At 63.4% G+C, this 45,599-nt stretch carries 36 protein-coding genes; 16 read left to right on the plus strand and 20 right to left on the minus strand.

Translation table 11 applies throughout. The features are described from left to right. From CQ12_RS05360 to CQ12_RS05390, 7 genes are all read right to left on the minus strand, one after another. On the minus strand, positions 1 to 785 hold a 785-nt coding region (locus tag CQ12_RS05360), incomplete at its 3' end, for an ABC transporter substrate-binding protein (protein WP_157088011.1). Positions 786 to 963: 178 nt separating this feature from the next. After that, a complete protein-coding gene (locus CQ12_RS05365) occupies positions 964 to 2,187 on the minus strand; it encodes an ABC transporter substrate-binding protein (protein ID WP_057834315.1) in 1,224 nt (407 codons plus the stop codon). A gap of 65 nt (positions 2,188 to 2,252) precedes the next feature. Then, complete coding sequence (locus CQ12_RS05370; protein WP_057834316.1) at positions 2,253 to 3,272, minus strand: branched-chain amino acid ABC transporter permease; 1,020 nt, start codon at positions 3,270 to 3,272, stop codon at positions 2,253 to 2,255. Between the two features lie 2 nt (positions 3,273 to 3,274). Beyond that, on the minus strand, positions 3,275 to 4,153 hold the full coding sequence (locus CQ12_RS05375) for a branched-chain amino acid ABC transporter permease (RefSeq protein WP_057834317.1): 879 nt from the start codon (positions 4,151 to 4,153) through the stop codon (positions 3,275 to 3,277). An 11-nt stretch (positions 4,154 to 4,164) separates the two neighbouring features. After that, a complete protein-coding gene (locus tag CQ12_RS05380; RefSeq protein ID WP_057834318.1) occupies positions 4,165 to 4,878 on the minus strand; it encodes an ABC transporter ATP-binding protein in 714 nt (237 codons plus the stop codon). Beyond that, entirely contained in the window at positions 4,875 to 5,672 is a 798-nt protein-coding gene (locus tag CQ12_RS05385; protein ID WP_057834319.1) for an ABC transporter ATP-binding protein, read from the minus strand. Before CQ12_RS05385 ends, CQ12_RS05380 begins: the two co-directional genes overlap by 4 nt. Before the next feature lie 69 nt (positions 5,673 to 5,741). Further along, positions 5,742 to 6,605 (minus strand): IclR family transcriptional regulator, encoded by an 864-nt coding sequence (locus CQ12_RS05390; protein WP_057834320.1) that lies wholly within the window; start codon positions 6,603 to 6,605, stop codon positions 5,742 to 5,744. A gap of 167 nt (positions 6,606 to 6,772) precedes the next feature. Here CQ12_RS05390 and CQ12_RS05395 point away from each other — a divergent pair, with 167 nt between their 5' ends. From CQ12_RS05395 to CQ12_RS05425, 7 genes are all read left to right on the plus strand, one after another. Next, the gene (locus CQ12_RS05395; RefSeq protein ID WP_057834347.1) at positions 6,773 to 8,866 is read left to right on the plus strand and encodes a 3-hydroxyacyl-CoA dehydrogenase NAD-binding domain-containing protein; all 2,094 of its coding nucleotides are present in this window, start codon (positions 6,773 to 6,775) and stop codon (positions 8,864 to 8,866) included. Between the two features lie 136 nt (positions 8,867 to 9,002). Continuing rightward, on the plus strand, positions 9,003 to 10,679 hold the full coding sequence (gene pimA / locus CQ12_RS05400; RefSeq protein WP_057834321.1) for a dicarboxylate--CoA ligase PimA: 1,677 nt from the start codon (positions 9,003 to 9,005) through the stop codon (positions 10,677 to 10,679). Between the two features lie 32 nt (positions 10,680 to 10,711). After that, positions 10,712 to 11,902: a pimeloyl-CoA dehydrogenase large subunit gene (gene pimC, locus CQ12_RS05405; RefSeq protein WP_057834322.1), complete on the plus strand. Its 1,191-nt coding sequence runs from the start codon at positions 10,712 to 10,714 to the stop codon at positions 11,900 to 11,902. Positions 11,903 to 12,100: 198 nt separating this feature from the next. Further along, positions 12,101 to 13,243 carry a pimeloyl-CoA dehydrogenase small subunit gene (gene pimD / locus CQ12_RS05410; protein WP_057834323.1) on the plus strand — a complete coding sequence of 381 codons (1,143 nt, stop codon included), beginning with the start codon at positions 12,101 to 12,103 and terminating at the stop codon, positions 13,241 to 13,243. Between the two features lie 248 nt (positions 13,244 to 13,491). Continuing rightward, positions 13,492 to 14,265: an SDR family NAD(P)-dependent oxidoreductase gene (locus tag CQ12_RS05415; RefSeq protein ID WP_057834324.1), complete on the plus strand. Its 774-nt coding sequence runs from the start codon at positions 13,492 to 13,494 to the stop codon at positions 14,263 to 14,265. Between the two features lie 270 nt (positions 14,266 to 14,535). After that, the gene (gene glpK / locus CQ12_RS05420; RefSeq protein WP_057834325.1) at positions 14,536 to 16,035 is read left to right on the plus strand and encodes a glycerol kinase GlpK; all 1,500 of its coding nucleotides are present in this window, start codon (positions 14,536 to 14,538) and stop codon (positions 16,033 to 16,035) included. 6 nt (positions 16,036 to 16,041) lie between these two features. Beyond that, complete coding sequence (locus CQ12_RS05425; RefSeq protein WP_057834326.1) at positions 16,042 to 16,635, plus strand: GNAT family N-acetyltransferase; 594 nt, start codon at positions 16,042 to 16,044, stop codon at positions 16,633 to 16,635. A 118-nt stretch (positions 16,636 to 16,753) separates the two neighbouring features. Here CQ12_RS05425 and CQ12_RS05430 read toward each other — a convergent pair whose 3' ends face one another. Continuing rightward, positions 16,754 to 17,170 carry a DUF6636 domain-containing protein gene (locus tag CQ12_RS05430; protein ID WP_057834327.1) on the minus strand — a complete coding sequence of 139 codons (417 nt, stop codon included), beginning with the start codon at positions 17,168 to 17,170 and terminating at the stop codon, positions 16,754 to 16,756. 126 nt (positions 17,171 to 17,296) lie between these two features. Here CQ12_RS05430 and CQ12_RS05435 point away from each other — a divergent pair, with 126 nt between their 5' ends. Continuing rightward, complete coding sequence (locus CQ12_RS05435) at positions 17,297 to 17,926, plus strand: glutathione S-transferase family protein (protein WP_057834328.1); 630 nt, start codon at positions 17,297 to 17,299, stop codon at positions 17,924 to 17,926. Here the strand turns inward: CQ12_RS05435 and CQ12_RS05440 are convergent. The 5 genes from CQ12_RS05440 to metF all read right to left on the minus strand — a co-directional run bounded on the left by CQ12_RS05440 (position 17,923) and on the right by metF (position 26,777). Then, the gene (locus tag CQ12_RS05440; protein ID WP_057834329.1) at positions 17,923 to 20,472 is read right to left on the minus strand and encodes an HWE histidine kinase domain-containing protein; all 2,550 of its coding nucleotides are present in this window, start codon (positions 20,470 to 20,472) and stop codon (positions 17,923 to 17,925) included. The genes CQ12_RS05435 and CQ12_RS05440 overlap by 4 nt on opposite strands. Continuing rightward, positions 20,469 to 21,158: a biliverdin-producing heme oxygenase gene (locus CQ12_RS05445; protein ID WP_245309746.1), complete on the minus strand. Its 690-nt coding sequence runs from the start codon at positions 21,156 to 21,158 to the stop codon at positions 20,469 to 20,471. Before CQ12_RS05445 ends, CQ12_RS05440 begins: the two co-directional genes overlap by 4 nt. 20 nt (positions 21,159 to 21,178) lie before the next feature. Beyond that, positions 21,179 to 21,841, minus strand: coding sequence for a maleylacetoacetate isomerase (gene maiA, locus CQ12_RS05450; protein ID WP_057834330.1), 663 nt, complete (start codon positions 21,839 to 21,841; stop codon positions 21,179 to 21,181). Positions 21,842 to 22,003: 162 nt separating this feature from the next. Further along, entirely contained in the window at positions 22,004 to 25,858 is a 3,855-nt protein-coding gene (gene metH / locus CQ12_RS05455; protein ID WP_057834349.1) for a methionine synthase, read from the minus strand. 4 nt (positions 25,859 to 25,862) lie between these two features. Beyond that, the gene (gene metF, locus CQ12_RS05460) at positions 25,863 to 26,777 is read right to left on the minus strand and encodes a methylenetetrahydrofolate reductase [NAD(P)H] (RefSeq protein WP_057834331.1); all 915 of its coding nucleotides are present in this window, start codon (positions 26,775 to 26,777) and stop codon (positions 25,863 to 25,865) included. Between the two features lie 383 nt (positions 26,778 to 27,160). Here metF and CQ12_RS05465 point away from each other — a divergent pair, with 383 nt between their 5' ends. Continuing rightward, positions 27,161 to 28,180: an LLM class flavin-dependent oxidoreductase gene (locus tag CQ12_RS05465; RefSeq protein WP_057834332.1), complete on the plus strand. Its 1,020-nt coding sequence runs from the start codon at positions 27,161 to 27,163 to the stop codon at positions 28,178 to 28,180. 136 nt (positions 28,181 to 28,316) lie between these two features. On the opposite strand, the gene CQ12_RS05470 is transcribed toward CQ12_RS05465, so the two are convergent. Continuing rightward, positions 28,317 to 29,177: a prephenate dehydratase gene (locus CQ12_RS05470; protein WP_057834333.1), complete on the minus strand. Its 861-nt coding sequence runs from the start codon at positions 29,175 to 29,177 to the stop codon at positions 28,317 to 28,319. 120 nt (positions 29,178 to 29,297) lie between these two features. After that, positions 29,298 to 30,044: a 3-deoxy-manno-octulosonate cytidylyltransferase gene (locus tag CQ12_RS05475; protein WP_057834334.1), complete on the minus strand. Its 747-nt coding sequence runs from the start codon at positions 30,042 to 30,044 to the stop codon at positions 29,298 to 29,300. 197 nt (positions 30,045 to 30,241) lie between these two features. On the opposite strand from CQ12_RS05475, the gene CQ12_RS05480 reads away from it, so the two are divergent. From CQ12_RS05480 to CQ12_RS05505, 6 genes are all read left to right on the plus strand, one after another. After that, positions 30,242 to 30,793, plus strand: a complete 552-nt coding sequence (locus CQ12_RS05480; RefSeq protein WP_057834335.1) for a c-type cytochrome — start codon at positions 30,242 to 30,244, stop codon at positions 30,791 to 30,793. Between the two features lie 285 nt (positions 30,794 to 31,078). Continuing rightward, entirely contained in the window at positions 31,079 to 32,980 is a 1,902-nt protein-coding gene (locus CQ12_RS05485) for an extracellular solute-binding protein (RefSeq protein ID WP_057834336.1), read from the plus strand. A 14-nt stretch (positions 32,981 to 32,994) separates the two neighbouring features. Continuing rightward, positions 32,995 to 34,842, plus strand: coding sequence for an extracellular solute-binding protein (locus CQ12_RS05490; RefSeq protein WP_057834337.1), 1,848 nt, complete (start codon positions 32,995 to 32,997; stop codon positions 34,840 to 34,842). Positions 34,843 to 34,845: 3 nt separating this feature from the next. Beyond that, the gene (locus CQ12_RS05495) at positions 34,846 to 35,955 is read left to right on the plus strand and encodes a microcin C ABC transporter permease YejB (protein WP_057834338.1); all 1,110 of its coding nucleotides are present in this window, start codon (positions 34,846 to 34,848) and stop codon (positions 35,953 to 35,955) included. Beyond that, a complete protein-coding gene (locus CQ12_RS05500; protein WP_057834339.1) occupies positions 35,955 to 37,139 on the plus strand; it encodes an ABC transporter permease in 1,185 nt (394 codons plus the stop codon). The genes CQ12_RS05495 and CQ12_RS05500 overlap by 1 nt, the downstream gene beginning before the upstream one ends. Positions 37,140 to 37,143: 4 nt before the next feature. Next, entirely contained in the window at positions 37,144 to 38,757 is a 1,614-nt protein-coding gene (locus CQ12_RS05505; protein WP_057834340.1) for an ABC transporter ATP-binding protein, read from the plus strand. Positions 38,758 to 38,911: 154 nt separating this feature from the next. Here the strand turns inward: CQ12_RS05505 and CQ12_RS05510 are convergent, their stop codons facing one another. After that, on the minus strand, positions 38,912 to 39,754 hold the full coding sequence (locus CQ12_RS05510; RefSeq protein ID WP_057834341.1) for a C40 family peptidase: 843 nt from the start codon (positions 39,752 to 39,754) through the stop codon (positions 38,912 to 38,914). Beyond that, entirely contained in the window at positions 39,747 to 41,129 is a 1,383-nt protein-coding gene (locus CQ12_RS05515; RefSeq protein ID WP_057834342.1) for a leucyl aminopeptidase family protein, read from the minus strand. Before CQ12_RS05515 ends, CQ12_RS05510 begins: the two co-directional genes overlap by 8 nt. A 140-nt stretch (positions 41,130 to 41,269) precedes the next feature. Between CQ12_RS05515 and CQ12_RS05520 the strand changes: the two genes are divergently transcribed. Next, positions 41,270 to 42,106 (plus strand): tetratricopeptide repeat protein, encoded by an 837-nt coding sequence (locus CQ12_RS05520; RefSeq protein ID WP_057834343.1) that lies wholly within the window; start codon positions 41,270 to 41,272, stop codon positions 42,104 to 42,106. Positions 42,107 to 42,350: 244 nt separating this feature from the next. Here CQ12_RS05520 and CQ12_RS05525 read toward each other — a convergent pair whose 3' ends face one another. From CQ12_RS05525 to CQ12_RS05535, 3 genes are all read right to left on the minus strand, one after another. Next, positions 42,351 to 43,325, minus strand: a complete 975-nt coding sequence (locus tag CQ12_RS05525; RefSeq protein ID WP_057834344.1) for a type II secretion system F family protein — start codon at positions 43,323 to 43,325, stop codon at positions 42,351 to 42,353. A gap of 11 nt (positions 43,326 to 43,336) precedes the next feature. Next, positions 43,337 to 44,308 (minus strand): type II secretion system F family protein, encoded by a 972-nt coding sequence (locus tag CQ12_RS05530; protein WP_057834345.1) that lies wholly within the window; start codon positions 44,306 to 44,308, stop codon positions 43,337 to 43,339. Positions 44,309 to 44,322: 14 nt separating this feature from the next. Further along, positions 44,323 to 45,599: TadA family conjugal transfer-associated ATPase (locus CQ12_RS05535; protein WP_057834346.1), on the minus strand; the 1,277-nt coding region annotated here is incomplete at its 5' end.

Consider the following 45,599-nt stretch of genomic DNA (forward strand, 5'->3'; position numbering starts at 1 on the left):
AGGAAGTGCAGCGGCTTCCAGCCGATCTCGGCGTTCTTCTTGATCGCCTGCGCCGCGAACTTCGGCGTGGTGATATTGAAGAAGACGTCGGCGCCGGATGACTTCAGCTTGACGATGTGGGAGTCGATCGTCGGTTGGGAGACCTCATAACTCTCCTCCAGGACGATCATCGATGTCTTGGCGCCGAGCCCGTCCTTGAAGCCTTTCAAATAGTCCTTACCGTAATCGTCGTTCTGGTAGAGGATGCCGATCTTGGCGTTCGGGTGGTTCTTCAGGATGTACTTGGCGTAGATCTGCGACTCGCTCTGGTAGTTGGGCTGCCAGCCCATCGTCCAGGGGAATTCCTTGGGGTCGTTCCACTTGGTGGCGCCGGTCGCGACGAACAGTTGCGGCACCTTCTTGCTGTTGAGATATTTCTGGATCGCCGTGTTCGGCGGCGTGCCGAGCGGATTGAAGACCAGCAGCACCTCATCGCTCTCGACCAGCTTGCGCGCCTGCTCCACGGTCTTCGGCGGAGAGTAGGCATCGTCATAACTGACGAAGTTGATCTTGCGGCCATTGATGCCGCCCTCGGCGTTGATCTTCCTGAAAAAGGCTTCCTCGGTCTTGCCGATCACGCCGTAGGCGGAAGCGGGTCCGCTGTAGGGCATGATGTTGCCGATCTTGATTTCGGTGTCGGTGGCGCCGGTGTCGTATTTCTTCTGCGCAAGCGCGCCGCTGCTAGTCGCAGCAAGCAATGCGAGGGCGGCCGAAAAGGCTCCCAAGCGCAAGTTGATGGCGAGCATTTTTTGATCTCCCTGGGATCGATGATTGTGTCATTGTTTTTGATTGGAGCACTTGGCGGCTCTTGATCGCATTGAATACCTTTCGGCTGCGTCCAGCAACAAAAAGCCCCCGCGACGGTGTCGCGGGGGCCGATATTTCGTCTAATCCCCGGGAAACTACCGTCCCGCGGAATATTGGTTAATGGCTGAGTTCGCCGCTGATCACTTCGCCGAACAGGTCCCACTTCTCGCCCGAAAAGCGCATCATCTGGAGCTGCTCGATCGGGGCAAAGTCGGTGGCCGAGGTGTTGATCTTGACGCCGGGCAACAGCGTGTCCGGTGTGAAGTCCTTCAGGTTCGCGGCCTGCTTCATGATGTTCGCGCGTGTCAGGTCGTCGCCGCACATTTCGAGGATTTTCGCCAAGGTCTGTGCCGCTCCATAGCCATAGACAACGGAGCTGTTGAGCCTGTCGCCTTCCGGATAATATTTGTCGAGGAAGGCAAAGAACTTTTGCATGCCGGGATCGCTTTGCCATTGCGGATCGCTGGCGTCCTTGGCGTAGGCCGCCGACAGCAGTCCCTGTGCGTTCTCGAAGCCGGCGGGGTTGAGCACGCTGCCGACGGAAGCCGAGACGTTGGCGACGATCTGCAGCGCCTTCCAGTCGATCTCGGCCGCCTTCTTGATCGTCTGCGCCGCGAACTTCGGCGTGGTGATGCTGATCAGGACGTTGGCGCCGGAGGCCTTGAGCTTGACGACGTGGCTGTCGATCGTCGGCTCCGAGACCTCGTAGCTGGCCTCGGCGGCGATCATCGACGCCTTGCCCTCCAGGCCGTCCTTCAGGCCCTTGAGGTAATCCTTGCCGAAATCGTCGTTCTGATAGAGCACGGCGACCTTGGCATCCGGCTTTTCCTTCATCAGGAATTTCGCGTAGATGCGGCCCTCGCTCTGGTAGCTCGGCTGCCAGCCGATGGTCCACGGGAAGTGCTTGGGGTCGTTCCACTTGGTGGCGCCGGTGGCGACGAACAGTTGCGGGACCTTCTTGGCGTTCAGGTATTTCTGGATCGCGGTGTTGGAGGGCGTGCCGAGCGCGTTGAACACCAGCAGCACCTCGTCGCTTTCGACCAGCCTGCGCACCTGCTCGACTGCCTTCGGCGGGCTGTAGGCGTCGTCATAGGAGATGAACTTGATCTTGCGGCCGTTGATGCCGCCGTTCTCGTTGATCATTCTGAAATAGGCTTCTTCGGTCTTGCCGATGACGCCATAGGCCGAAGCGGGGCCGCTATAGGGGACGATGTGGCCGATCTTGATTTCGGTATCGGTCGCGCCGGTATCGTATTTCTTTTGCGCGAATGCGGGGCCGGAAGTGCAAAGAAAAGCGCCGACTGCCGCCGAGATGGCGGCAGTCCGTAGAGTTGCAAGCATAGTTGCTCCTTAAGTTTCTTCTTTTTGGTAGTTAGTTCGTTTTGGTTCTTGGTTCTTCGTTGTTCTCAGTTCTTCCTGAGATTGCCGAGCATCTGCTGGGCGAGCATCGCGACCTGCCTTGCACCGTGCGGTACGAGGAAGATGACGAGGAACAGCAACACGCCGAACACCGCGCCGGAGAGGCCCTTGGAAATGCTCTCCGCGATATTCGGCACGAAGATGATGAAGGCGGCACCGACGAACGAGCCCGGCAGCCAGCCGACGCCGCCGACCACCATGCCGAGGAATAGCGCAATGGCCAGGTTGATCGTGTAGCTGTCGGGCGCGACGAACGCCACGACGATGGCGCTGAGCCCGCCGGCGATACCGGTGATGCCTGCTGATACGCCGAAGGCGAGCGTCTTGTACTGGGCGACGTCGACGCCCATGGCGGAGGCCGCGATCTCATTGTCGCGGATCGACATGAAGGCGCGGCCCGAGCGTGAGCGTAGCAGGTTGATCGATCCGATATAGATCGCCAGCGCGATCACCAGCGTGAAGTAGTAGAGCCACTTGTCCTGTCCGATCGGCAGGCCGAATGGCGCATCGGGTTTCATGACGGTGAGGCCCTGTACGCCGCCGGTCCAATGCTCGAGGAAATGCAGCTTCAGGAGTTGCGGCATGGCGACGGCCAGCGCGAAGGTGGCCAGCGCCAGGTAGATGCCGGAAAGCCGCAACGCGGGTTTGCCGAACAAGTAGCCGGCGCCGAACGAGACAAGCCCCGCGATCGGCAGCGTCAACGCGTAATTCACGTTGAAGTTTTCCATCAGGACCGCCGACGTATAGGCGCCGAGCGCGTAGAACGCACTCTGGCCGAGCGAGAACTGCCCGCTGCCGCCGGTCAGGATGTTGAGCGCCAGCACCGCGATCCCGTAGATCATGACCATCGTCATCTGGAAGACGACGAAGTTCTTCACGAATACCGGGGTGACGAGCAGTGCCGCCAGGATCACCAGCGAGGTGCCGGTGCCCAGCGTCATGGCGCGCTTCGGAACGGCCTCGACGGCCGGGGCTTCTGTAACAGTGTCTTCTGCAGCGGCGCTCATGATCAGACTCGCTTGACGATGGCTCGGCCGAACAGACCGGCAGGTTTGAAGACCAGGACGGTGATGATCAGCGCAAGCGCGATCGGAAGTTTCAGCTCATTGCCGACGCCGGGGATGTAGGTGCCGGCAAGGTTCTCGAAGACGCCGACCAGGAAGCCGCCGATGACGGCGCCAAGCGGCGAGGAAAGGCCGCCGAGCACGGCGGCGGCAAAACCGTAAACCAGAACGCCGCCCATCATGTTCGGTTCGAGGAACACGACCGGTGCGATCAGGATGCCGGCGACGGCGCCGATCGCAGATGCCATGCCCCAGCCGAGCGCAATCATCCAGGAGGTGTTGACGCCGACCAGGCGCGCCGATTCCGGCAATGCCGCTGCTGCGCGCATCGCAAGGCCGATCCGGGTGAACTGGAAGAAGAGATAGAGCCCGACCAGCATCAGGAGAGTGACGCCGATCATCCCGGCCTGGTGGGTCGAGATCAACTGGCTGCCGAGGAACGGCGCAGAGCCGAACGGGGTCGGATACTGCTTGATGGTGAAATCCCAGATCAGGCCGGCCACCGAGTTGACGATCGCAAACAGCGCGATGAAACCGGCGACGTTGGTCAGCACCGGCGCCTTGGCGAGCGGCTTGAACAGCAGCCGCTCGATGAGGATGCCGCCGGCGAACGAGATCGCCAGCGTGAGTATGAACGACCACCAATAGGGGACGCCCCACTGCATCAATTGCCAGGAGATGAAGGTCGAGAACATCGCCATTTCGCCCTGGGCGAAATTCAGATGGTCGATCGCCTGGTAGATCATGACCACCGCGAGCGCCATACAGGCATAAATCGCGCCCGTGGCGATCCCGGCCAGGACTTGGTTGGTAAACAGCTCCATTGTCCTGCTCCTCAGTAGCCGAGATAGGATTTGCGGACGTCTTCGTTGCTCGCGATTTCCTTCGCGTTCCCCGACATCACGATCTTCCCGGTTTCGATCACATAGGCCTGGTCGGCGAGTTCCAGCGCCAGTTGCGCGTTCTGCTCAACCACCAGAATGGTGACCTTGTCCTCGCGGTTGATCTTGCCGAGAATCTTGAACAGCTCGCGCACGATCAGCGGCGCCAGACCGAACGACGGCTCGTCCAGCAGCATCAGCCGCGGACGCAGCATCAGCGCGCGCGCGACCGCGAGCATCTGCTGCTCGCCGCCCGACAGCGTGCCGGCCTGCTGGGTGTGGCGCTCCTTGAGCACCGGGAAGTGCTCATACATGCGCTCGATATCGGCGACGATGTTCTTCCTGTCGGTGCGGGTGATGGCGCCGAGCTGCAGGTTTTCCTCCACCGTCATGGTGGTGAAGGTGCCGCGGCCCTGCGGCACATGCGCGATGCCGAGGCGGACGACGTTTTCGGTGGACTTGCCGGAGAGCGGCTTGCCCTCGAACTCGATCGCGCCGGTCGAGCGCACCATGTTGCAGATCGCCCGCAGGGTGGTGGTCTTGCCGGCGCCGTTGGCGCCCAGCAGCGTGGTCAGCGAACCCTCGTTGAGCGCAAAGGTGAGGCCGTGAAGCGCCTGGACCTGACCGTAATAGGCGCGCAGATCCTTGACGTTGAGCATCGCGGTCATTGGTCCTTGCTCCCCAGATAGGCCTTGATGACATCCGGGTCGGCCTGGACCTGGGCCGGCGTTCCCTCGGCAAGCTTGCGGCCAAAGTTGAGCGCGACGACGTGGTCGGCGATCGACATCACCAGACCCATGTGATGCTCGACCAGGAGCACGGTGAGATGGCGCTCGTCGCGAAGCTTCTTGATCAGATCGCCGAGGACGTAGACTTCCTCGTGGTTGAGGCCGCCGGCGGGCTCGTCAAGCAGCAGGATCTTCGGATCGGCGGCGAGCGCGCGCGCCAGCTCGACACGCTTCTGGGTGCCGAACGGTAGCCCCGACACCACGGTGTGGCCGACCTCCTCGAGATCGAGATAGGCGAGGATCTCGTGGACCTTCCTGTTGACGTCGGCTTCACTGCGGCGAACCCAGGCGAGCTTCAGCGAGTCCGAGACGATGTCGCTCGACGTGCGCGAATGGCAGCCGACGCGGACATTGTCGAGCACCGAAAGATTGGGAAACAGCGCGACGTTCTGGAAGGTGCGGCCGATGCCGATCTCGGCGATCTTGTGCGCCGGGCGCGTCAGGATGCTGGCGCCTTCCATCAGGATATCGCCGGACGACGGCTGATAGAGCCGGGAGAGACAGTTGAACAGTGTCGTCTTGCCGGCGCCGTTCGGTCCGATCAGCCCAAGGATATTTCCCTTGTGCATGTTAAAGGTCACGCCGTTGAGCGCGATGATGCCGCCGAACACGACGCTGACGTCGCGAACCGCGAGCAGGGGTGAATTTCCCTGCGCGAGCTGTGCCTGCGTCATCGCGTCCCGCCCGCCCTGATCACGGAGCGGGAATGGCCGTGCGAATATTTTCGCCGGTCATGGTGAACGCTATCTGATCCCCTCGGCCAAACGTGCAACTCTTCCTCCTGCTTTGGGCTTTTTGTTTTGTGTTTTTTTGGATTGCGGTACTGCGCCGCCCAGCGCCGTCTCGATGTTCCTTACCATCGTGACAAGGCGAGGTCCAATGTCGTTGACCAGGCGATCTTCCGTGAAGCGGAAAGCGGGCGCGCCGCAATTGAAGGCATATGGTCCGGTTCCGTCGCTGAGCTTCAGCGGCACGCCGACGGCGTGCACATCGTCCTGCCATTCGCCGGCGGAGATGGTGAAGCCGCGGTGCGCGAGCATTTCGCCCGCGCGCTCGATGCCGTCGCGCATTTTGGGCCAGCGATTGCCGTAATGGTCGCGCAGTTCGCGCAATAACGAGGCACGTTCGTCGTCGGGCAGGGCCCAGATATAGGCGCGTCCCATCGCGGTGGTCGCAATCGGCACGTGTGAGCCGACGTCAAGCTGCACACCGAGCAGCCCGGTGCGGCTCTGCCCGAAATAGATCATGCTGTGACGGTCGCGCCCGCCGACCGCGACGGCGCCGCCGGTCTCGCGCATCAGCGCTTCGCGATAAGGTTCGGACAAATGCCGAACACCGAGATTGGCGAGCGCGGCATACCCCAGCGCCATGGCTGATGGTGCGAGCTGATACTTCTCGAAGCGCGGAACGGGTGTAAGATAACCGAGCTTGGTCAGGGTGTAGGTCAGCCGGGAAATGGTTGGCTTCGGCAGATTGGTACGGGCGGCAAGCTCTTGATTGCCAAGAAGTCCGTCGTTGGGATGAAATGCGCGCAACACATCCAGTCCGCGGGAAAGTGCGACGACGAAGCTGCGATCGGTCGCCACTTTCTTCCCTGGACGCTTCATTACCCGCCACTGCTGCTGATGAGCTCGTTGACAAGGGACGTGCTTCAAAATAACCCTCCCTGTCAAGATGTGGAATTAAATTTCGCAGTGCGAAATTGATGAAACGGCCGTAGCCACTCAACGCAAGTCGAGTGGCATCCAAGAACAAGCGATCCAGGGAGAGTCCCGTGAGCGAAGTGGTAAAACTCGAGCGTCAAGACGTCATCGCGATCGTCACGGTCAACAGCCCTCCCGTCAATGCACTGAGCGCCGCCGTTCGCGGCGGCATTTTCGAATGCATGAAAAGCGCGATCGCGGATGCGGAAGTGCAGGCAATCGTGCTGACCTGCGACGGCCGCACCTTCATCGCCGGCGCCGACATCACCGAATTCGGCAAGCCGCCGAAGCCTCCGGGCCTCGCCGAGGTGCTGGACCTCATGGAGAAGTCGCCCAAGCCGATCATCGCCGCCATTCACGGCACGGCGCTCGGCGGCGGTCTCGAAGTCGCGCTGGCATGCCACTTCCGCGTGGCGACCAAGGAAGCCAGGCTCGGCCTGCCCGAAGTGAAGCTCGGCCTGCTGCCGGGCGCCGGCGGTACCCAGCGGCTCCCGCGTGCAGTCGGTCCTGAACTCGCAGTCAAGATGATCGTCAGCGGAGATCCGATCAGCGCGGCGGAAGCGCTCAAGAATGGCCTGATCGAGGAAATCGTCGAAGGTCCGGCAGCGGGCGGCGAAGCCTTCGCGCGCAAGGTGCTGGCGGAGAAGCGCCCGTTGCGCAAGCTGCGCGACGACGACAGCAAGCTTGCGGCCGCCAAGGCCGACATTTCGATCTTCACCAACGCGGTCGCCGCCTTGACCAAGAAGGCCCGCGGGCTGGAAGCGCCGTTTGCGGCAGCGGACGCCGTGCGCGCCGCCATCGAACTGCCGTTCGATGAAGGCCTGAAAAAGGAGCGGGAAGGTTTCCTCAAGCTGGTGTCGAGCGATCAGTCCAAGGCGCAGCGCTACGCCTTCTTCTCGGAACGCGAGGCGGCCAAGATCGCCGGCGTTCCGGAAGGAACGAAGGCGCGCAACGTTTCGCGCGTCGCCATCATCGGCGCCGGCACCATGGGCGGCGGCATCGCGATGTCGTTCGCCAATGCCGGTATCCCGGTGACGCTGATCGAGACCGGCGAAGAGCAGCTCAAGCGCGGCCTGGGCGTGATGCAGAAGAACTACGAGGCGACCGCGGCGCGTGGCGGCATCCCGGCCGATGCCCCGGCCAAGCGCATGGGGCTGATCGACGGCAAGGTCGGCCTCGAGAACGTCAAGGACGCTGACCTGGTGATCGAAGCCGTGTTCGAAACCATGGCGGTGAAGAAGGAAGTGTTCGAGGCGCTCGACAAGCACGCCAAGCCGGGCGCGGTGCTGGCCAGCAACACGTCGTATCTGAACATCGACGAAATCGCGAAGGTCACGAAGCGTCCGCAGGACGTGCTCGGCATGCACTTCTTCTCGCCGGCCAACGTCATGAAGCTGTGCGAGATCGTCCGCGCCGACAAGACCGCGCCGGATGCGCTGACCACTGCCGTGTCGATCGCGCGCAAGATCGCAAAGGTGCCGGCCGTGGTCGGCGTCTGCGACGGCTTTGTCGGCAACCGCATGCTGGCGCAGCGCGGCAAGCAGTCCGAGAAGCTCCTGTTCGAAGGCGCATTGCCGCAGCAGGTCGATGCCGTGGTGACGAAGTTCGGCATGCCGATGGGCCCGTTCGCGATGAGCGATCTCGCCGGCCTCGATATCGGCTGGCGTTCGCGCAAAGACCGCGGCATCAAGTCGGAAATCGCCGACGCGCTGTGCGAGGCCGGACGCTTCGGCCAGAAGACCGGCAAGGGCTACTACAAGTATGAAGCCGGCTCGCGCGCGGCGCTGCCGGATCCGGAAGTCGAGAAGCTGATCGACGAGACGCTGCAGCGTCTCGGACGCAAGAAGCGCGTCGTCAGCGATGACGAAATCCTCGAGCGCATGATGTACCCGATGATCAACGAGGGGGCCCGCATCCTCGAAGAGAAGATCGCGGCGCGCCCGAGCGACATCGACGTGATCTGGCTGTACGGCTATGGCTGGCCGATCTACCGCGGCGGCCCGATGTTCTATGCCGACCAGGTCGGTCTCAAGCACATTGCCGATCGTCTCTCCTATTACGCCAAGGAGACCAACGATCCCTCGCTCGAACCGGCACCGCTGCTCAAGCGCCTCGCCGCGGAAGGCAAGACGTTTGCGTCGCTGGCGCAGTCGAAAGCGGCTTGATGGGCTGGTACGCTCTCTCCACGTTGTTCCGGGGCGCGCATAGCGCGAACCCGGAACCTCGATATTCAGGGTTCGCTCGCTGGTCGCGAGCGCCCCGGAATGACGGCTTGGCTAGCACGCTGTACTGAGCGCTTTCATGATCCATCCCGGCGAACAGTTCTATCCGGAAGGCGTCCGCTGGGACGATCCGATCGCGCGCGGCACGCTGCCTGATTTGTTGTCGGAGGCCGCCGCCGAATTCGGATCGCGGCCCGCGCTCGAATTCCGCGATCGGCCTATCAGCTATAGCGAACTCGAAGCGTTGGTGGAGACAGCAGCCAGCGCCTTCCTGCGCGCCGGCTACGGCCGCGACAAATCCGTGGCTCTCTTCCTTGGCAACACGCCGGATCATCCCGTCAATTTCTTTGGCGCGTTGAAGGCGGGCGCGCGCGTCGTTCATCTGTCGCCGCTCGACGGCGAGATCGCGCTGTCGCACAAGCTCAGCGACTCCGGCGCGCGCATTATCGTCACCAGCAATCTGTCGGCGCTGCTGCCGACCGCGCTGAAGCTCCTCGACAAGGGGCTGCTCGACAAGCTGATCGTTTGCGAGGACGACCACTGGGGCAAGACCGGCACGCCGCAGACGCCGCTGCCGAATAATCCCGCCATCATCACCTACCGGCAGTTCGTGGATGGAGTCAGCAAGCCGGCTGCCTGGCCTGCCATCTACGCGGATGACGTTGCCCTGCTGCAATATACCGGCGGTACCACAGGCCTTCCCAAGGGCGCCATGCTCAGCCACGGCAATCTCACCTCGGCGGTGTCGATCTACGACGTCTGGGGCAGGCCGGCGCGGCTCAAGCGCAACGCGATCGAGCGTGTGATATGCGTGCTGCCGCTGTTCCACATCTTTGCGCTCACGGTAGTGATGCTCTCCTCGCTCCGCCGCGGCAATCTGGTCTCGCTGCACCAGCGCTTCGACGTCGAGGCCGTGATGCGCGATATCGAGGTCAAGCGCGCTACCGTTTTTCCCGGCGTGCCCACGATGTGGATCGCCATCGCCGCGCTGCCCGATCTCGACAAGCGCGATTTCTCGTCGCTACGCACCGCCGGCTCGGGCGGCGCGCCGCTGCCGATGGAAGTCGCAAGGATTTTTGAGCACAAGGTCGGTATGAAGCTGAGGAGCGGCTGGGGCATGACCGAGACATCCCCGGCTGGCACGGCGCATCCAGAGGATGGACCGGACAAGCCGGGTTCGGTCGGGGTGATGCTGCCCGGCATCGAGATCGACGTGGTGTCGCTGGACGACCCGACAAAGGTGCTGTCCGTCGGCGCGACCGGCGAAATCCGCATCCGCGGTCCGAACGTCGTCAAGGGATACTGGAACCTGCCGAAGGAAACCGCCGAGGCTTTCGTCGGCGACCGCTTCCTCACCGGCGATATCGGCTACATGGAAGCCGACGGCTATTTCTATCTGGTCGACCGCAAGAAGGACATGATCATCTCCGGCGGCTTCAACGTCTATCCGCAGATGATCGAGCAGGCGATCTACACTCATCCCGCCGTGCTGGAAGTGCTCGTGATCGGTATTCCCGACGATTACCGCGGCGAGGCCGCCAAAGCCTTCATCAAGCTGCGCGATGGCGCTCAGCCGTTCACCATCGATGAGCTGCGCGCTTTCCTCGCCGGCATGCTCGGCAAGCACGAACTTCCCGCCGCGGTCGAGTTCGCTGCCGAACTGCCGCGCACTCCGGTCGGAAAATTGTCGCGCCACGAATTGCGCATGCAGCAGAAGCCGGCGCAGGGTGCGCCATCGAAACAGAGATCGAGCTAGTAAGGTAATTCATTCGCTCACAGGAGGATCCGATGGATCTCGCTTTCAGCAAGGAAGAAATCGCGTTTCGTGAGGAGGTCAGGGCCTTCTTCCGGGACAACGTGCCGCCGGAGACGCGGCGCAAGATGGTCGAGGGGCGTCACCTCTCCAAGGACGAGATGATCGCCTGGTGGCGCATCCTGAACAAGAAGGGTTGGGGCGTCTCGCACTGGCCGAAGGAATATGGCGGCACGGGCTGGACGTCGGTGCAGCACTACATCTTCAACGAAGAGCTGCAGATGCATCCGGCGCCGGCGCCGCTCGCCTTCGGCGTCAGCATGGTCGGCCCGGTCATCTACACCTTCGGCAACGAGAAGCAGAAGCAGCAGTACCTGCCGCGCATCGCCAATGTCGACGACTGGTGGTGCCAGGGTTTCTCCGAGCCCGGCTCGGGATCGGACCTCGCCTCGCTGAAAACCAAGGCCGAGCGCAAGGGCGACAAATACATCATCAATGGCCAGAAGACCTGGACCACGCTGGCCCAGCACGCCGACATGATCTTCTGCCTCTGCCGCACCGACACCAATGCGAAGAAGCAGATGGGCATCTCCTTCATCGTGTTCGACATGAAGTCGAAGGGCGTCACCGTGCGTCCGATCGAGACCATCGACGGCGGCCATGAGGTCAACGAAGTCTTCTTTGACGATGTCGAGGTGCCGGTCGAGAATTTGATCGGCGAGGAGAACAAGGGCTGGGATTACGCCAAATTCCTGCTCGGCAATGAGCGCACCGGCATCGCCCGCGTCGGCGTCTCCAAGGAGCGGCTGCGTCGCATCAAGGATCTCGCCTCCAAGGTCGAATCCAACGGCAAGCCGGTGATCGAGGATCAAGGCTTCCGCGAGAAGCTCGCCGCCTGCGAGATCGAGCTGAAGGCGCTCGAGCTCACCCAGCTCCGCGTCGTCGCCGACGAAGGCAAGCATGGCAAGGGCAAGCCCAATCCGGCGTCGTCGGTGCTGAAGATCAAGGGCTCGGAAATCCAGCAGACCACCACCGAACTCCTGATGGAAGGGATCGGGCCGTTCGCCGCACCCTACGACGTGCATGGCGATGACGGCTCCAACGAGACCATGGACTGGACCGCCCAGATCGCGCCGAGCTACTTCAACAACCGCAAGGTCTCGATCTACGGCGGCTCCAACGAGATCCAGCGCAACATCATCACCAAGGCGGTGCTGGGGTTGTGATCTCTTCTCCCTCGCCCCGCTCTTGCGGGGAGAGGGTCGGGGTGAGGGGCCTCTCTCCGAGCAATGATTGTCGGGAGACCTGTACCCCCTCACCCGGCGCTGCGCGCCGACCTCTCCCCGCAAGCGGGGAGAGGTTGAGATGCCCGCGGCGTATGTCAGTGGAAATTCTAGTGACGACGTGTAGTCAGGGAAAAGAACATGGATTTTGATTTGTCCGAGGAGCAGCGCCTTCTCAAGGAAAGCATCGACGGTCTCTTGACCGACTCCTACGATTTCGATGCGCGCAAGAAGTACCAGAAGGAAAAGGGCGGCTGGAGCAAGGCCGTCTGGGGCAAGCTCGCCGAGCAGGGCTTGCTGGGCCTGCCGTTCGCGGAAGCCGATGGCGGCTTCGGCGCCGGCGCGGTCGAGACCATGATCGTGATGGAAGCGCTCGGCAAGGCGCTGGTGCTGGAGCCGTATCTGGCGACCGTGGTGATCGGCGGCGGCTTCCTGCGCCATGGCGGCTCGGCCGAGCAGAAAGCCCAGCATATCCCCGGCATTATCGATGGCAGCAAGACCTTTGCGTTCGCGCAGCTCGAAAAGAACTCGCGCTACGATCTCGGCGATGTCGCAACCACCGCCAAGAAGAAGGGCGCAGGCTGGGTCATCGACGGCGAGAAATTCGTCGTGCTGAACGGCGAGAACGCCGACACCCTCATTGTCACCGCGCGCACCAAGGGCGGCCAGCGCGACAAGAGCGGCATCGGTGTGTTCCTTGTGCCGGCGAACGCCAAGGGCGTCACCCGCAAGGGCTATCCGACCCAGGACGGCCTGCACGCGGCTGATATCACCTTCACCGGCGTCGAGGTGGGCGCAGATGCTGCGATCGGCGATCCCGAGAACGGTCTCGCCCTGATCGAGCGCGTGGTGGACGAAGCCCGCACCGCGATGTGCGCGGAAGCCGTCGGCGCGATGGATGAATCGCTGAAGTCGACCGTCGAATATCTCAAGACGCGAAAGCAGTTCGGCGTTGCTATCGGCAGCTTCCAGACCCTGCAGCACCGCGCCGCCGACATGTTCGTTGCCCTCGAACAGGCCCGCAGCATGTCGATGTTCGCGACCATGGCGGCCGACTTCGACAGCGCCAAGGAGCGCGCGACCGCGGTCGCCGCCGCCAAGGTGCAGATCGGCAAATCCGGCAAGTTCATCGGCCAGCAGTCGATCCAGCTTCACGGCGGCATCGGCATGACCCAGGAAGCCAAGATCGGCCACTACTTCAAGCGGCTGACCATGATCGAGAATACGTTTGGCGACACCGACTACCACCTCCGCCGCGTCACCGATGCGGGCGGGTTGGTGTAAGGCGCGTTACCCGTAGCCCGGATGAGCGCAGCGACATCCGGGACCACTCTAGCACCGCCCCGGATGTCGCTTCGCTCATCCGGGATACAGAATCCTCGTCATGGCCGGGCTTCGTCCCGGCCATCCACGTCTTGGCGGCAAAGAAAGACGTGGATGCCCGGGTCATCTAGCGCGAAGACGCGCTTCGCGCTTTTGCCCGGGCATGACGAACGAGAACGACAACGAACAAAACAAAAGGGAACTCGCTCGTGAAAAACACCCCGTTCGATCTCACCGGGAAGGTCGCCATCATCACCGGCTCCAGCCGCGGCATCGGCCGCTCTTCCGCTGAACTGCTGGCCAAGCTCGGCGCCAAAGTCGTGATCTCCAGCCGCAAGGCCGACGCCTGCCACGAAGTGGCAGAGGGCATCAAGAAAGCCGGCGGCGACGCCCATGTCATTCCCTGCAACATCTCCCGTCGCGAGGAAGTCGAGGCGCTGGTTGCGGGCACCACCAAGCATTACGGCAAGGTCGACATCCTCGTCTGCAACGCCGCGGTGAATCCGTATTACGGCCCGCTGCTCGACATCAAGGACGAAGCCTTCGACAAGATCATGGGCAGTAACGTCAAGAGCAACATCTGGCTCTGCGCGCTGGCGATCCCGCAAATGGCGGAGCGCGGCAACGGCTCGGTGGTGATCATCTCGTCCATCGGGGGCATGCGCGGTTCCACCGTGATCGGTGCCTACGGCATTTCGAAAGCAGCCGATTTCGCGCTGTGCCGCAGCCTCGCCGGCGAATGGGGCCCGAAGGGCGTCCGCGTCAACTGCGTGGCGCCGGGCCTCGTCAAAACCGATTTCGCAAGGGCGTTGTGGGAAGATCCGGAAAACTTGAAGCGCCGCACATCAGGTACGCCGCTCCGCCGCATCGGCGAGCCCGATGAAATCGCCGGTGCGGTCGCCTACCTGGCGTCCGACGCCTCGACCTTCATGACCGGCCAGACCATCGTGGTCGACGGCGGCGTGACGACAGCAGCGACGTGATCTCTTACCCTCCCCTGGAGGGGGAGGGTCGGCTCATATTGAGCGCAGCGAAATATGAGTCGGGGTGGGGTGACGGTCTCTCCACTCGAACAGTGCCCGAGTTGAGAGACCGTCACCCCACCCCGTCACGCATCTCGCTTCGCTCGATCCGTGCCGACCCTCCCCCTCCAGGGGAGGGGTGAAGATCGTGGCCCGCTCTGTCCAACTTGACCTTCGCCCCCCAATCGGATTGCTTCAGGCAACCAACAATCCTCCCGGGGAAGCAACGTCATGTCCTTTGTGCTGGCCATCGATCAGGGCACCACGTCCTCGCGCGCCATCGTGTTCCGCGGCGACATTTCCATCGCCGCCACGGCGCAGCAGGAATTCCAGCAGCATTTCCCGGCCTCCGGCTGGGTCGAGCACGAGCCGGAGGACATCTGGACATCGACGGTGGCAGTCTGCCGCCAGGCGCTGGAAAAGGCCGGGCTGACGGCCAAGGACATTGCCGCCATCGGCATCACCAACCAGCGCGAGACCACGGTTGTGTGGGACCGCGCCACCGGGCAGGCGGTGCACCGTGCCATCGTCTGGCAGGACCGCCGCACCGCCGACATCTGCGCCAAACTGAAGAACGAGGGCCACGAGCCCGCGATTTCGGCCAAGACCGGCCTGATCATCGATCCCTATTTTTCGGGCACCAAAGTCGCCTGGATCCTCGATCACGTCCCGGGCGCCCGCGAGCGCGCTGCGCGCGGCGAGCTGATGTTCGGCACTGTGGATTGCTATCTGCTGTGGCGGCTGACCGGCGGCAAGGTGCATGCGACCGACGCCACCAACGCCTCGCGGACGTTGCTGTTCAACATCCACACCGGCGAGTGGGACGACGAACTCCTGAAGCTGTTGCGCGTGCCGCGCTCGATGCTGCCGGAGGTCAGGGATTCCTCCGCCAAATTCGGCGACTGCGTGCCTGACCTGTTCGGCGGTCCGATCGCCATTTCCGGCATCGCCGGCGACCAGCAGGCCGCGACCATCGGCCAGGCCTGCTTCGAGCCCGGCATGATCAAGTCGACCTATGGCACCGGCTGCTTCGCGCTGCTCAACACCGGCACCACGCCGGTCGCCTCAAAGAACAAACTGCTCACCACCATCGCCTATCAATTGAACGGCGAGCGCACGTATGCGCTGGAGGGCTCGATCTTCGTTGCTGGCAGCGCCGTGCAATGGCTGCGCGACGGCCTCGGCATCATCAAGCAGGCATCCGAGACCGGCCCCCTCGCCGACAAATCCGATTCCATGCAAAGCGTCTATCTGGTGCCGGCCTTTGTCGGCATGGGCGCACCCTACTGGAATCCGCGCGTGCGTGGCGCGCTGTTCGGGCTAACCCGCAACACCGGCCCCGCCGAGCTCGCGCACGCGGCGCTGGAGAGCGTCTGCTACCAGACATCAGATCTCCGCGAAGCGATGCGCGCCGACTGGCCGGGCGAGAAGGCCGCGAACGTGCTGCGCGTCGATGGCGGCATGACCGCCTCCGACTGGACCATGCAGCGGCTCGCCGATCTCCTCGACGCGCCGGTCGATCGCCCGGTGATCCAGGAAACCACCGCGCTCGGCGCCGCCTATCTCGCCGGCCTGCATGCCGGCGTCTATCCCGAGCCCGCAAAGTTCGCCGACAACTGGCGTCTCGAACACCGCTTCAAGCCGAACATGAGCAAGGCGACGCGGGAGCGGAAACTCGCGGGCTGGGCGAGGGCGGTGAAGGGCGTGCTGGCGAGCGACGAGGGGGAGTAACCTCGGATGATCCTGCCCGACGGCTATTCCGACATCCCCGCCGGCAAGGTCGCCGCCATCGTCACACATCTGGAGATGACCGCGCGCCCCGTACCGCGCGCCGATCCCGCGGGCGCGTGGACGCTGCGCCGGGTCGAGACGCCGCCGCTCGACTGGTTTCGCGATCTCTATCGCCGCGTCGGCGAGGAATGGCTGTGGTTCTCGCGGATACGAATGCCCGATGCCGAGCTTACGGCACGGCTGCATTCGCCGCAGCTCGAAGTCTACGCGATGGTCGATGGCAACAGCGATGAAGGCCTGTTAGAGCTGGATTTCCGCGAACCCGGCCACTGCGAGATCGGGATGTTCGGCGTCACCGCAAGACTGGTCGGCACCGGCGCTGGCCGCTGGCTGATGAACCGCGCGCTGGAAATCGCATGGTCGCGGCCGGTCGAGCGTGTCTGGCTGCACACCTGCACCTTCGATCATCCCGCCGCGCTCGCCTTCTACCAGCGCTCGGGCTTTCGCGCCTGCCGGCGCCAGATCGAGGTGAGAGACGATCCCAGACTCGACGGTACCGCGCCGCGCGATGTGGCGCGGCATGTGCCGGTGATTGAGTGAAGTATACTCTCAACCGTCATCACCGGGCTTGTCCCGGTGATCCACGTCTTACTTTCGCACAAAGAGGAACGCACGTGGATGGCCGGGCCAAGCCCGGCCATGACTGAGAGAGGCATGCCTAAAATATTTCCCGCTTTGCTCTTGCCAGCGAGAACCCGCGACGATCGGTGTTGAAGCAGGTGATCCCCGTCTGCTCCGACTTGCACGTAAACCCGCCGCGCTGCCAGACCTCGCCATAGCCTAGCACCGGCAGCGATTTGTCCATCACGGTGTCGCCGTGGCAGATGCGTGCGGCCGCGCCCTTGGCGTTCATCTCGAAGGCGCCGCCGTAGTCGAGTTCGCAATCGGCGGGGCGGCGCGGCCTGCTTTCCATGACGCTGATGTCGCAACGGAGCACGTTCTGCTTGTCGTAATCGAAATATTGGCAGGCGACGTTCTTGGATGGTGACTGGAAGCCGGTTGGGGCTGATTGAGCGTGCGACGTGGCAGCAAGTGTCAGCAAGAACAGCGCGGCCGGTGGCAGTGAACGCAACATGGTCAATTCCTGGCTCGGATGTCATGCCCGGACTTGATCCGGGCATCCATCAAACTAAGATTCTATCTGAAGAAGAATGGATGGCCGGGTCAAGCCCGGCCATAGCAAGCTGAGAGTACACGAATCATGATCCTGATCGGCCAGTTCGACTCCCCCTTCGTTCGCCGTGTCGCCATCGCCATGCGTCTCTATGGTGTCGAATTTGAGCACAGACCGTGGTCGACCTTCGGCGACGCCGACAAGCTCGCGGCCCACAATCCGCTGCGGCGGGTGCCGACGCTGGTGCTGGACAGCGGCGAGGCGCTGATCGAGAGCGCGATGATGCTGGATTATCTCGACGATCGCGTCGGACCTGAGAAAGCGATGATCGCGCGGAGCGGCGAAGCGCGCTGGCGGCATTTGCGCATCTGTGCGCTGGCGATGGGGCTCGGCGACAAGGGGGTTAGCCTGTTGTACGAGCGCGTGCTCCGCAAGGAAAAGCAGCTCGATCTCTGGGTCGCGCGCTGCAAAACGCAGATTGCGGGCGTGCTGGAGGTGCTGGAAAAGGAGCGGGCCACGGTCAAGACGCCGTACTGGTTCGGCGAGAAGATCGGCCATGCCGATATCGCGGTGGCCTGCGTGCTGCGCTTCACCGGCGAGGCGCATCCCACGTTGTTCGGCGATCGCTATCCCGCGCTGAAGGCGCATTCCGGGCGGTGCGAGGCGCTGCCGCCGTTTAAGGAAATCGTGCAGGCGCTGGCGCCGCCGAAGGGCTAGCGCTGAGCGGCCGCCTCGCGCAGCTTGCCGAGGGCGGCCTCCACCACCTCGCCTGTATAGGGCTTCTGAATGACGGGGGCGTCAGCCATCTGATCCGGGATCGGCGCCCGCTCGCCATAGCCGGTGGCGAACATGAAGGGCACGCCGAGTTCGCGGAGCTTGATTGCGACCGGGACGCTGTTCTCGCTGCCGAGGTTGAGGTCGAGCAGCGCAAAGTCCGGCTTGCTGCGGCCGATCGCAGTGATGGCCTGGGTGACGGACGCTGCCGTCTCGACATGCCGCGCGCCGAGTTCGAGCAGGATCACCTCGGCCGCCATCGCGATGATCAGATTGTCCTCGACGATCAGCGCTGTGCCCGACAGGCGCGGCGGCGCCGGCTTCTCGGCCTCCAGCCTGGTCGCGATGCCCGACATGGAAGTCATCATCTCTACATAGTTGCCAGGGATGACGAAGCGCGCATGCACGCCGAGCAGGTCGAAGCGCAGTTCCGCATCGCCCTTGAGGTCGAACGGGATCGATCGCTCGATGATGGTCGTGCCGAAGCCGCGGCGCGACGGCGGCTGCACCGGCGGGCCGCCGCTTTCCTTCCAGTCGATCACGAGGCTCGAGCTCTGGTCGAGCTTCCAGGCGATTTCGACCGTTCCGGTCGAGTCGGCAAGCGCGCCATATTTGGCGGAGTTCGTCATCATCTCGTGGACCACAAGCGCAAGTGTCGCAAATGCTTTGGGGTCGAGCGCTACCTCGGGCCCGTTCATCTGGATGCGGCCGGCGCGCGCGCCGAGATAGGCGCCGGCCTCCGATTCCACCAGCGCCTTCAGCGCTACCGGGGCCCAATTCAGGCTGGTGATCTGGTCATGCGCCCGCGCCAGTGCCTGGATGCGCCCGCCCAGCACGCCGGCGAATTCCTCGACACTGCCGGTCGAATCCTTGCTCTGCGAGACGAGCCCGCGGACCAAGCTCAGGATGTTGCGGACACGGTGATTGAGCTCGGCGATCATCAGTTCCTGCCGCTCCTGCGCGCCCTTGCGTTCGCGCGCAGCAAGTTCGGCAAGCTGCAGGATGACTTCGAGCAGGGTGATGCGCAGGCTCTCGGCAATGTGCAGATCGGCTTGCGTCCAGGGTCTGGACTGGCCATGAACCACTTCCTGCCAGAGCTCAAAACTCTTCCGTGGGGTGAGGCGCGGTCCATGTGGACCACTGGCGTAGACCTTCTCCGGCGCGCCAGCCCAGTTCACCGAGCGCAGCACCTCGCGCCGGAAGAAGATCAGGCAGTCGCGCGGGACGCGCGAGATCGGGATTACGAGGAAGCCTGCGGCGCGGTCACGGAATGATTCGCCCGCGGCATACACCTTGCCGATCTCGGCGCTTGCCGTGATGCGACCGGGCGAGGTGCGATTGATGAATGCGACGAGATCTTTCACTTCGGCAGAAGTCGGGGTATCGCCGGACAGGGTCACATCACCGTCCGACCAGATCGCGATTCCGTCGCATTCGATCATCTTGCGGTATTCGTCGACGAAATCGACGATGGCGCGGTGGCTGTGCTCGTGGCTTCCGGCGGCCTCGATCAGCCGATCCTGGATCTGCTGGGCACGCGCTTCATAGGCGACCGTCGCCTCGCGCTCGCGCGTCTCGATGATCCAGGAGAACATCTGGCCGAATAGCTCGGCGGCGGTACGGCGCTCGAACGAAACATGGTGAGGCGAGTAATGATGGCAGGCAAACAGCCCCCACAGCTTGCCGTCACGCAGGATCGAAATCGACATCGACGCCGCGACACCCATGTTCTGCAGATATTCGATATGGATCGGCGAGACCGACCGCAGCGTGCTCATGGAGAGGTCGAGCAGGCCGGCGCTGTGGGTGGCGGTCGAGAGCAGCGGCACCGGCTTTGCGCTGGTGTCGGCGATGATCCTGATCCAGTTGCGCGTATAGAGCGTGCGTGCCTGTTGCGGAATGTCGGATGCCGGGTAGTGCAGACCGAGAAACGTCTCGAGTCCCGCCTTGGCGACTTCGGCGATCACCTCGCCGGATCCGTCCGGATGGAAGCGGTAGACCATCACGCGGTCGAAGCCTGTCAGGATAGTGACCTGGCGCGCCGCCTCCTGCGCGAGTTCGCTGATGCCCCTGGTCTTGCGGACGCGGCCGAGCATCAGCCGCACCAGTTCGCCGGAATTGACGTCGGTCTCGATCACCGACGGTTCGGCCTCGATGACGAGGTAGACGCCGGAAAAATGAATCGCGATGTCGAATAGCTTGCCGCCGTCCTGCAGGGCCACGCCGAAAATGCGCTCCGTTGCATCGGGGCCGGCGAGATAATCGACGCGGGCGCGAATGGCGTCGACGGCGGCTTTCGACAGGACGGTGTCGACCGGCCGCTGAAAGATGTCGGCGGCATCGCGGCCGAGATAGTCGGCGACGTTGTCCGAGGCCATGCAGATGGTGAAATCCGACTGCAGCGCGATCAGAAAACCGAACGGCTGCACGCTGCCGGGGATGTGGATCGGCTCACGGTCGCAATTGCTGAGGTCGACCTGCGGTTTCATGATAGCGCCGCCGCCTGCCTGAACAAAGAGAACGCGCGGCGCGCTGGCTCTATGATGTCGTTCTCATCCGCAAGCTCGCTGCAATGGCTCTCCAGGATTGCCAGAAAGCTCGGCCAGAGCGGACGGCCCACTCCGTGAACGAGGAACGCTGTGTTATCGGACACGACGGAGTCGCTGCACTGCCGGATCTTCCTGAGCAGATAGGCTGCTCCAAGGCGCGATCCTTCGAGAACATAGAGGGTGCCGAGAACGGCGAAGCGGTCAGGCAACGCCGGCGCATTCAGCAGGCGCGGCGTGCCGCCGAGCCGCGCCAGGTCGCGCAGGATGGCCCTGCTTCGCGCACGGTCGTGCCAGTCGGGCAGAATGTCGCGGACACTAGCACGAACCAGGGATTGCTCCAGCGGCAACAAGGCTGCGGCATTGATTTCAAGGAAGCGGCAGTATTCCGCTGCCTTGCAGAGGTCCAACGCGCCAAGTTGAGCGTCGAGGCGTGCATGCTCGGCGGCGGTAGCGTCCCTCAAAATGCTCCGGAGCGTGGGGCTCTGGCGGGTAAGGCAGCTGCGATCGGCAATATGCGGCGTCGGAATTGCAATTTCCGGCATCCGGTTTCCTTTTACTGGGCCTGCGCGGCCGTCAGGCCACAGAATTACTCGGTCCACAACGCCCCAGGGAACTCCCGGTTCCAATCGCAAGGCTCGATTCAGCCTTACTGTTTTGGGCGCATTGCCTCGGGCGTATCGGGCTGCGCCAGCGGATGTGCCTTGGCGAATTCCGGCACTGCCATTGCAGTCTCGAAAATGCGCTTCACCGTCGGATAGATCTTCAAATCGATCTGCTGCGTCACCGCCACAGTGACGTGGCCGACCATGCAGATGTCGGCCATCGTCGGGCTATCGCCATGGCAGAATCTTCCGGTGTCCTTGTTATCGGCGAGATGCCCCTCCAGCGCCGCCAGCGTCTCCACGGTCCAGTGCCGCCGCCATGCCACCTGCTGGGTGTCGCGCAGATTGAGTTCGTGATCGAGATAACGGCGCACCCGCGGCGTCAGCAGGGGATGGCCCTCGCAGGCCACCATCAGCGCCAGCGCGCGCACGCGGGCGCGGCCGATAGCGTCGGCGGGCAGCAACGGCGGGGAGGGATATTTCTCGTCAAGATATTCGAGAATGGCAAGCGATTGGAACAGCGTGGTGCTGTCATCCTCGACCAGCGCCGGCAGCGCCATCTGCGGATTGATCCGGCGATATTCGGGATCGCGATGCGCGTTGGCGTCGAGGTCGATGAAGGTCACTTCGGCCGGGACATTTTTCAGATTGAGCGCAATGCGAACCCGAAAGCTCGCCAGCGATCGCCAGAACGAGAAGAATTTCATGGGAGACTCCGCACTTCTCTTCCCCTCTCCCCTTGTGGGAGAGGGTGGATCAATCGTGCGAAGCACGATTGAGACGGGTGAGGGGTTCTTTCCGCGGATAGAGACCCCTCATCCGGCGCTCCGCGCCACCTTCTCCCACAAGGGGAGAAGGGAAGGAAGTCTCTACCCCGCGCCCACTGCCTTCTTGCGCCAGGCCAGATGTACGGCGCAGGTGCAGCCGGGCGGGTGCGAAGTGACGTCGTTGGCCGGGACGACTTCGGCCACCACCGGCGCCTTCGCGGCAACCCGCTCCTGCGAGGGAATGTAGTTCAGCACCGGCGCCAGCCAACGCTCGGTCTCCGCCACCGCCATGCCCTTGCGCGCGGCGTAGTCCTCGACCTGGTCGCGCTCGATCTTGCCGACGCCGAAATAGAAGCTTTCGGGATGGGAGAAGTAGAGCCCCGATACCGACGAGCCCGGCCACATCGCAAAGCTCTCGGTCAGCTTCACGCCGGCGGTGTTCTCCGCATCCAGCAGGCGGAACAGCGTCGCCTTCTCGGTGTGATCGGGCTGCGCGGGATAGCCGGGCGCGGGGCGAATGCCGGCATATTGCTCGAGGATGAGCTGATCGGAGGCCAACGCCTCGTCCGGCGCGTAGCCCCAGAACTCCTTGCGGACGCGCTGATGCATCCGCTCGGCGAAGGCTTCGGCCAGACGATCGGCCAGCGCCTTGCACAGGATCGAGGAGTAATCGTCATTGGCGTTCTTGAAGCGGTCGGCCACCGCGTCCTCGCCGATCCCCGCGGTGACGACGAAGCCGCCGATATAGTCCGGCACGCCCGACGACGCGGGCGCGATGAAATCCGACAGCGCGGCGTTGAAACGGCCTTCGCGCTTCTCCAGTTGCTGGCGCAGCGTGTGGAAGGTCGCGATCTTCCTCTTCCGTGTGTCGTCGGCATAGACAGCGATATCGTCGCCGTCGGCATTGGCCGGCCAGAAGCCGATGGTTGCGCGGGCGGTGAACCATTTCTCCTTGATGATGCGGTCCAGCATCTTGCGCGCGTCGTCATAGAGCGAGCGCGCTACCTCACCGACCTTGGGATCGTCGAGAATGGCGGGGAAGCGCCCGGTCAGTTCCCAGGTCTGGAAGAACGGCGTCCAGTCGATGTATTCGGCCAATTCCGCAAGGTCGTAGGCGTCGAAACTCTTGATGCCGAGAAATGCCGGCTTCTTCGGCGGTGTTGCGGCGAAGTCGGCCTTGACTGCATTGGCGCGCGCGTCCGCAAGCTTCAGTCGCTTCTTGTCGGCCTGCGCGCGGAAATGCGCCGCGGAGATTTTCGCGTATTCGGCGCGGATGTCGGCGGCATAGGTCTCGCGCTTGTCGGCCGAGAGCAGCGAGGATGCGACGCCGACGGCGCGGCTGGCATCGTTGACATGAACCACCGGCCCACCCTTGTAGTTCGGGTCGATCTTGACCGCGGTATGGACGCGGCTCGTGGTGGCGCCGCCGATCAACAGCGGCATCTTCATGCCCTGCCGCTCCATTTCGCCGGCGAGAAAGCTCATCTCGTCGAGCGAGGGCGTGATCAGGCCTGATAGCCCGATGATATCCGCACCCTCCGCCTTGGCGGTCTCGATGATCTTATTGGCGGGCACCATGACGCCGAGGTCGATCACCTCGAAATTGTTACATTGCAGCACGATGCCGACGATGTTCTTGCCGATGTCGTGGACGTCGCCCTTCACCGTCGCAAGCACGATCTTGCCGGCGGCGTTGCGGCCGTCGCCGGTCACGCCATTGGCGAGGTTGCGCGCCTTCTCCTCTTCCATGAACGGCATCAGATAGGCGACCGCCTGCTTCATCACGCGGGCGGACTTCACCACCTGGGGCAGGAACATCTTTCCGTCGCCAAAGAGGTCGCCGACGATGTTCATGCCGGCCATCAGCGGCCCTTCGATCACGTTGAGCGGACGCTCGACCGTTTTGCGCGCAGCCTCGGTATCCTCTTCGATGAACTCGGTAATGCCGTGCACCAGCGCGTGGCTAAGCCGCTTCTCGACCGACCATTCGCGCCAGGCGAGATCCTGCTCCTTGCTCTGCTTCTCCTTGCCGCGGAACTTTTCCGCCAGCGCCAGCAGCCGCTCGGCCGCGCCGGGGTCGCGGTTGAGGATGACGTCCTCGCACACCTGGCGCAGTTCGGGGTCGATGTCGTCATAGACGATCATCTGCCCGGCATTGACGATGCCCATATCCATGCCGGCCTTGATGGCATGATACAAGAACACCGAATGCATGGCCTCGCGCACCGGCTCGTTGCCGCGGAACGAGAACGAGAGATTTGAGACGCCGCCGGAGACATGCGCGCCCGGCAGGTTCTGGCGGATCCAGCGCGTCGCCTCGATGAAGTCGACGCCGTAATTATTGTGCTCTTCGAGGCCCGTCGCGATCGCAAAGATATTCGGATCGAAGATGATGTCCTCAGGCGGAAAGCCGACCTCGTTGACGAGAATGTCGTAGGCGCGCTTGCAGATCTCGGTCTTGCGCGCGAACGTATCGGCCTGGCCGACCTCGTCGAAGGCCATCACCACGACGGCCGCGCCATGGCGGTGTGCGATCCGGGCCTCGTGGATGAATTTTTCCACGCCTTCCTTCATCGAGATCGAGTTCACGATAGGCTTGCCCTGAACGCACTTCAGGCCGGCCTCGATCACGTTGAACTTCGAGGAGTCCACCATGACAGGGACGCGGGCGATGTCAGGCTCGGCGGCGACGAGGTTGAGGAACGTCACCATCGCGGCTTCCGAATCCAGAAGTCCCTCGTCCATGTTGACGTCGATGATCTGGGCGCCGTTCTCGACCTGGTCGCGCGCGACCTGCAACGCCGCGGTGTAATCGCCCGCGGTGATCAGCTTGCGGAATTTGGCGGAACCGGTGACGTTGGTTCGCTCGCCGACGTTCACGAACGGGATCGCGGGCGTCAGTTCGAACGGCTCCAGCCCCGACAGCCGCAGGCGCGGCTCGATCGTGGGCACGATGCGCGGCTTGTGCGGGGCGACGGCCGCCGCAATCGCCGCGATATGGTCCGGCGTGGTGCCGCAGCAGCCGCCGACGATGTTGACGAGGCCGGCCTCGGCGAACTCGCCGATCAGCCGCGCCATGTATTCCGGCGTCTCGTCATACTGGCCGAATTCGTTGGGCAGGCCGGCGTTCGGGTAAGCACAAACCAGGGTATCGGCGACGCGGCCGATATCGGCGATGTGGGCGCGAAGGTCTTCCGCGCCGAGCGCGCAGTTGAAGCCGACGGTGATCGGCCTGGCGTGGCGGATCGAATTCCAGAACGCTTCGGGCAATTGCCCTGATAGCAGGCGGCCGGACTTGTCGGTGATGGTGCCCGAGATCATCACGGGCACGTCGATGCCGCGTTCTTCTGTGATTTCGGAGATGGCGTAGAGCGCGGCCTTGGCGTTCAGCGTGTCGAAGATGGTTTCGACCAGCAGCAGGTCGGCGCCGCCGTCGAGCAGGCCGTTGACCTGTTCGCCGTAGGCCTTGCGCAGATCGTCGAAGGTGACGGCGCGATAGCCGGGATTGGAAACGTCGGGCGAGATCGAGGCCGTGCGGTTGGTCGGGCCCAGCGCGCCGGCCACGAAACGCGGCTTGCCGTCCTCGGCCGCAACACGCTCGGCGGCAGCACGCGCCAGCCGAGCGCCGTCGCGGTTCAGCTCATAGGCCAAATCCGACATGTCGTAGTCGGCCTGCGCGATCGAGGTCGAGGAAAACGTGTTGGTGGCGACGATGTCGGCGCCGGCGCGCAAATAGGCGGCGTGGATATCCTCGATCGCCTTCGGCTGCGTCAGGATCAAGAGGTCGTTATTGCCCCTGACGTCGCGATGGAAATCCGCGAAACGTTCACCGCGAAACGCGGCCTCGTCATATTGCAGGCCCTGGATCATCGTGCCCATGGCGCCGTCGAGCACTAGGATGCGCTCGCGCGCGGCGGCGAGCAGGGCGGTACGCTTTGGCGAAATCGGGGACGTCATCGGATCAGGCGGCTTTCTGTGCGCCATTGGGGCGAATGCCCAGCAAATGGCTGATCGCGAACACGAGGTCCGCGCGGTTCATGGTGTAGAAGTGGAAGGTGTCGACGCCGTGCTTGGCGAGCTTGTGCACCTGGCCAGCCGCCACGGTGGCGGCTACCAGCTTGCGTGTGTCGGCATCGTCGTCGAGTCCTTCGAACTTGTCGGCGAGCCAATTCGGCACCGTGGTGCCGGCGCGGGTCACGAAGCTGCGCGCCTGCTTGAAATTGTGCATCGGCATGATGCCGGGCACGACCGGAATATCGATGCCGCGGGCGCGGACGCGATCGAGGTAGCGGAAGTAGAGATCGTTATCGAAGAAGACTTGCGTGATGGCCCGCGCCGCGCCGGCATCGACCTTGGCCTTCAGCGTATCGATATCGGCGTCGATGGTCGGGCTCTCCGGATGTTTCTCCGGATAGGCCGATACCGAGATTTCGATATCAGGATAGCGCTTCTTGATGCCTTCGATCAGGTCGGGCGAGCTTTGATAGCCGTCGGGATGGGCGTGATAGGCGGTGCCGATGCCGGTGGTGGGATCGCCGCGCAGCGCGACGATATGGCGGACGCCGATCTCGTGATAGCGCGCCACCACGTCATCGATCTCGCCCTTCGGCGCGCCGACGCAGGTCAGATGCGCTGCCGGGACCAGGCGGGTCTCTTTCAGGATGCGTGCGATGGTCGAATGAGTGCGCTCACGCGTGGATCCCCCGGCGCCATAGGTCACGGAGACGAAATTCGGCGTCAGCGGCGCCAGCCGGTTGATGGTGTCCCACAGGCTGCGCTCCATCTCCTCCGTCTTGGGCGGAAAAAATTCGAAGGAAATCCGGGGCGAATGCAGCGCGCGATGGCCGTCGAATGCGGGGGGCGTAACCTCGGTCATGGCACTCACAAAGCTCCGGAAGGATGGGCGGACATCAGGCCTAGCGGCGATCAGCTAAAATAGGCCAAACGGGGCCGACCAAACAGCCCATCGGATATGGGAAGTAGCCCACTTTGTGCAAAAAAGTTGAAATGGCGGCCGTTATGGAAGAGCTGGTGGGCTACGATTGTTTGGTGCTTTATCTAGTAAAAACAATATAGTAGCGTAGATTTGGCTTTAGATTGGGCCTGCATTGTGCGTTGGGCCGGGTGAACTAGGTCGATTCTGTCGTACTCTATCCCACCATCGAGGGTGGCCGGTGCCGGGGCTTTCCCCACAAGTGCGGGCCTGATCTGCGCCGGTCGGGCCTTTGTCGCCCTCGATTGCCGCACTAGTTTAGCGCCATGATCCCGCTTTCCGTTCTCGACCTCTCCGTCGTCACCACTGGCACCCGCCCGGCCCACGCGCTGCAGAACAGCATCGATCTGGCGCGCCATGTTGATGGCCTCGGCTATGTCAGGTACTGGCTCGCCGAGCATCACAACCTGGCTTCAGTGGCGAGCCCCGCGCCCGACCTGATGATCGGTCAGATCGCGGCAGTGACCAAAAATATCCGCGTCGGCTCCGGCGGCGTGATGCTGCCCAACCATGCGCCGCTGGTCGTGGCCGAGCGCTTCAAGATGCTGGAGGCGTTGTTTCCCGGCCGCATTGATCTCGGCCTGGGCCGCGCGCCCGGCACCGATGGCGCCACGGCGCACGCGCTGCGCAGCCGGCTCGACCGCCGCGAGGGCGACGATTTTCTTGAGCGGCTGAGTGAACTGGTGTTGTGGGAAACCCGCGGCTTCCCGGCCGGTCATCCCTACAACAATGTGGTGGCGATGCCCGACGACACGCCGCTGCCGCCGATCTGGCTGCTCGGCTCAAGCGACTACAGTTCGGAATTGGCGGCGCAGGTCGGCATGGGCTTCGCCTTCGCGCATCATTTCGCGTCCTACGACGCGATCGCGGCGATGACCAACTACCGCAGCCACTTCAAGCCGTCCGGCTGGCGGGAGAGCCCGCACGGCATCCTCGCCGTCGCAGCCGTCGCCGCCGAAACCGATGCGGAAGCCGAAACGCTCGCGACCTCGATGGACCTCAACCGCCTGCGCCGCGACCGCGGACAATACCTGCCGCTGCCGAGCGTCGAGGAGGCGCTGGCCTATAATTATTCTGACTCCGAACGCGCTTCGATCGCGCGCAACCGTTCGCGGTTCTTCGTCGGCAGCCCGGCAACCATCATGGCGAAGCTGCAGCCGATGATCACGGCGAGCCAGCCGGATGAGCTGATGATCATCACCGCGGTGTACGACCACGACGCGAGGAAGAAGTCGTATAGTCTGCTGGCGGATGCGTTCGGGTTGGGGAAGAAGGTGGCGGCGTAACCGTTTTCCGTTCCCCGGACGCTGCGCAGCGCGTAGCGGTGCGCTGCAGAGCCGGGGCCCAGGTGGTGTGCGCCGGCAGGGGTCCCGGCTCTGCGGAGCAGCGTCGCACGCTGCGCCGCGTCCGGGACACGAAAGCTCAATCCTGCTTCTCGCTGAACGTCGCCCGGAACGGATGGCCGGGGTAGACGCCGACGATGCGGAATTCGCGCGAGAAGAACTTCAGCTCCTCCAGCGCAAAGGCGAGGCCCTTGTCCTCGGGATGGCCGTCGACGTCGGCATAGAATTGCGTGGCGGAGAATTCGCCGTCGACCATGTAGCTTTCCAATTTCGTCATGTTGACGCCGTTGGTGGCGAAACCGCCGAGTGCCTTGTAGAGCGCAGCCGGCAGGTTGCGTACCCGGAAAACAAAAGTCGTGACCAGCGGCCCCGAATCCTGGGCGGCCCATTTCTGATCGCGCGCGAGCACCACGAAGCGGGTGGTGTTGTGGGCTTCGTCCTCGACATCCTCGGCCAGGATATCGAGCCCGTAGATCTGCGCCGCCAGGCGGGAGGCGATCGCGGCAACGCTCTTGTCCTTGCGCTCGGAGACGTCGCGAGCGCTGCCGGCGGTGTCGGCCGCCACGATCGGCTTGATGCCGAGCTTGCGGATGATGCGCCGGCACTGGCCGAGCGCATGGACGTGGCTTTCCACCGTCTTGATGTCGGAGAGTTTTGTCCCCTTCGGCGCCATCAATTGATGGCGGACCGGCAAGAACCATTCGCCGACGATGAAGAGGCCGGACGCCGGTAACAGATGGTGGATGTCGGCAACACGCCCCGCGACCGAATTCTCGATCGGGATCATGCCGAGATCGGCTTCGCCCGAGGAGATCGCGGACAGCGCGTCCTCGAAGGTCGCGCACGGCATCGGTTCGGCGTCCGGATAGGCCTCGACGATGGCGATATGGGAATTGGCGCCAGGCTCGCCCTGGAATGCGATTTTGAGCTTTTTGGTCATGCTATCTTTCCTGGCGGGCCTTTTAGCAGCCGGTCAGGCTTTGGCCATAGCGTTTTCAAGCGAAGTGGATACCGGTTCGCGTTGAAGAAAACGCGTCAAAACAAAAGGATAAAGCCTCGGTCACTCGGAACGAGGTTTTAGTATCTTGCGGGCGGTTTCGAGGTCGGCCGGGGTGTCGACGCCGCGAGGGACGCTGTCGACGAGGGTGATGTCGATCCGCATCCCGGCTTCCAGCGCGCGGAGTTGTTCGAGCTTTTCCTGCTGCTCCAGCGGCGAGGGGGGCAGGGCGACGAACCGCTCCAGCGCGGCGCGACGGTAGGCATAGAGGCCGATATGGTGGTAGCGGGGGCCGTCGCCGTGAGGCGCGGTGGCGCGGGTGAAATAGAGTGCGCGCAGCCGGTTCGCCCCGATCGGGGAGCCGACCGCCTTCACCACGCTGGGGGCCTGGTCCTCTTCCTGGGTGTGGATCTGCGAGGCGAGGGTGGCGATATCGACGGCGGGATCGTCGAGTGGCGGCAGCGCGGCGCGGATGGTGTCCGGTGCGATGGTCGGGAAATCGCCCTGCAAATTGACCACGATCTCGGCCTTACCCGACGGATCCAGCGTCCGCATGGCCTCGTGGATCCGGTCGGATCCGGAAGGATGGGAGGTGCGGGTCATCACCACCTCGCCGCCGGCGGCCCTTACCGCGTCAGCGATTTCGGGGGTATCGGTCGCCACCGCGACTCGGCCGATATTGGCCTCCTCGGCGCGCCGCAGCACGTGCACGATCATGGGCAGGCCGGCGATATCCAAAAGCGGCTTGCCCGGCAGCCGGGTCGCCGCCATCCGGGCGGGAATCAACACCAAAATGCGGGAATCGGTCATCGTCTGAGGGCCCGGCCGGATAGTGGATTTGGTGGGGATGGGATGAAATCCGGCGCGTTTATACGGGTTGCCAGAGCCCGGGCAAACCGATATCTCAACCCTGCTGAGGGCGCGGCGCAAAAGCTGATTCCTCGCGCCTATCCGTGGCCGTTTTGCCGGCCTTCAGTCGACCTTTCCGGCCTGGAGCCTGATCCGTTATGGACTCCTTCGAACTCAACAAGATTCTCGGTGCCGTCCTCAGCACCTGCCTCGTTCTCCTGGTGACGAGCTTCGCCGCCCACGCGATTTTCGCGCCCGTGAAGCCGGAAAAGCCGGGCTTCGAAATCGCCGTGAAGGAAGACGCCTCTCACGGCGGCGCCAAGGAAGCCGCAGCTCCCGCCGAGCCGATCGAGAAGCTGTTGCAGACGGCCTCCGTCGAGAAGGGCACCGCGGCCGCCAAGAAGTGTGCCGCCTGTCATACGTTCGAAAAGGGCGGGCCGAACCGCGTTGGTCCCAACCTCTACGGCATCGTGAACGAGGCGAAGGGCGCGGGACATGGCGGTTTCAATTTCTCCGCGGCCATGAAGGCCAAGGGCGGCAACTGGAGCTTTGACGATCTCAACAAGTTCCTCGCCAACCCCAAGGCTTTCATTCCGGGTACGGCTATGGGCTTCGCCGGCATCTCCAAGGACAGCGAGCGCGCGGACGTCATCGCCTATCTGAACTCGCTGTCGGAAAAGCCGGCACCGCTGCCGACTGCGGCGAAGTAAAATTTCAACCGTCTCGCATGGACGTTGGGATATGACGGCCAGGCATCGCCTGGCCGTTTCGCTATGAGGGATCGCATCTTTACTAGCGGAGTTGTTACCGGGACTATTCGCCGCAGCGGCGGTGTTCCCAAGCTGCTATCATGAGGAAAAAGCAACGTAATTCGTCGAACCCTTGCCTTATATTGGGTCCTCACTAGCTCGGCCTTGTGCTTGCGGGTTTCGCGTCTGGGGCCGCCGCGGACCTCGACAGCACGGATACTGGTATCAGCAACAGGAATTCTGCATTTGGCCATTACCCGACGACATCTTCTCCAGGGCGGCGCGGCTGCCGCCATGGCTCCCGCGCTGGGACTGCCCCCGGGCGCCCCTGCAATCTCGTCCGCGTACGCACAATCCGCCGCGGGCGAACCAGCCTTTCGGCATGCGCTGTCGCTGTTCGGCGAAGTCAAATATCCGGCAGGCTTCAAGCGCTTTGACTACGTCAATCCGGAGGCCCCGAAGGGCGGCATCGTACGTCAGATCCAGATCGGTACGTTTGACAACTTCAACCTCGTGGTTGCCGGCGTCAAAGGCTCGCTCGCAGCCGGCGTTCAGTTGATCTACGAATCCCTCATGACGCAGTCGCTGGACGAGGTCTCGACCGAGTACGGCGAACTGGCCGAAGCCGTCAGCCACCCCGAGGATTTCGCCTGGGTGATCTATCGCCTCCGGCGAGAGGCGAAATGGCATGACGGAAATCCCGTCACGCCTGACGACGTGATCTTCTCCCTTAATGCGTTCAAGCAACATCATCCGCAGTACTCGGCCTATTATCGCCATGTGGTGAAAGCTGAAAAGGTCGGTGATCGCGACATAAAATTCAGCTTCGACGCGCCCGGCAATCGCGAACTTCCGCTGATCGTCGGACAACTCACGATCTTGCCGAAGCATTGGTGGGAGGGCACCGACAGCGAAGGTCGCAAGCGCGACATCGCTGCGACGACGCTGGAGAAACCGCTGGGCTCGGGTGCCTACCGCATCAAGGAGTTTGTCCCGGGCAGGACGTTCACGCTGGAGCGGGTAAAGGACCATTGGGGACGCGATTCCAGCACGAACGTCGGCCGCAACAATTTCGACGAGCTGCGCCTGGAATATTTCCGGGACTCGACGGTCGCGCTCGAAGCGTTCAAGGGCGACCAGGTCGATTGGCGCACCGAAAACAGCGCCAAGAACTGGGCGACGGCCTACGACTTTCCGGCCGTCAATGACAAGCGCGTGCTGCTCGAGGAGTTTCCGAACCGCAGTTCCGGAATCATGCAGGCGTTCGCGCTCAATATCCGGCGCGACCAGTTCAAGGATCCGCGGGTGCGTCGCGCGCTGAATTTTGCGTTCGATTTCGAGGAGATGAACAAGCAGATCTTCTTCGGTCAGTACAAGCGCATCAGCAGCTATTTCGATGGCACTGAACTGGCTTCAAGCGGCCTGCCGCAAGGCGCCGAGCTGGAAATACTCGAAGCCGTCCGCGCGGAGGTCCCGCCCGAGGTATTCACGAAGCCCTATACCAATCCGGTCGGCGGCAGTCCCGAAGCGGTTCGCGAGAATCTTCGTGAGGCGCTGCGCCTGCTCAAGGAAGCCGGCTATGAGGTGCGCGAGCGCAGGCTGGTCGATAGCAAAACGGGAGCGCCATTTGCGCTCGAATTGCTTGGTGCAGACCCATCCTTCGAACGGGTCATGCTGTTTTTCAAACCCTCTCTGGAGCGGCTGGGTATCAATGTCAGCGTGCGCACGATCGATCCGACGCAGTATGAAAACCGGCTCCGTAGCTGGGACTTCGACGTAGTCGTCTCGTCGTGGCCGGAATCGCTATCGCCCGGAAATGAACAGCGCGAATTTTGGGGTTCGCCGGCGGCGGACATGGCGGGTTCGCGCAATATCATCGGCATCAAGAATCCGGCGGTCGACAAATTGATCGAGCGGCTGATCTATGCCAAGGGTCGGGATGATCTTGTTGCCGCGACCAGGGCGCTCGACCGCGTGCTGCTGTGGAATCATTATGTCGTGCCGCAGTGGAATTATCCCAAGGTACGCACCGCGCGGTGGGATCGCTTCGGCAGGCCGTCCGAACTGCCGAAGTACGGTCAGTCGGCTTTTCCGTCGCTGTGGTGGTTCGACGCCGACAAGGCGGCGCGGAACGGAAGACGCTCTTGAAGGATAGCTTGCGCATGGCGCAATTCTCTCGCCGGCATGTGCTCGGTCTCGGTGTCGGCGCGTTGGCGGCTACACGCCTCGCGCCAGCGTTCGCGGATAATGGCGGCAAGAAGCTCCACGGTCTTTCGGCGTTCGGCGAGCTGAAATATTCCGCCGACTTTCGTCGTTTCGACTACGTCAATGCGGATGCGCCGAAAGGCGGGATGTTCTCGCAACTCGTTGGCGCGGGTGGCTCGACCTTCAATTCGCTCAACGCCTTTATCGTAAAGGGCGACAGGGCGAACGGAATGGAGCTGACCTTTGCATCGCTGATGGCGCGGGCGTTCGACGAGCCGGACGCGGTCTATCTCCTGGCGGCGGAGGATTTGACCGTTTCCCCCGACAGGTTGGTATTCCGTTTCCAGTTGCGTCCAGGCATTACCTTTCACGACGGCAGCGAGATCACCGCATCCGACGTTGCGTTCTCGCTGACGACGCTGAAGAGCAAGGGACATCCCGCGTACGCTTCCGTGCTGCGCGATCTCGCCGATGCCACCGTCGAGGACAAGCGGACGGTCCAGTTGCGTTTTCAGCCGACCCGCGGCCTCGACGTGCCGGCGCTTGCGGCGGCGATGCCGATCTTTTCGGAGAAATACTATTCGAAGCGGTCGTTCGACGAGACCTCGCTGGAAGCGCCGCTCGGATCAGGTCCCTATCGCGTCGCTCGGTTCGAGCAGGGGCGCTTCGTGGAATTCGAGCGGGTGAAGAACTGGTGGGGTGAGAATCTTCCGGTTTGTCGCGGCCTGTACAATTTCGATATTCTGCGGGACGAGTATTACCGGGACCGCGAAGCCGGCTTCGAGGCCTTCACCGGTCGCAACTACCTGTTCCGCGAGGAGTTCACCTCGCGAGTCTGGGCCACGCGCTACGATTTTCCTGCGATCCGCGACGGCCGCGTCAAGCGGGACGTCATTCCGGACGAGCGCCCCTCCGGCGCGCAGGGCTGGCTGCTCAACACGCGGCGGGACAAATTCAAGGACAGGCGCGTTCGCGAGGCGTTGACGATCGCCTTCGACTTCGAATGGACCAACAAGAACCTGATGTATGGTTCTTACCAGCGCACGCATTCGGTGTTCCAGAATTCCGACATGATGGCGCGCGGCGAGCCGTCGGCGGAAGAGATCGCGCTGCTGGAGCCGTTCCGCGATCGTCTGCTGCCGGAAGTGTTTGGACCGGCATGGATACCTCCGGAGACCGACGGGTCCGGGCAGGATCGCAAGCTGTTGCGCAGCGCCGGTGAACTGCTCAATGCCGCGGGCTGGACCGTGAAGGACGGCCGCCGGCTTAACGCGAAGGGCGAACAGTTTTCGGCCGAATTCCTGCTGACCGAGCGTTCGTTCGAGCCGCATCACCAGACTTTCATCAAGAACCTCCGTGTGCTCGGCATCGATGCCAACATTCGCCTGGTCGACCCGGCGCAGGCCGAGGTACGGCTCAAGGACTTCGACTTCGATATCGCCATCGCGCGATTCATCTTCCCGCAAATTCCGGGAAGCTCGCTGCGCAACTATTTTTCGAGCGACTCCGCAAAAACCAAGGGCTCCAATAACCTTGCCGGAATCGCCGATCCGATCGTCGATGCGCTGGTCGAGAAAGCGGTGGGTGCGCAGACGCAGGCCGAACTGAACTACACCTGCCGCGCCCTCGATCGTGTGCTGCGCTCCGGCCGTTACTGGATTCCGCACTGGAACAAGGCTTCGCACTGGATCGCCTATTGGGACCAGTTCGGTTTTCCGCCGACCAAGCCCCGCTATGCCCGTGGCACGCCGGAGACCTGGTGGTACGAAGCGGCAAAGGCCGCAAAACTCGAGCAGGCGAAATAGTCCATGGCCGCCTATATCGTCCGCCGCGTTCTCCTGATGTTGCCGACGCTGCTCGGCATCCTGTTCGTCTCCTTCGTGGTCGTGCAGTTCGCGCCCGGCGGGCCGGTCGAGCGCGTGATTGCGCAGCTCTCGGGTGCAGACACCGGGGCCGCCTCGCGTGTGTCGGGCTCCTCCGGCGGCGATTTCGGTGCGCGGCCCCAGGCCGGCGCCTCCGCCGACGCCGTCAATTCAAAATACCGCGGCGCGCAGGGACTTGATCCGGATTTCATCAAGAACCTCGAAAAGCAGTTCGGCTTCGACAAGCCTGCGCATGAGCGGTTTGCGCTGATGGTGTGGAATTTCGCCCGCTTCGATTTCGGCAAGAGCTACTTTCGCGACACCACCGTGGTGCAGCTGATCAAGGAGAAGCTGCCGGTCTCGATATCGCTCGGTCTCTGGTTGACGCTGCTGACCTACCTGATCTCGATTCCGCTCGGCGTCCGCAAGGCGGTGGCAGATGGCTCGCGCTTCGATACGTGGACGTCAGCGGTGATCATCATCGGGTTTGCAATCCCCGGGTTCCTGTTCGCGATCTTGCTGATTATCCTGTTTGCGGGCGGCTCGTTCTTCAACGTGTTCCCGCTGCGCGGCCTGACGTCCGACGGCTGGTCGCAATTCCCCTGGTACTGGAAGATCATCGACTACTTCTGGCACCTCACGCTGCCCCTGATCGCCATGGGCCTCGGTGCTTTCGCCACCATGACGCTGCTGACCAAGAACTCGTTCCTCGACGAGATCAGGAAGCAGTATGTGATGACCGCGCGCGCCAAGGGCTGCGGCGAGGGGCAGGTGCTCTATGGTCATATCTTCCGCAACGCCATGCTGATCGTGATCGCGGGCTTTCCCGGTGCGTTCATCGGGGCGTTCTTCTCCGGCTCGCTGCTGATCGAGACCATCTTCTCGCTCGACGGGCTCGGGCTGCTCGGCTTCGAGAGCGTGCTCAACCGCGACTATCCCGTCGTGTTCGGCACGCTGTTCATCTTTTCCCTTGTAGGCCTTGTGGTGGGTCTGATCTCCGACCTTGCCTATATGTGGATCGATCCACGAATCGATTTCGAGGCGCGGGAGGTCTGATGACAGTGCTCGCCCCGCAAACGATCGAGACCGGGACGCAGTCGCCGCTCGGCGTTGCCGTACCGGTCTCGCGGCATCCCCTTGCGATGTCGCCGCTCAACCGCCGGCGCTGGCAGAACTTCAAGGCCAACCGGCGCGGCTACTGGTCGCTCTGGATCTTCCTCGCGCTGTTCCTGATCTCGCTGTTCGCGGAGTTGATCGTCAACGACCGCCCCTTCATGATCAAGTATGACGGGAGGCTCTATTGGCCGGCTTTCGTCAGCTATTCCGAAACGACCTTCGGCGGCGATTTCGAGACCGCGGCCGACTACCGTGATCCCTATCTGCAGAAGCTGATTGCGGAGAAGGGCGGCTGGATGGTGTGGCCGCCGATCCGCTATTCCTACGCCACCCATAATCTCGATCTGCCGACGCCGGCGCCGTCGAAGCCGACATGGATGCTGACGGAGGAGCAGTGCAAGCCTGTGCTCGAGAAGAAGGGCCTGAAGAGCTGTCGCGACCTCGAATACAACTGGCTCGGCACCGACGATCAGGGCCGCGACGTGGTGGCGCGGCTGATCTATGGCTTCCGCATCTCGGTGTTGTTCGGCCTGACGCTGACCATCCTGTCCTCGATCATCGGCGTCATCGCCGGCGGCGTGCAGGGCTATTTCGGCGGCTGGACCGATCTGATCTTCCAGCGCGTCATCGAAATCTGGAGCGCGATACCCTCGCTCTATCTGCTGCTGATCCTGTCGTCGGTGCTGGTACCCGGCTTTTTCGTGCTGCTCGGCATTCTCTTGCTGTTCTCCTGGACGTCGCTGGTGGGGCTCGTGCGTGCGGAATTCCTGCGCGGGCGCAATTTCGAGTACATCCAGGCCGCGCGTGCGCTCGGCGTCTCCAACGGCGTCATCATGTTCCGGCATCTGCTGCCGAACGCGATGGTGGCAACCATGACGTTCCTGCCGTTCATCGTGTCGTCCTCGGTGATGACGCTGACCGCGCTCGATTTCCTCGGCTTCGGCCTGCCGCCGGGCTCGCCGTCGCTCGGCGAACTGCTGGCGCAAGGCAAGGCCAATGTGCAGGCGCCCTGGCTCGGCTTCACCGGCTTCTTCTCGGTAGCGATCATGCTGTCGCTCCTGATCTTCATCGGCGAGGGCGTGCGCGACGCCTTCGATCCGCGCAAGACGTTCCGGCAGGGATAGCGGCATGGACGCCATCAACCAACCACTGCTCGATGTCCGCGATCTCTCGGTCGCGTTCGGCAACAGCATTGCCGTCGATCGCGTGTCGTTCTCGATCAAGCGTGGCGAGTGCGTGGCGCTGGTCGGTGAATCCGGCTCCGGCAAGTCCGTCAGCGCGCTGTCGGTTCTGAAGCTGCTGCCTTATCCGTCCGCCTCGCATCCCTCCGGCACCATCCATTTCAAGGGCCGCGAGCTGCTCCGTGCTTCGGAACGCGAGATGCGCGAAATCCGCGGCAACGACATCTCGATCATCTTCCAGGAGCCGATGACCTCGCTCAATCCGCTCCACACCATCGAGGCGCAGATCGGGGAAATTCTCTCGCTGCATCGAGGCATCAGCGGGCAAATGGCGCGGGCGCGGACGCTCGAACTGTTGACGCAGGTCGGCATTCCCGATCCGGAAACGAGGCTGCAAAGCTATCCGCATCAGTTGTCCGGCGGCCAGCGCCAGCGCGTCATGATCGCGATGGCGCTCGCCAACGAGCCGGACCTTCTGATCGCGGACGAGCCGACCACCGCGCTCGACGTTACCGTGCAGGCGCAGATCCTGGCGCTGCTCGCCGAGATCAGGTCGCGGCTTGGCATGAGCATGCTGTTCATCACCCATGACCTCGGCATCGTCCGCCGCATCGCTGACGTCGTCTGCGTGATGAATTCCGGCAAGATCGTCGAGCAGGGGCCGGTCGAGCAGGTCTTCACCGCGCCGAAGCACGCCTATACGCGCGCGCTGCTCGCGGCCGAGCCCAAGCCCGATCCGGCGCCGCCGCGGCCCGAGGAGCCGGTGGTGATCTCGGCCGACAATCTCAAGGTCTGGTTTCCGATCAAGCGCGGGCTGCTGCGCTCGACCGTCGGCCATATCAAGGCGGTGGACGGCGTCAGCCTTGCGGTGCGCAAGGGCGAGACGCTCGGCGTCGTCGGCGAATCCGGCTCGGGCAAGACCACGCTCGGGCTGGCGCTGCTCCGGCTGATTTCCTCCGATGGTCCGATCGTGTTCCTTGGCAACAACATCCAGGGCCTGCGCTTCAAGGCCATGCTGCCGCATCGCCGCGACATGCAGATCGTGTTCCAGGATCCGTTCGGCGCGCTGAGCCCGCGCATGTCGGTCGGCGATATCGTCGCCGAAGGCCTTTCCGTGCACCAGAAGTCGCTGTCCTATGAGGAGCGCGAGGCGCGCGTCGTCAAGGCGCTGCGGGACGTCGGCCTCGACCCCGAGACGCGCTTCCGCTACCCGCACGAATTCTCCGGCGGCCAGCGCCAGCGCATCTCGATCGCGCGCGCGGTGGTGCTGGAGCCGAATTTCGTCGTGCTCGACGAGCCGACCTCAGCGCTCGACATGCTGTTCCAGGCGCAGATGGTCGATCTGTTGCGAGAGCTGCAGCGCAAGCGCGATCTGACCTACATGTTCATCTCGCACGATCTGCGGGTGGTGGCCTCGCTCGCCAGCCATCTGATCGTGATGCGCCACGGCAAGGTGGTGGAGGAAGGTCCCGCTGCGGAGCTCTTCAAGAATCCGAAGAGCGACTACACCCGCGCGCTGTTCGCCGCTGCGTTCCGGATCGAGGCGGTGCCGGAGCCGTAATAAGGGCTTCATATCCCGCGAATGCGGGTATCCGCTAGCTAGGCCGCGGCTTCTCCGCGTCATTGCGAGCGCAGCGAAGCAATCCACCTCTCTGCTCGGGGATGGATGGATTGCTTCGTCGCTTTGCTCCTCGCAATGACGCTAGAATACTGTGCTACAGCCGCTTGATCGCCGTCACTTCGCTTCCCGCCGCCTTGATCCGCGCGATCGCTTCCTGCGTGCTCTCGATCACCGTCGCCATATGATGCGCATTGGCGTGGACGATGGTGTCGGCGTTGCGGACGATGGCGACGTGACCTTTCCAGAAGATCAGATCACCGCGCTGCAGTTTCTTCGTCTCCGCCACATCAAGCGACCGGCCAAGACTGTCCTGCTGCATGTCGCTGTCGCGCGGGCAGCCGGTGCCGGCGGCGTTAAGCGATATTTGGACGAGACCGGAGCAATCGATGCCGAGGGAGCTCTTGCCGCCCCAGAGATAGGGCGTGCCGACGAAGCGCTCGGCGACCGCGACGAAATCCTGCTCCATGGCGGCGAGGCCGCCGACGTGACCGCGCGGCAGATACCAGCCTTCGCTGGTCACGGCGAACGCGCCGTCCTCGCGTAGGACCGTTACCCTTGCGCCCGTCGTGAGCGTCTCGACCGGTGGCAGCTTGATCGAGGGGCCGGGAAAAGCATATGTGCGCAATGCCGTGACCTTGTGCGTCGCTGCGGCCACCGGCTTTGCCAGCGCGCGGTCAGGAATCCAGCCGACATAGCCGTCGCTGCCGAGCTGCCCCCAGGCAAGCCCTTCGCCGTTGCGGTCGTAGACCGTGACGTGGTCGCCCTTCAGCGCCTGCGTCGCCATCATGGCGCCCGCATCAGCTGTTTCCCACAATGGCGCGATGGCCTCGCGCACGCAAAATTCCTCGCCGTCGACGAAGCGCGCGGCCTTCACCTCGCCTTCGAGATATTTTGCGGCGACTTCGGGCCGTGCCGGCGTCAGGCGTGGATCATGCATAGCGTTCGCTCAACAGCTTGTAGACGGCGCGGGCAGCCTGGCATTCGCCGCCCTCGGGACGCGCGGGTTTCGCCGACGGCGTCCATCCGTAGATATCGACATGCAGCCAGCTTTTGGCGTCGGTGACGAAGCGCTGCAGGAACAAGGCGCAGGTGATCGACCCGGCAAAGCCGCCCGATGGCGCGTTGTTGATGTCGGCGACCTTCGAATCCAGCCAGGAATCGTAAGGCGGCCACAGCGGCATGCGCCACAATGGATCGTTCTCCCGTTTCGCATGGGCCGCGACGCTGTCGGCAAGCGTCTCATCAGGGGTGTAAAAGGGGGGTAAATCCGGCCCCAACGCGACCCGCGCCGCACCCGTCAGGGTGCCGAGGTCGACCAGGAGATCCGGCTTCTCTTCGTCCGCCAGCGCCAGCGCATCCGCCAGCACCAGCCGTCCCTCGGCGTCGGTGTTACCGATCTCCACGTTAAGCCCCTTGCGCGACTTGAAGATGTCGAGCGGACGGAAGGCGTTGCCGGCGACCGCGTTCTCCACCGCGGGGATCAGGACGCGCAGGCGGACCTTCAGTTTCGCATCCATTACCATCTGCGCCAGCGCCAGCACGTTGGCGGCGCCGCCCATGTCCTTTTTCATGATCAGCATGCCGCTGGATGGTTTGATGTCGAGCCCGCCGGTATCGAAGCAGACGCCCTTGCCGACCAGCGTCACTTTGGGATGGGCGGGGTCGCCCCAGCTGACGTCGATCAGCCGCGGGGCGCGTGTCGAGGCCATGCCGACGGCGTAAACGAGCGGAAAGTTCTGCTTCAAGAGATCGTCGCCGACAATGCAGTTGAAGCTGGCGCCGAAGCGGGCCGCCAGCGCCTGCGCGGCGTCAGCCAGCTGCTCCGGACCCATGTCGTTTGACGGCGTATTGATCAGATCGCGCGCCAGCGCGGCTGCTTCCGCCATCCGCGCGATATCGGCGACGTCGATGCCGTCTGATGGCACCAGCCGAACGTCAGGCTTCTCCGCCTTGCGGTAGCGGCCGAAGCGATAGCTCCCCAGCGCAAAGGCCAGCGTCGCCAGCCGCAAATCGTGCGGTGCATTGGCGAAGCGATAGACGCCAGGCGGCAGCAGGCCGGGCAACGCACCGGGCCGGAACAGGTCGCGGGATTTGCTGCTCTCGTCCTCGAGCCCGAACAGGACTTGCGCAATCTGCCCGTCGGGTCCGGGCAGCGTCAGGCATTTGCCGGGCTTGGCGGTGAAATCATTGGCAAGGGCAAACTGCCGTGCATGCTCGGGAAGGTCTTTGGCGATCCCGCTCCAGGTCGTCTTGGTGGCGAAGGTGATTGGAATGGCGGAGGCGGTGGGCGCGGTCTCGAACGGGAATGGCATGCTTGTCTCGCGAAGGGGACGGGGCAGGGCGGTCTGGTGAAGCTGGCATAGCACGGCCGATTAACCAGCCGTTAGGGTTAACACTCTATTGCTGGCTCATACGGCTCCATTCGTCCGCCATTCCCGTGAGTTGAAGTGCCATGCGTCGACAGCCTCGCCACGCCGGATCCCTCGCCCGGTTCCTGACCTCGGCCGCCGTAACGGCGGTTCTGGCCGCAGGCCTTGGCGGCTGCCAGACCATGTCCGACATCACGGGGTCGCTGACCTCCTCGTCATCCAAGGCACAGGCCGTTCCCGACGATCCGCGCCAGGCAGCCGAGGTCTATGGCGAGCGATATCGCTCCAATCCCAGGGATGCCGAGGCGGCGCTCGGCTACGGCCAGGCGCTCCGTGCCACCGGCCAGCGGGCACAGGCCGCTGCCGTGCTCGAACAGGCCACCATCGCCCATCCCGGCAACAAGGCGCTGCTCGCCGCCTACGGCCGCGCGCTCGCCGACAACGGCAATTCGCAGGCGGCGTTCGACGTGCTGAGCCGCGCCCATTCGCCGACCAATCCGGACTGGCGCATTCTTTCGGTGCAGGGCACCACGCTCGACAAGATGGCCAAGCACGAGGAGGCCCGCCGCTATTACACGGCTGCGCTGAAGATCGTGCCGGAAGAGCCCTCGGTGCTGTCCAATCTCGGTCTCTCCTACATGCTGACGCGGGAGTTGCCGCAAGCCGAGGAAACGCTACGCCGCGCCTATGCCAATCCGCGCGCCGATGGACGGGTGCGCCAGAATCTCGCGCTCGTGGTCGGCCTGCAGGGCCGGTTCGCGGAGGCCGAGACCATCGCCAAGGGCGATCTGCCCGCCGACGAGGCCACCGCCAACGTGGCCTACCTGCGGGAAATGCTGAGCCGCAAGGACAAGGACAATTCGCGTCCTCCCGGCAGCAAGGCGACCGTGCCGGTCGCGGCTCTCAACCGGCAGGATTGAGCTTTCTTACCCAGGTTAAGGCGGGAGTCGTCTTCCCCCGAGGCACGTAGGTCACCGGCGCGTTGCATGCGCTCGAGCGCACCTCAGCGTCTGACTCGAAATGCAGCCAATCCTTCATTGGAACTCGTCATGCCCGGCCTTGGGCCGGGCACCCACGTCGTTGCTTTAGTAAGCAAGCAAGACGTAGATGGCCGGGACAAGCCCGGCCATGACGAAACGACTAGCTGAGTTAAGCCCTGCGCCCTTAGGGCATCATCTGGAGCTTGATGTAGGTCGGTCCGAGAATGACGATGAACAGGCAGGGCAGGAAGAACAGGATCATCGGCACGGTCAGCTTCGGCGGCAGCGCGGCCGCCTTCTTCTCGGCCTCGGTCATCCGCATGTCGCGGTTTTCCTGCGCCATCACGCGCAGGCTCTGGCCGAGCGGGGTGCCGTAGCGTTCCGACTGCATCAGCGCCAGACAGACCGATTTGACGCCCTCGAGGCCGGTGCGCTTGGAGAGGTTTTCATAGGCCACCTTGCGGTCCTGCAGGTAGGACAATTCCGCCGTGGTCAGCGCGAACTCCTCCGACAGCGCGATCGACTGCGACGCGATCTCGGCCGAAACCTTGCGGAAGGCGACTTCCACCGACATGCCGGACTCGATGCAGATCAGCAGGAGGTCGAGCGCATCGGGAAAGGCGCGCTTGATCTGGAGCTGGCGCTTGCTGATGGCGTTCTTCAGGAACAGCATCGGCGCCTGCAGTCCGAGGTAGGCGGCGCCGATGCAGATGCCGAGCTTGATCGTCAACGGCTTGTCCATCTGCGTGATCACGAACACGTAGAGGACGGCGCCGAGGAACAGCACGATCGGCGTCACCGCGCGGGCGAACAGGAAGGTGACGTAAGGCGCGTGGCCGCGGTAGCCGGCCATGATCAGCTTGTCGCGCGCGGCTTCCTGCGCTAGCCATTTGGTCAGGTTGAAGTCTTCCACCACCTTGGAAACGAGCTGCTTCGGGGTTTGCCGCAGCGACACCTTTTCCGACTTGTTGAGCCGCTCGCGCTCGCGCTGGCGCAGCCGCTCGCGCTCGCTGGCGACCGCCTTCATGCGCTTGGAAAGGCCTTCGCCGGCGAACAGCGGCATGATCAGCGTGTAGGCGGTCGCGCTTGCCGCGATGGCGGCAAGCAGCATGGTCATGAACCGCGCATCGTGCATCTTGGCGATTATGATATCAATCATGGCCGTTACCGTCAGAAATCGAAGTTGATCATTTTCTTCATCACCATGATGCCGATCGACATCCAGCCGACGCAGCACACCAGCATGAACTGGCCGACGTGGTGGGTCCAAAGCAGCGAGATGTAGTCGGGCGTCGAAAGCCAGACCAGCAGCATCACGATCGGCGGTAGCGAGCCGATGATGCCGGCAGAGGCCTTGGCTTCCGTCGACATCGCCTGAATCTTCTCCGCCATCTTCTTGCGGTCGCGCAGCACCTTGGAGAGGTTGCCGAGCGCTTCCGACAGGTTGCCGCCGGACTTCTGCTGAATCGCGACCACGATGCCGAAGAAGTTCGCCTCGGGTACCGGCATCCGCTCATACAGGCGCCCGCAGGCTTCGCCGAGCGGCATGCCGATGGTCTGGGTTTCGATGATGGCGTTGAACTCGCTCTTGAGCGGCTCCGGCGAGTCGGCCGCGACCACCTTGATCGATTCGAACAGCGGCAGGCCGGCCTTGATGCCGCGCACGATGACGTCGACGGCGTCGGGCAGCGCCTTCAGAAACGCCTTTTCGCGCCGTTTCTTGAGGTAGCTGAGCAGCCAGCGGGGCAGGCCGAGCCCCGTGCCGAACGCCATCACAATGGCGCCCAGCGGGGAGCCGCCGACGACGAATGCGGCCACGAAGCCGACCGCGCCGGAAACACCGGAAAAAATCCAGAATTTCTGCGTCGTCCAGGTTCCCAGGCCGGCCTGGGCGAGGCGGGTCGACAGCCCGACGGCCTTGTCCTTCTTGCGCCGGGCGTCGAGTTCCTTGAGCGATCCCTCGACCTGCTCGCGGCGCGAGCGCTGGCTTTTCTCGGCCTGGCGCGCCGGAGCGTCGTTCCGGGCGATCGAGGCGCGGCGCGATTCGGCCTTCCGCTCGCCTGACAGCAGCGGATAGATGAACACCCATGCCAGGCCGCCGAGGGCGGTGGCGGCGAGGAAGGCCAGTGCGAGTGCCTGCATGCTAGTTGCCTTGCTCAAACTTTCTCGATGATTTCGGCGGCATCGAGCGCGGCCGCAAGCCGCTTCTCTTCGTTGTAGTATCGCGCGCGTTCCCAGAACTTCGGACGGCCGATGCCGGTCGAGCGGTGCCGTCCGATGATCTTGCCGTTGGCGTCTTCGCCCATCATGTCGTACAGGAACACGTCCTGGGTGATGATGGTGTCGCCTTCCATGCCCATCACCTCGGTGATGTGGGTGATGCGGCGTGAACCGTCGCGCAGGCGCGCGGCCTGCACGATGACGTCGATCGAGGCGCAGATCATCTCGCGGATGGTGCGCGAGGGCAGCGAGAAGCCGCCCATCGTGATCATAGATTCGCAGCGCGACAGCGCTTCGCGGGGATTGTTGGCGTGCAACGTTCCCATCGAGCCGTCGTGGCCGGTGTTCATGGCTTGCAGCAGGTCGAACGCCTCGGGTCCGCGGACTTCGCCGACGATGATGCGTTCAGGGCGCATACGCAGGCAGTTGCGGACCAGCTCGCGCATCGTGACCTGGCCCTCGCCCTCGATGTTGGGCGGCCGGGTTTCCAGCCGCACCACGTGCGGTTGCTGGAGCTGCAGTTCGGCGGCGTCTTCGCAGGTGATGACGCGCTCGTCATGCTCGATATAGTTGGTCAGGCAGTTCAGCAGCGTGGTCTTGCCGGAGCCGGTGCCGCCGGAGATCAGCACATTGCAGCGGACGCGGCCGATGATCTGCAGGATCTGCGCGCCTTCCGGCGAGATCGCGCCGAACTTGACCAGCTGGTCGAGCGTCAGCTTGTCCTTTTTGAACTTACGAATGGTGAGCGCGGGGCCGTCGATCGCCAGCGGCGGAACGATGGCGTTGACGCGGCTGCCGTCGGCGAGGCGGGCGTCGCAGATCGGCGAGGATTCGTCGACGCGCCGGCCGACCTGGCTGACGATGCGCTGGCAGATGTTGAGCAGCTGCTGGTTGTCGCGGAAGCGGATGCCGGTCTTCTGGATCTTGCCCGCGACTTCGATGAACACCGTGCCGGCGCCGTTGACCATGATGTCGGCGATGTCGTCGCGCGACAATAGCGGCTCCAGCGGGCCGTAGCCGAGCACGTCGTTGCAGATGTCGTCGAGCAGTTCTTCCTGCTCGGCGATCGACATCACGATGTTCTTGATCGCGATGATCTCGTTGACGATGTCGCGGATTTCCTCGCGCGCGGACTCGCCGTCGAGCTTGGCGAGCTGGGCGAGGTCGATCGCCTCGATCAGGGCGCCGAAGATGGTCGCCTTGACCTGGTAGT

The organism is Bradyrhizobium jicamae (assembly GCF_001440395.1).
In the GTDB taxonomy this organism is placed as follows: Bacteria; Pseudomonadota; Alphaproteobacteria; order Rhizobiales; family Xanthobacteraceae; genus Bradyrhizobium; species Bradyrhizobium jicamae.

What these genes read in the sequence shown, in the direction of transcription:
- CQ12_RS05365 (WP_057834315.1), bottom strand. Translation starts at nt 2,187, where the DNA reads ATGCTTGCAACTCTACGGACTGCCGCCATCTCGGCGGCAGTCGGCGCT.
- CQ12_RS05370 (WP_057834316.1), bottom strand. Translation starts at nt 3,272, where the DNA reads ATGAGCGCCGCTGCAGAAGACACTGTTACAGAAGCCCCGGCCGTCGAG.
- CQ12_RS05375 (WP_057834317.1), bottom strand. Translation starts at nt 4,153, where the DNA reads ATGGAGCTGTTTACCAACCAAGTCCTGGCCGGGATCGCCACGGGCGCG.
- CQ12_RS05380 (WP_057834318.1), bottom strand. Translation starts at nt 4,878, where the DNA reads ATGACCGCGATGCTCAACGTCAAGGATCTGCGCGCCTATTACGGTCAG.
- CQ12_RS05385 (WP_057834319.1), bottom strand. Translation starts at nt 5,672, where the DNA reads ATGACGCAGGCACAGCTCGCGCAGGGAAATTCACCCCTGCTCGCGGTT.
- CQ12_RS05390 (WP_057834320.1), bottom strand. Translation starts at nt 6,605, where the DNA reads ATGAAGCGTCCAGGGAAGAAAGTGGCGACCGATCGCAGCTTCGTCGTC.
- pimA (WP_057834321.1), top strand. Translation starts at nt 9,003, where the DNA reads ATGATCCATCCCGGCGAACAGTTCTATCCGGAAGGCGTCCGCTGGGAC.
- pimC (WP_057834322.1), top strand. Translation starts at nt 10,712, where the DNA reads ATGGATCTCGCTTTCAGCAAGGAAGAAATCGCGTTTCGTGAGGAGGTC.
- pimD (WP_057834323.1), top strand. Translation starts at nt 12,101, where the DNA reads ATGGATTTTGATTTGTCCGAGGAGCAGCGCCTTCTCAAGGAAAGCATC.
- glpK (WP_057834325.1), top strand. Translation starts at nt 14,536, where the DNA reads ATGTCCTTTGTGCTGGCCATCGATCAGGGCACCACGTCCTCGCGCGCC.
- CQ12_RS05425 (WP_057834326.1), top strand. Translation starts at nt 16,042, where the DNA reads ATGATCCTGCCCGACGGCTATTCCGACATCCCCGCCGGCAAGGTCGCC.
- CQ12_RS05430 (WP_057834327.1), bottom strand. Translation starts at nt 17,170, where the DNA reads ATGTTGCGTTCACTGCCACCGGCCGCGCTGTTCTTGCTGACACTTGCT.
- CQ12_RS05435 (WP_057834328.1), top strand. Translation starts at nt 17,297, where the DNA reads ATGATCCTGATCGGCCAGTTCGACTCCCCCTTCGTTCGCCGTGTCGCC.
- CQ12_RS05440 (WP_057834329.1), bottom strand. Translation starts at nt 20,472, where the DNA reads ATGAAACCGCAGGTCGACCTCAGCAATTGCGACCGTGAGCCGATCCAC.
- maiA (WP_057834330.1), bottom strand. Translation starts at nt 21,841, where the DNA reads ATGAAATTCTTCTCGTTCTGGCGATCGCTGGCGAGCTTTCGGGTTCGC.
- metH (WP_057834349.1), bottom strand. Translation starts at nt 25,858, where the DNA reads ATGACGTCCCCGATTTCGCCAAAGCGTACCGCCCTGCTCGCCGCCGCG.
- metF (WP_057834331.1), bottom strand. Translation starts at nt 26,777, where the DNA reads ATGACCGAGGTTACGCCCCCCGCATTCGACGGCCATCGCGCGCTGCAT.
- CQ12_RS05465 (WP_057834332.1), top strand. Translation starts at nt 27,161, where the DNA reads ATGATCCCGCTTTCCGTTCTCGACCTCTCCGTCGTCACCACTGGCACC.
- CQ12_RS05470 (WP_057834333.1), bottom strand. Translation starts at nt 29,177, where the DNA reads ATGACCAAAAAGCTCAAAATCGCATTCCAGGGCGAGCCTGGCGCCAAT.
- CQ12_RS05475 (WP_057834334.1), bottom strand. Translation starts at nt 30,044, where the DNA reads ATGACCGATTCCCGCATTTTGGTGTTGATTCCCGCCCGGATGGCGGCG.
- CQ12_RS05480 (WP_057834335.1), top strand. Translation starts at nt 30,242, where the DNA reads ATGGACTCCTTCGAACTCAACAAGATTCTCGGTGCCGTCCTCAGCACC.
- CQ12_RS05490 (WP_057834337.1), top strand. Translation starts at nt 32,995, where the DNA reads ATGGCGCAATTCTCTCGCCGGCATGTGCTCGGTCTCGGTGTCGGCGCG.
- CQ12_RS05495 (WP_057834338.1), top strand. Translation starts at nt 34,846, where the DNA reads ATGGCCGCCTATATCGTCCGCCGCGTTCTCCTGATGTTGCCGACGCTG.
- CQ12_RS05500 (WP_057834339.1), top strand. Translation starts at nt 35,955, where the DNA reads ATGACAGTGCTCGCCCCGCAAACGATCGAGACCGGGACGCAGTCGCCG.
- CQ12_RS05505 (WP_057834340.1), top strand. Translation starts at nt 37,144, where the DNA reads ATGGACGCCATCAACCAACCACTGCTCGATGTCCGCGATCTCTCGGTC.
- CQ12_RS05510 (WP_057834341.1), bottom strand. Translation starts at nt 39,754, where the DNA reads ATGCATGATCCACGCCTGACGCCGGCACGGCCCGAAGTCGCCGCAAAA.
- CQ12_RS05515 (WP_057834342.1), bottom strand. Translation starts at nt 41,129, where the DNA reads ATGCCATTCCCGTTCGAGACCGCGCCCACCGCCTCCGCCATTCCAATC.
- CQ12_RS05520 (WP_057834343.1), top strand. Translation starts at nt 41,270, where the DNA reads ATGCGTCGACAGCCTCGCCACGCCGGATCCCTCGCCCGGTTCCTGACC.
- CQ12_RS05525 (WP_057834344.1), bottom strand. Translation starts at nt 43,325, where the DNA reads ATGATTGATATCATAATCGCCAAGATGCACGATGCGCGGTTCATGACC.
- CQ12_RS05530 (WP_057834345.1), bottom strand. Translation starts at nt 44,308, where the DNA reads ATGCAGGCACTCGCACTGGCCTTCCTCGCCGCCACCGCCCTCGGCGGC.